Source organism: Pirellulales bacterium (assembly GCA_019694435.1).
Classification (GTDB): domain Bacteria; phylum Planctomycetota; class Planctomycetia; order Pirellulales; family JAEUIK01; genus JAIBBZ01.
This window is the reverse complement of the sequence record JAIBBZ010000003.1, coordinates 230,686-288,356: the sequence shown is the minus strand read 5'-3', so window position 1 is coordinate 288,356 and position 57,671 is coordinate 230,686. Positions and strand designations below refer to the sequence as shown.

At 65.1% G+C, this 57,671-nt stretch carries 44 protein-coding genes and 1 tRNA gene (2 of these 45 only partly in view); 31 read left to right on the top strand and 14 right to left on the bottom strand.

Annotated features, from left to right (window positions below):
• The 4 genes from K1X74_04905 to K1X74_04890 all read right to left on the bottom strand — a co-directional run.
• A protein-coding gene (locus tag K1X74_04905; GenBank protein ID MBX7165667.1) for a chemotaxis response regulator protein-glutamate methylesterase crosses the window boundary here: on the bottom strand, window positions 1-630 show its 5' portion. It extends 462 nt beyond the left edge of the window; 630 of the gene's 1,092 nt are visible here — the first part of the coding sequence; the start codon lies at window positions 628-630; the stop codon falls past the left edge of the window.
• Window positions 631-813: 183 nt separating this feature from the next.
• Complete coding sequence (locus K1X74_04900; GenBank protein MBX7165666.1) at window positions 814-2,364, bottom strand: glycosyltransferase family 39 protein; 1,551 nt, start codon at window positions 2,362-2,364, stop codon at window positions 814-816.
• 21 nt (window positions 2,365-2,385) lie between these two features.
• Complete coding sequence (locus K1X74_04895) at window positions 2,386-3,441, bottom strand: hypothetical protein (protein MBX7165665.1); 1,056 nt, start codon at window positions 3,439-3,441, stop codon at window positions 2,386-2,388.
• Entirely contained in the window at window positions 3,438-4,934 is a 1,497-nt protein-coding gene (locus K1X74_04890; protein ID MBX7165664.1) for a hypothetical protein, read from the bottom strand. The genes K1X74_04895 and K1X74_04890 overlap by 4 nt, the downstream gene beginning before the upstream one ends.
• 282 nt (window positions 4,935-5,216) lie before the next feature.
• On the opposite strand from K1X74_04890, the gene metH reads away from it, so the two are divergent.
• From metH to K1X74_04875, 3 genes are all read left to right on the top strand, one after another.
• Entirely contained in the window at window positions 5,217-8,930 is a 3,714-nt protein-coding gene (metH, locus tag K1X74_04885; GenBank protein MBX7165663.1) for a methionine synthase, read from the top strand.
• 32 nt (window positions 8,931-8,962) lie between these two features.
• On the top strand, window positions 8,963-9,865 hold the full coding sequence (locus K1X74_04880) for an FkbM family methyltransferase (protein MBX7165662.1): 903 nt from the start codon (window positions 8,963-8,965) through the stop codon (window positions 9,863-9,865).
• Window positions 9,866-10,010: 145 nt separating this feature from the next.
• Window positions 10,011-11,297, top strand: coding sequence for a c-type cytochrome (locus K1X74_04875; protein ID MBX7165661.1), 1,287 nt, complete (start codon window positions 10,011-10,013; stop codon window positions 11,295-11,297).
• A 64-nt stretch (window positions 11,298-11,361) separates the two neighbouring features.
• On the opposite strand, the gene K1X74_04870 is transcribed toward K1X74_04875, so the two are convergent.
• Window positions 11,362-11,541, bottom strand: coding sequence for a PEP-CTERM sorting domain-containing protein (locus tag K1X74_04870; GenBank protein MBX7165660.1), 180 nt, complete (start codon window positions 11,539-11,541; stop codon window positions 11,362-11,364).
• 144 nt (window positions 11,542-11,685) lie between these two features.
• Here K1X74_04870 and thiC point away from each other — a divergent pair, with 144 nt between their 5' ends.
• From thiC to K1X74_04855, 3 genes are all read left to right on the top strand, one after another.
• Window positions 11,686-13,008, top strand: a complete 1,323-nt coding sequence (thiC, locus tag K1X74_04865) for a phosphomethylpyrimidine synthase ThiC (protein MBX7165659.1) — start codon at window positions 11,686-11,688, stop codon at window positions 13,006-13,008.
• A 152-nt stretch (window positions 13,009-13,160) separates the two neighbouring features.
• Window positions 13,161-15,050 carry an MFS transporter gene (locus K1X74_04860; GenBank protein MBX7165658.1) on the top strand — a complete coding sequence of 630 codons (1,890 nt, stop codon included), beginning with the start codon at window positions 13,161-13,163 and terminating at the stop codon, window positions 15,048-15,050.
• An 862-nt stretch (window positions 15,051-15,912) separates the two neighbouring features.
• A complete protein-coding gene (locus K1X74_04855) occupies window positions 15,913-16,485 on the top strand; it encodes a hypothetical protein (GenBank protein MBX7165657.1) in 573 nt (190 codons plus the stop codon).
• 18 nt (window positions 16,486-16,503) lie between these two features.
• On the opposite strand, the gene K1X74_04850 is transcribed toward K1X74_04855, so the two are convergent.
• The 3 genes from K1X74_04850 to K1X74_04840 all read right to left on the bottom strand — a co-directional run bounded on the left by K1X74_04850 (window position 16,504) and on the right by K1X74_04840 (window position 18,956).
• On the bottom strand, window positions 16,504-17,277 hold the full coding sequence (locus tag K1X74_04850) for a hypothetical protein (GenBank protein ID MBX7165656.1): 774 nt from the start codon (window positions 17,275-17,277) through the stop codon (window positions 16,504-16,506).
• Window positions 17,278-18,096: 819 nt separating this feature from the next.
• Entirely contained in the window at window positions 18,097-18,552 is a 456-nt protein-coding gene (locus K1X74_04845; protein MBX7165655.1) for a hypothetical protein, read from the bottom strand.
• On the bottom strand, window positions 18,552-18,956 hold the full coding sequence (locus K1X74_04840; protein MBX7165654.1) for a hypothetical protein: 405 nt from the start codon (window positions 18,954-18,956) through the stop codon (window positions 18,552-18,554). Before K1X74_04840 ends, K1X74_04845 begins: the two co-directional genes overlap by 1 nt.
• A 170-nt stretch (window positions 18,957-19,126) precedes the next feature.
• Here K1X74_04840 and K1X74_04835 point away from each other — a divergent pair, with 170 nt between their 5' ends.
• The 3 genes from K1X74_04835 to K1X74_04825 all read left to right on the top strand — a co-directional run bounded on the left by K1X74_04835 (window position 19,127) and on the right by K1X74_04825 (window position 22,588).
• The gene (locus tag K1X74_04835) at window positions 19,127-20,545 is read left to right on the top strand and encodes a serine hydrolase (protein ID MBX7165653.1); all 1,419 of its coding nucleotides are present in this window, start codon (window positions 19,127-19,129) and stop codon (window positions 20,543-20,545) included.
• A 330-nt stretch (window positions 20,546-20,875) separates the two neighbouring features.
• Complete coding sequence (locus K1X74_04830; protein MBX7165652.1) at window positions 20,876-21,508, top strand: SIS domain-containing protein; 633 nt, start codon at window positions 20,876-20,878, stop codon at window positions 21,506-21,508.
• Window positions 21,509-21,538: 30 nt separating this feature from the next.
• Complete coding sequence (locus K1X74_04825; GenBank protein ID MBX7165651.1) at window positions 21,539-22,588, top strand: ROK family protein; 1,050 nt, start codon at window positions 21,539-21,541, stop codon at window positions 22,586-22,588.
• 17 nt (window positions 22,589-22,605) lie between these two features.
• Here the strand turns inward: K1X74_04825 and K1X74_04820 are convergent, their stop codons facing one another.
• The 3 genes from K1X74_04820 to thrC form a co-directional block, all read right to left on the bottom strand.
• Window positions 22,606-22,974 (bottom strand): hypothetical protein, encoded by a 369-nt coding sequence (locus tag K1X74_04820; GenBank protein ID MBX7165650.1) that lies wholly within the window; start codon window positions 22,972-22,974, stop codon window positions 22,606-22,608.
• A gap of 16 nt (window positions 22,975-22,990) precedes the next feature.
• Entirely contained in the window at window positions 22,991-23,755 is a 765-nt protein-coding gene (gene dapB, locus K1X74_04815) for a 4-hydroxy-tetrahydrodipicolinate reductase (GenBank protein MBX7165649.1), read from the bottom strand.
• Between the two features lie 137 nt (window positions 23,756-23,892).
• Window positions 23,893-25,341, bottom strand: a complete 1,449-nt coding sequence (thrC, locus tag K1X74_04810; protein MBX7165648.1) for a threonine synthase — start codon at window positions 25,339-25,341, stop codon at window positions 23,893-23,895.
• Between the two features lie 239 nt (window positions 25,342-25,580).
• Between thrC and K1X74_04805 the strand changes: the two genes are divergently transcribed.
• From K1X74_04805 to hisN, 5 genes are all read left to right on the top strand, one after another.
• Window positions 25,581-25,952, top strand: a complete 372-nt coding sequence (locus K1X74_04805) for a TraR/DksA family transcriptional regulator (protein MBX7165647.1) — start codon at window positions 25,581-25,583, stop codon at window positions 25,950-25,952.
• A 147-nt stretch (window positions 25,953-26,099) separates the two neighbouring features.
• The gene (locus K1X74_04800) at window positions 26,100-26,675 is read left to right on the top strand and encodes a signal peptidase II (GenBank protein ID MBX7165646.1); all 576 of its coding nucleotides are present in this window, start codon (window positions 26,100-26,102) and stop codon (window positions 26,673-26,675) included.
• A 412-nt stretch (window positions 26,676-27,087) separates the two neighbouring features.
• Window positions 27,088-27,549 carry an Rrf2 family transcriptional regulator gene (locus tag K1X74_04795; GenBank protein ID MBX7165645.1) on the top strand — a complete coding sequence of 154 codons (462 nt, stop codon included), beginning with the start codon at window positions 27,088-27,090 and terminating at the stop codon, window positions 27,547-27,549.
• 369 nt (window positions 27,550-27,918) lie between these two features.
• Window positions 27,919-28,359: an Rrf2 family transcriptional regulator gene (locus tag K1X74_04790; protein ID MBX7165644.1), complete on the top strand. Its 441-nt coding sequence runs from the start codon at window positions 27,919-27,921 to the stop codon at window positions 28,357-28,359.
• 118 nt (window positions 28,360-28,477) lie between these two features.
• Window positions 28,478-29,308 (top strand): histidinol-phosphatase, encoded by an 831-nt coding sequence (hisN, locus tag K1X74_04785; GenBank protein ID MBX7165643.1) that lies wholly within the window; start codon window positions 28,478-28,480, stop codon window positions 29,306-29,308.
• A gap of 4 nt (window positions 29,309-29,312) precedes the next feature.
• Here hisN and K1X74_04780 read toward each other — a convergent pair whose 3' ends face one another.
• Window positions 29,313-30,674, bottom strand: a complete 1,362-nt coding sequence (locus K1X74_04780) for a TlpA family protein disulfide reductase (protein ID MBX7165642.1) — start codon at window positions 30,672-30,674, stop codon at window positions 29,313-29,315.
• 181 nt (window positions 30,675-30,855) lie between these two features.
• Here K1X74_04780 and rpmB point away from each other — a divergent pair, with 181 nt between their 5' ends.
• The 10 genes from rpmB (at window position 30,856) to K1X74_04730 (ending at window position 44,298) form a co-directional block, all read left to right on the top strand.
• Window positions 30,856-31,140, top strand: coding sequence for a 50S ribosomal protein L28 (gene rpmB, locus K1X74_04775; GenBank protein MBX7165641.1), 285 nt, complete (start codon window positions 30,856-30,858; stop codon window positions 31,138-31,140).
• A 98-nt stretch (window positions 31,141-31,238) separates the two neighbouring features.
• Window positions 31,239-31,526 carry an Asp-tRNA(Asn)/Glu-tRNA(Gln) amidotransferase subunit GatC gene (gatC, locus tag K1X74_04770; GenBank protein MBX7165640.1) on the top strand — a complete coding sequence of 96 codons (288 nt, stop codon included), beginning with the start codon at window positions 31,239-31,241 and terminating at the stop codon, window positions 31,524-31,526.
• Between the two features lie 6 nt (window positions 31,527-31,532).
• Window positions 31,533-33,020: an Asp-tRNA(Asn)/Glu-tRNA(Gln) amidotransferase subunit GatA gene (gatA, locus tag K1X74_04765; GenBank protein MBX7165639.1), complete on the top strand. Its 1,488-nt coding sequence runs from the start codon at window positions 31,533-31,535 to the stop codon at window positions 33,018-33,020.
• Window positions 33,017-34,489: an Asp-tRNA(Asn)/Glu-tRNA(Gln) amidotransferase subunit GatB gene (gene gatB / locus K1X74_04760; protein MBX7165638.1), complete on the top strand. Its 1,473-nt coding sequence runs from the start codon at window positions 33,017-33,019 to the stop codon at window positions 34,487-34,489. The genes gatA and gatB overlap by 4 nt, the downstream gene beginning before the upstream one ends.
• A 449-nt stretch (window positions 34,490-34,938) precedes the next feature.
• Window positions 34,939-37,479 (top strand): tetratricopeptide repeat protein, encoded by a 2,541-nt coding sequence (locus K1X74_04755; protein ID MBX7165637.1) that lies wholly within the window; start codon window positions 34,939-34,941, stop codon window positions 37,477-37,479.
• Window positions 37,480-37,611: 132 nt separating this feature from the next.
• Window positions 37,612-39,438, top strand: coding sequence for a hypothetical protein (locus tag K1X74_04750; GenBank protein ID MBX7165636.1), 1,827 nt, complete (start codon window positions 37,612-37,614; stop codon window positions 39,436-39,438).
• 34 nt (window positions 39,439-39,472) lie between these two features.
• Window positions 39,473-40,261: an SAM-dependent chlorinase/fluorinase gene (locus tag K1X74_04745; GenBank protein ID MBX7165635.1), complete on the top strand. Its 789-nt coding sequence runs from the start codon at window positions 39,473-39,475 to the stop codon at window positions 40,259-40,261.
• Window positions 40,262-40,310: 49 nt separating this feature from the next.
• A complete protein-coding gene (gene bioA / locus K1X74_04740) occupies window positions 40,311-41,666 on the top strand; it encodes an adenosylmethionine--8-amino-7-oxononanoate transaminase (protein ID MBX7165634.1) in 1,356 nt (451 codons plus the stop codon).
• Window positions 41,667-41,886: 220 nt separating this feature from the next.
• Window positions 41,887-42,876, top strand: coding sequence for a polysaccharide deacetylase family protein (locus tag K1X74_04735; GenBank protein ID MBX7165633.1), 990 nt, complete (start codon window positions 41,887-41,889; stop codon window positions 42,874-42,876).
• Window positions 42,877-43,029: 153 nt separating this feature from the next.
• Window positions 43,030-44,298 carry an outer membrane protein transport protein gene (locus K1X74_04730; GenBank protein MBX7165632.1) on the top strand — a complete coding sequence of 423 codons (1,269 nt, stop codon included), beginning with the start codon at window positions 43,030-43,032 and terminating at the stop codon, window positions 44,296-44,298.
• A 593-nt stretch (window positions 44,299-44,891) separates the two neighbouring features.
• Here K1X74_04730 and K1X74_04725 read toward each other — a convergent pair.
• The gene (locus K1X74_04725; GenBank protein ID MBX7165631.1) at window positions 44,892-45,734 is read right to left on the bottom strand and encodes a PEP-CTERM sorting domain-containing protein; all 843 of its coding nucleotides are present in this window, start codon (window positions 45,732-45,734) and stop codon (window positions 44,892-44,894) included.
• Window positions 45,735-46,249: 515 nt separating this feature from the next.
• On the opposite strand from K1X74_04725, the gene K1X74_04720 reads away from it, so the two are divergent.
• The 3 genes from K1X74_04720 to K1X74_04710 all read left to right on the top strand — a co-directional run bounded on the left by K1X74_04720 (window position 46,250) and on the right by K1X74_04710 (window position 51,359).
• Complete coding sequence (locus tag K1X74_04720) at window positions 46,250-46,840, top strand: sigma-70 family RNA polymerase sigma factor (protein MBX7165630.1); 591 nt, start codon at window positions 46,250-46,252, stop codon at window positions 46,838-46,840.
• Window positions 46,785-50,072 carry a protein kinase gene (locus tag K1X74_04715; protein ID MBX7165629.1) on the top strand — a complete coding sequence of 1,096 codons (3,288 nt, stop codon included), beginning with the start codon at window positions 46,785-46,787 and terminating at the stop codon, window positions 50,070-50,072. The genes K1X74_04720 and K1X74_04715 overlap by 56 nt, the downstream gene beginning before the upstream one ends.
• A 342-nt stretch (window positions 50,073-50,414) precedes the next feature.
• Entirely contained in the window at window positions 50,415-51,359 is a 945-nt protein-coding gene (locus K1X74_04710; GenBank protein ID MBX7165628.1) for a hypothetical protein, read from the top strand.
• A 280-nt stretch (window positions 51,360-51,639) separates the two neighbouring features.
• Here K1X74_04710 and K1X74_04705 read toward each other — a convergent pair.
• Window positions 51,640-51,737 (bottom strand) — tRNA-Sec (locus K1X74_04705).
• A 639-nt stretch (window positions 51,738-52,376) separates the two neighbouring features.
• Here K1X74_04705 and K1X74_04700 point away from each other — a divergent pair.
• The 4 genes from K1X74_04700 to selD all read left to right on the top strand — a co-directional run.
• Window positions 52,377-55,925, top strand: a complete 3,549-nt coding sequence (locus K1X74_04700; protein ID MBX7165627.1) for an aminotransferase class I/II-fold pyridoxal phosphate-dependent enzyme — start codon at window positions 52,377-52,379, stop codon at window positions 55,923-55,925.
• 200 nt (window positions 55,926-56,125) lie between these two features.
• Window positions 56,126-56,365, top strand: coding sequence for a hypothetical protein (locus K1X74_04695; protein ID MBX7165626.1), 240 nt, complete (start codon window positions 56,126-56,128; stop codon window positions 56,363-56,365).
• 250 nt (window positions 56,366-56,615) lie between these two features.
• Entirely contained in the window at window positions 56,616-57,128 is a 513-nt protein-coding gene (locus K1X74_04690; protein ID MBX7165625.1) for a hypothetical protein, read from the top strand.
• A 108-nt stretch (window positions 57,129-57,236) separates the two neighbouring features.
• Window positions 57,237-57,671 carry the start of a selenide, water dikinase SelD gene (gene selD, locus K1X74_04685; GenBank protein MBX7165624.1) on the top strand. The gene runs 1,782 nt beyond the window's last position, so only the first 435 of its 2,217 coding nucleotides appear in the window; the start codon lies at window positions 57,237-57,239; the stop codon falls past the right edge of the window.

Below are 57,671 nucleotides of genomic sequence, written 5' to 3'. Positions count from 1 at the left end.
GAATGGTCCGGTGAAGTGGGGCGGCATGTGCTGCACCACCACGATCGGCGGCAGCGGCGGCTGCAAATTTTCGAACAGATAGGACAACGCCGGCGGGCCGCCGGTCGAGATGCCGATGGCGATGCATCTGTCCGCATATTCGACGGGGGTGTCACCCGGTTTCGATGCGCCGCCGGCGTGCAATGCCGGCTTGGTGGGGGCCACCGCGCGACGGTTGACCCGGTCGCGGCGGATTTGCATGATCCGGGCCACGTCGGTGCCGGCCATCGAACGCACCTTGCGGACCAGCTCGTCGCCCAGCACTTGGCGCGCCGCGGCCGTGCCCTCGGGCTTGGCCACGTAGTCGAGCGCACCCCGGTCGAGAGCATCGAGCGTGATCTGCGCGCCGCGCTGCGTCAGCGAGCTGACCATAATCACCGGCACCGGGTGAACCAGCAGCAACTGATCGAGCGTCTGCAAGCCATCCATGCCGGGCATTTGAATATCGAGCGTGATCACGTCGGGCCGCTCAGCCTTGGCGATCTCGAGCGCTTGGTTGCCGTCGCGCGCCTTGCCGACGATCTCGAGTCCCGCGGCCTCAAGGTTCTCGGCAATCATTTCCCGCATCAACACGGAATCATCGACGACCAAAACGCGGATCGGTTTCAAGGCCATGGAAGCACTCGCAGTCGGAGGGACCGAAGTTACTGCGACACGGGCCGCAGTCAGGCAAAGTTACATCGGAAAACGCTAGCTCATTGTTCGCCCTTTGCAGCGAATCGACGACGCGATACGCCGGCAGGTGCCGCACAACCGTCACGATCGATGCCCTGTTCAGCGCGCGGGCTGAAGGGCCACGGCCGCTACGCCGGGAGCCCCGGGCCAAGCGGCCGAATCGGCGATTGTGTACTTCATGCCTGTACGATCGAGTGATTCGATCAAGCGGTGTGCCGCAGCCAGAGCACGCGCGAGCGACCCTCGTTGCAGGACCAAGATCGGGCCCGGGAAAGGATGCCTTCCGGTCAGTTCGCGCGCGACGGCGTGCAGATCGTCGCCGCGACCGGGAAGCAGCAGCCGTTGCGGCGAACGCAGGTCATAAAGGTTGTTGACGGGCAGCAGCAGGTAGTCGTCCTGCGCGGCCGAGGGCGGCAGCGCGGCCTCGATCAGGCCGGAATTCACAACCACGGCCGCTGGCCCAGCGAAGCGGCGCGCCCACGCCGCGGCCGCGCGCCAATCCTCGCGCGCGTGCGGCGAAGCCTGCGGTGCGGCGAGCGCCGCGCGCAACGATCCGCGCGTGCCCAGCCAAGGGTACCAAAGCGTCAGCACCGTCACGACGACTGGCAGCCAGGTCCGCTGCGCGGGCGTTTGCGCACCGCGTCCGACGCGCGCCGCGACCCACGCCGCCAACAGGCCCGGTACGACCGCGACCCCCACCAGATACCGCGGCAGAAACAGCCGCGCGAAGTCGCCCAGCGTCGCGATCGCGGTCAGCAGCAGGGGGGCCAACAACCAGCACCAGAGCAGCCGCACCCGCGTTGGATCTTCGGCCGGCGCACGCCGTACGACCGGCAACATGCTGGCCCACGGCAGCACGACGACAGGCAGCACGGGAAACAGCGTCAACAGCTGGAACGCAAAGTTTGCCGGCGTCAGCGCGGGCACGAATTGCTGCCAGAGCTCCCGGTGGCCGGCGATGGCCTGCAAGGCGCCGATCGACGGTGCCATGAGCATCAGCGTGACGGCGATGTCTTGCGCCAGTTTGACGATGCCGTAGCGTCGAGCCGCCGCCGGGTCGCGCGCGAGCCAGGCGGCGTAGAGCCACAGGCCGACCGTCGGCAGCACGGCCGTGTAGTGCAGCCAATAGTTCACCGATGCCAAGGCCACGGCCACGAGCCGTACCGCGCGCGATCCGGTGGCCAAGACCCGATCGAAGACGACCAGTTGCGCGAGCGCGACGCACTGCACGCAGGCGTAAGGACGTGCATCCTGCGCGTAGAAGATCGAGTACCGGTCGCCGGCGACGTACAGACCCGCCACCAGGGCCGCGCTCGCCGAACCGGTCCAGCGCCAGGCGACCCAGCCCGTGGCCGGCACGAGGAGCGAGCCGGCGACCAAAGAAACGAGGCGCAGGCCCAGCTCGCTGCGGCCGCCGGCCTGCATCACGAGCCACACGAGCCAAGAGTAAAGCGGCGGCTGATTGCCCTGTTCGGCTCGCGAAGCGACCTGAGCCAGGTCTCCCCAGACCGTCCAACTGGTGTGCAACTCATCGAGCCAAAGGCTGTGCGTCACGTCGCGCCAGCGCAGGGCGCAGCCGCAGGCCATCGCCAGGCCGAGCGCGGCGCAGAGCCGCAGCGGCGGCCAGGGATGAGAGGCAGGGGAGTTCACGCCCCTGATTCTAAGGTCGCGTCAGCCGCGCACGAAGTTCTGCACGACACCGCAACGACAGGCCTGGAGATTCGGGAAGCAGCGCAACGCCTGGTTCAGCTCGGGGGCCGCCGGCCGGCGCGTGTCCTGTACGAACAGCAGTTCGGCGGGTTGCAGACCGATCAGACCAGCCACTTGCGCGCCACGCGACAGCGATCCGACATCGACAATCACGCGGTCGAATCGATCGACCAGCTCGCGCCAGAAACGGGGGAGCGCCGCGTGCCCCAGGATTTGTTCCGTGCGGGCCACGGCGCCAGCCAGCGGTGCGAGCACGGCGCGATCGCCGAGCGATTCGACCAACGCCTCGCCCGGCGGCAGTTCCGCAACCAGCGTCGCCGTCCAACTGGTCGAGGCTTGCAGGCCCAACCGGATCGCCAGGCTCGGATCGGAAAGGTCGGCATCGACGAGCACGACCCGCTCGCCGGCAGCGATTGCCGTGCGTGCCAGACACAAGGCGACGGTCGTCGCGCCGGCGCCCTGCCCGCCGCCGGCGACGAAGATGGCCCGCCGCGTGTCCGCCAGTGCGTCGCTCGCCGCAAGTTGGTCGGACATGTCCCGCTGGACCATCGCGAGCAATTCGATGACCGCGCTGGGCCAGGCGAACGCAGGCACTTCGAGCGCCGGTTCCCAAAGAGCGGTTTGTTTCACCAGGCCGGCCGCCGCGCGGTTCAGGTCTTGCAACCAGCCGAGATCTTCGACGCGGGCCGTATCGAGCGCCGTGGTCGTCCAGGGTTCGTCGGGCAACGCGTCCGAGGTGTCGACGGTCGAGCCGGACTGTTGGAACAAGTTGCTCGGCAGCGTCGGCCGGCTGGAACTGGCCACGAAGGCCGCCGCGGGCTTGAGCACGCTTGCGTGGGCCGTATCGTGCCTTAGGCCGCTCTCGGGGGCTTTGGGCGGGGCCGATTCCGCATCGGGCGGCGGGGCATAGCGCGTCGCTCGCGGCCGTGCTGGCCCGCGACGCGGCACGGTTGATTCGCCGGCAGTTGCCCCAGGCGTCGCGCCGGGGGTCGGGCTCGAACGTCGGGCCGTGCTCATGGATTCACCGCCTGGATGACGCCTTGAAGTTTTGCACCCGGTGCCGCCACCGGGGGCGTGCGCACGATCGTTGTCGTCGGCGGCAAGCGGCGGGCCATCAACTCGGGAGACCGGGATTGCGTGGCCGGATAAACGGTCTGTGGTCCGAGGTGGTCGAACCCGCCGGGCGGCGGTTCGATGTGCGGAGGCGCCGGCTTCCCGTTCGGTTCGGTCGGAGGCAAATGCTCGACAGGCATGCCGAACGAGTCGGTGACGCGCCGCGGCGGGTGCACCTTGACGCGATTGGTGACGGCCGGCGCATTGCCGGCCGCTTGAGTCCCGGCCGGTGGGGCGTCGGCCACGGTGGCCAAGCTGAGTGGCTGGTTCGTTCCCACAGTGGGCGATCGGCGCACTTGGTTCGGCGGCGGCATCGGCGACGCGCTCACGGGGGCCGGGGCGGATGCGGCTGTCGCGGTGGACGTGGGCGCCGGTGGCGGCGGGCTGTCCGGCGTGGCTTGCGGAGCGACGTCGCTGCCGGCAGCAGACGGTTGTGCCAGCGCCGGAGCAGACAGCGCCGAATTGGCGGGTTTAAACGGCGGCGCGTCTGGCTTGTTCGGTTCGACCACGGCCGCCGTGAGCGGTGAATTCCAAGCGGCCGCATCCTTCGCGGGCTGCTTGGTTGCAACCTGCGACGTTGCCGGCGCCGCAGCCGGTTCGCCCGAGCCGCCGTTGAGCAAGACGAGGAGCAAGACACACGCCAGCGCCAAGACAGCGGCCAGCAGGGCGTTGGGCTGCGCCAGTGCCTGCATCATACGCGGCAGCCCCGGCTGCGCAGACGTCGAAGCGATCGTAGCGGAACCGGCCGAGGCGTTAGCGCGCGCCAGCCGTGCCGCGCGCACCAGTCCGACCACGGCCAAGACCAATTTGATCTCTGGACGAACCAGCAGCGACGAAAACCCGCCGAACAACGCCAGCAACCGCGCGACCCGCGTGGGATGCAACGAGTGGCGAACGACTTGCGCCGCCTGTTGGGCGACTTCGATCGCCAACGCCTGGTCCGACGCGGCCGTGGCTTCGAACACGGCGTCTGTGGCGGCTGCATCGACGGGAAGCACCGGGGATCGACGGGCAGGAGGCAGCGACGCGCTTGTCGCCGGCCGGGCCTGGTAACTGATTTCCGCGGGCGGCCGCTCGATGTGCGCTGCACGTTCAAGCGTGCGCAGGGAGGTGGTTGCCAGGGCCTGGTCGACGGCATGCAAATCGATCGTCCAGGAGTCGATCGCAGCGCTGGCGAACGGGTCTGCCGAGAGCGGCATGGCCGCAAGCGCCGATTGCGGTTGGACCGTGGCCGGCGCGACGTGGTCTGCCGCCGCCAAGGCCGCAGCCAGCGGCGCTGGGGCCAGGTCCGGCAGCCGCAGCACGATTTTCACCTGCTCGAGTGCCGTGGCCGGAAGACGATCGATCGGCTCGCTCGCCACGGCGTTGTTTCGAGCGGTGCGTTGATTGGCAGCCATGCGCGATCGCACCTCGCATCAAGTCAGGACGGTCCCTCACTCGGGATTATCGGCTGCCGAAGTTGACGGTCTTGAGCCCTGAGGCGGATGTGCGGATTGTGCGGCAGCCGGCTCTAGAACCGGGCGGCGCGAATGCAAATCGCCGTAACTCAATGTCGTGTTTGACTTTCGGTTCTTGTCTCCGGGGAGCCGTTTTGAGATACTAGCGAACGCCCGGCGGCCGTCGGGCGTCGAGGGGGTGGTACCCGCTCGAGCCTTAGGGAGATGGAGGAGTTCCTGGCGATGTCGATCGTTGCCCGACCCGATACGCGACTGCTGCTTGAACGCCTGCTGGCCGAGCGGATTCTGGTGCTCGACGGCGGGATGGGCACGATGATTCAGGCCCTGAATTTGTCGCCCGCCGACATTCGCGGGCCCGAGTTCGCCAACCACCCCACCGATTTCAAGAACTTTCCCGACATTCTCTGCCTGACGCAGCCCGAGGCGATCGAGGAGATTCATCGTCGCTACTTCGCGGCGGGGGCCGACATCGTCGAGACCAACAGCTTCGGCGCCACGCGGGTCGCGATGGCAGAGTTCGGGCTCGAGCGGCATGCGCGGCGGGTGAACGTCGCAGCGGCGGCCTGCGCACGGCGTGCGGCCGACGCGATGATGGCCATCGATCCCACGCGCTCGCTGTTTGTCGCCGGGTCGATCGGCCCTACGACCAAGACGGCGTCGCTCTCGCAGAAGACCGACGATCCGGCACATCGCGGGGTGACCTTCGACGAGCTGGTCGATTCGTACTACGAGCAGGTCGACGGGCTCGTCGAAGGGGGCGTCGACATCCTCTTCCCCGAGACCAGTTTCGACACGCTCAACATGAAGGCGTGCCTGTTCGCGATCGAAAAGTTCTTCGAAGATCGCCAGGTGCATGTGCCGGTCATGGTCTCGGTGACCATCATTCAGGAAGGCAGCGGCCGGACGATGGCCGGCCAGACGCTCGAAGCGTTCTGGACCAGCATCTCGCACATGGATTTGTTGAGCGTCGGGCTCAATTGCGCGTTGGGTGCCGACAAGATGCGGCCGTTCCTCGAGGAGTTGTCGGCCATCGCGCCGGTCTATGTGAGCTGTCATCCGAACGCGGGCCTGCCCAACGGCTTTGGCGGCTACGACGAAACGCCCGAGCACATGGCCCGGATCTTGGGCGAGTATGCCGACAACGGCTGGTTGAACATCGTCGGCGGTTGCTGCGGCACGACCCCGGCGTTCATCGAGGCGATCGCGCGGACGATGCACGACAAGACGCCGCGACGCCGGCCCAAGCTTAAGCCGATGACGCGCTATTGCGGCACCGACACGTTGACGCTGCGCCCCGACACGAACTTCATCATGATCGGCGAACGGACCAACGTGACGGGTTCGCGCAAGTTCGCCCGGCTGGTGCTGTCCGGCGATTACGACGCTGCGGTCGAGGTGGCGCGGCAGCAGGTCGAGGGCGGCGCGAACATGCTCGACGTCAACATGGACGAAGCCATGCTCGACGGCGAACAGGCCATGTCGAGGTTCTTGAACCTGATCGTCGCCGAGCCCGACATCGCCCGCGTGCCGATCATGATCGACAGCTCGAAATGGTCGGTCATCGAGGCGGGGCTGAAATGCGTGCCCGGCAAGTCGGTGGTCAACTCGATCAGCCTCAAGGAAGGCGAGGCGGCGTTCTTGCGCGTCGCCCGACTGGTACGGCGCTACGGCGCGGCGGTCGTCGTAATGGCCTTCGACGAAACCGGCCAGGCGGTCACGGCCGAGCACAAGGTCGCCATTTGCCAGCGGGCCTACCGCCTGTTGACCGAGCAGGTGGGCATGCCCCCGGAAGACATCATCTTCGACCCCAACATCCTGACGGTCGCCACGGGCATCGAAGAACACAACGACTATTGCATCGCCTTTCTCGAGGCCACGCGGCGGATCAAGCAAGTCTGCCCGGGTGCCCGGGTCTCCGGCGGCGTAAGCAACATCTCGTTCTCGTTCCGCGGCAACGACGCCGTCCGCGAGGCGATGCACTCGGTGTTCCTCTATCACGCCATTGCCGCCGGGCTCGACATGGGCATCGTCAACGCGGGACAGCTGGCCGTGTACGAGGAGATCCCGGCCGAGCTGCGCGAGCGCGTCGAGGACGTGCTGCTCAATCGCCGCGACGACGCGACCGAGCGGCTGATCGAGTTGGCCGAGTCGGTCAAGTCGCAAGGCAAGACGGCCGCCACGACCGAAGACGCCTGGCGCAGCGAGCCGGTCGAGAAGCGCCTGGCACACGCGCTGATCAAAGGCATCACGAACTACATCGAGAGCGACGTCGAAGAGGCCCGGCAGAAGTCGACACGCTGCCTCGACGTGATCGAAGGACCGCTGATGGACGGCATGAGCGTCGTCGGCGATTTGTTCGGCGCCGGCAAGATGTTCCTGCCCCAGGTGGTCAAGAGCGCCCGGGTGATGAAGAAGGCCGTGGCCTATTTGTTGCCTTTCATGGAGGCTGAAAAGCAGGCCTCGGGCGCGGCCGCCCAGGTGCGGGGGACGATCCTGTTGGCCACGGTCAAAGGCGACGTCCACGACATCGGCAAGAACATCGTCGGCGTGGTGCTGGCCTGCAACAACTACCAGATCGTCGACCTGGGCGTGATGGTCTCGTGCGAAAAGATCCTGGAAGCGGCCGTCCAGCATGGCGCCGACATTATCGGCCTGTCCGGCCTGATCACGCCCAGCCTGGACGAGATGGTGCACGTGGCGCGCGAGATGCAGCGGCAGGGCTTTCAGGTGCCCTTGTTGATCGGCGGAGCCACGACCAGCGCCAAGCACACGGCCGTCAAGATCGCGCCGGCATATCACCACGCGACGGTTCACGTGCTCGACGCTTCGCGCAGCGTCGGCGTCGTGGAGCAGTTGCTCAATCCCCACGCCCGCGACCACTACCTCAACCTGGTTCGCACCGAACAGTCGCAGCTCGTCGAGTCGTACCGCGCCCGGCAGACGACCAACCTGGTGCCCTATGCGACGGCCGTAGCGGGCCGCTTCCAAACCGACTGGTCCGAGGTGCGCATCGACCGCCCGGCGTCGATCGGCCGCCGGGTGCTCGACGACTTCCCGTTGGCCGAATTGGTCGACTACATCGATTGGTCACCCTTCTTCATGGCCTGGGAGCTCAAGGGCAAGTATCCGGCGATCCTGAGCGACGCGACCTATGGCGCCGAAGCGACGCGGCTGCACCAGGATGCCTTGGCGCTGCTCGACCAGATCGTCCGCGAACGGCTGCTTCGCGCGCGGGGCGTCTACGGCTTCTGGCCGGCGGCCTCCGACGGCGACGATATCGTCGTCTACCAGGACGAGGCCCGGCGGCACGAGCTGAAGCGGTTTCACACGCTCCGGCAGCAGTGGCAGCGCAAGGGGCAGGAGACGTTCTACGCGCTGGCCGATTTCATCGCGCCGTTCGACAGCGGGCGGCAAGATTACCTCGGGGCATTCGCCGTCACCGCGGGGATCGGCTGCGACGAGCTCGTGCGGCGCTTCGAGGCCGATCACGACGACTACCACGCCATTCTCGTCAAGGCGCTGGCCGATCGCCTGGCCGAGGCGTTTGCCGAACGTCTGCACCAGATTGCCCGCGGCGACTGGGGATATGGCCGCGACGAACGCCTGACCAACGACCAGTTGATTGCCGAGGAATATCGCGGCATCCGCCCGGCGCCCGGCTACCCCGCCTGTCCCGACCACACGGAAAAGCGGACGCTGTTCGATCTGCTCGGTGCCGAAGACGCGACCGGTATCGTGCTGACCGAGAATTTCGCCATGTACCCGGCGGCCAGCGTCAGCGGGCTCTACTTCGGTCATCCCGAGGCGCGCTACTTTGCCGTCGATCGCGTGACGCGCGACCAGGTCGAGGCCTACGCGCGGCGTAAGGGTATGAGCCTCGCCGAAGTCGAACGCTGGCTCGCTCCGAACCTGGGCTACGAGCCCGGCACCGGCTGAGCGGCCACTCGCTCCAGTTCAAGGAACATCCGATGGGCGCACGGACGCGCGGCGCGGCGAGTCTCCTGGCGGCTGTCAAATCGCGCGCCCGCAACGGGTGGCTGTTGCGCGGCGCGCTGCGCGTGCTGTTGTCGACCTGGAAAGCGGCGCGCCTGGTGCCGGGCCTGAACCGCATGCGCTGGACGCTGGCGGTCGATGGCCTGCGCATGCGCGTCCGCGTGTTCTCGTACGACGATCTGCTCACGGCCTCGCCCGATTATGAACCGGTGGTGCGCGCACAATTGCCGCCGCGGGGCGCGACGGCCATCGACGCCGGTGCATTCATCGGGCGGCACACGCTCGAGCTGGCGCGGGCCGTGGGGCCTCGGGGGCGCGTGGTGGCGATCGAGCCGCACCCCGAGAACTTCGCGCTGCTGGAAACCAACGTGCGTCTCAACGGCGCTCCGGGGATTACCTGCGTGCCGGTTGCCCTGGGGGCCGCCGATGGGCTCGGGCTGCTGCGCTCCGAGCGCGAGACTTCGACGGCGCAGTTGGCCGCAGCGAACGACGCCTCCGGCCGGGGAGAGCCGGTGTGCGTGCGCGCGCTCGATGCCCTGCTCGAGGAGTTGGGCATCGCGCACGTCGACTGGATCAAGCTCGATGTGGAAGGGGCCGAACTCGAGGTGCTTACCGGGGCCGAACGCCTATTGACCGGACCCGCGCCGCCGCGGTTGCTGATCGAGGTGCACGGCAGCGGGCCCCAGGGGGGCGATTGTGCTCGCCGGCTCCGGCAATGGCTCGCCGCCCGGCGGTTCGAAATTGCCGAGCATTTCGACGGCCAGCGACGGTTATTCTCCGCCCGGATCGGGGTCGCGCCGGCGCTGGGACCCCAAACCGGGCAGACAGATATCTCTGTTGAGCGGGAGGTTGACCAGGGTATACTGACCGAAGATTAGCCAGCTAATAAATCGCGCAGCGCCAGGCTGTGTTAATCGCACCTAAACGGAGACCTCACCGATGGTAAGCGTCCGCAAGTGTGCGCTCTTCATTGTGCTTTTTGGTTGTGGCGCGACGGTGGTCGCAGCAGACCTCGATCCTGGGATGCCGCTCGAACAACAGCGCGGCTACCGCATCTTGATCGAGCAGGCATTCGTGCCGGCAAGCCTCGATCAAGAACTCTTCGACAACATGTGGAAGGTGTGGGAAGAGCCCGCGCGTACCGAGGCCGAAAAGGCCACGGCTGCCGAGCGTCGACGCATGACGCTCTCGCGCTACGGCCTGATGGACGCGCCGGGTCGCGAAGGTGGCATTCCGATGCAATATGCCGACGACGGCCAAGGTGGTTGGTCGAGCAATTGCTTGCTGTGCCACGGCGGCAAGGTGGCCGGCAAGGTGATCGCCGGCGTTCCGAACACGCACATCGCGCTCGAGACGCTCTCGCACGAAACGTACAAGACCAAGAAACTGCTCGGCCGCGAGGTTTCGCCGGTCGAGGTGACGGGGCTCATGGTGCCCCTCGGCAAGTCGAACGGCACGACCAATGCGATTATCTTCGGCGTGGCCCTGGCTGCGTTTCGGGACCCGGATTTGAACTTCCATCCTGAGAATCCGATGCCCAAGCTGGTGCACAACGACCACGACGCGCCCCCGTGGTGGCACGTGAAGCGCAAGGAATTCCTCTACGCCGACGGCTTTGCCGGCAAGGGGCACCGGGCCCTGATGCAGTTCATGATGGTGCCCTCGAACGGGCCCGAGATGTTCCACAAGTCGGAAGCCGCGTTCAAGGAAATCTACGATTGGGTGCAGCACATCGAGGCTCCCAAGTATCCGTTCGAGATCGACGAGGCCCTGGCCAAGCAAGGCGAAATGTTATTCAACAAGACGTGCGCCGATTGCCACGGCACCTACGGCAAGGACGGCCAATGGCCCGGCGAAATCGTGCCGCTTGACGTCGTCGGGACCGATCGTGCGCGGCTCGATTCGCTCACGCCCGAGATGCGGGCCTCGTACGAGCTGAGCTGGTTCTCGAACTACGGCGAGAAGAAGTCGATCCACGATCCGGGTGGATACGTGGCTCAGCCGCTCGACGGCATCTGGGCTTCGGCGCCGTATTTCCACAACGGCTCGGTGCCGACCTTGTGGCACCTGATGCACCCCGACCAGCGGCCCAAGGTCTGGCAGCGCACCGAAGATGGCTACGACCGTGAGCGCGTCGGGCTCGAGGTGACCGAGTTCACCGAGATGCCGTCCGAGGCCAACACGCCGGTCAAGAAGCGGACCTACTTCGACACCGGTATGTTCGCCAAGAGCGCCGGCGGCCACACCTTCCCCGATAAGCTCAACGAGGAAGAAAAACGCGCCGTACTGGAATACTTGAAGACGCTGTAAGCGGCCTTCGAGCGCCAAAACGTGATCCTTCGAACCCACGGGTCGTCCAGGCCCGTGGGTTTTTTTACGGCTCGGCGCGGCCGGTGCGGCGCGCACGCGCCAGCAGCCAGCCGCCGAGCGCTCCGAAGCCCAACAAGGCGAGCGTCATGCTGCTCGGCTCGGGCACGATGCGCACCTGGCCCGTGGCCACGAGGTCGGCCGACAGGAGCACTTCGATCGCCGAGAGTTGAGGTGCGATCGCCACGGCCGCTCAACTTCCGCGGTTTGACAGCCCCGGGCTCACCGATAGGATTGATCGCACAGGGCACCGGGCCTTGTGCACGTCGCTCCCAACTTGTTGCTGGCAGACGTCTTGCCGCCTCTCCTTGCACGGAAGATCGATCTCTCCATGACGCAGTTTGAAGCCGCCCGAGCGGGCACGATCACGTCCCAGATGGAATATGTCGCGAGTCGCGAGGACTTGCCGGCCGAAACGATTCGCGCCGAAGTCGCGGCGGGCCGGATGGTGATTCCGGCCAACGTCCGGCACCTCGGCAAGCGGCTCGAGCCGATGTGCATCGGCGTCGCGGCGAAGACGAAGATCAACGCCAACATCGGCAATTCGGCCGTGACGAGCAATCGCGAAGGCGAACTCGAAAAGCTGCACGTCGCGGTGCACTTCGGCGCTGACACGGTGATGGACCTGTCGACGGGCAAGGACATCGACGCGATTCGCCAGGCGATCATCGACGCCTCGCCGGTGCCGATCGGTACGGTGCCCATCTACCAGGTCGTGCAGCAGCTTCGCGACATCGAGGACATGACGCCGCAGATGTTCCTGGACATGGTCGAGCACCAGGCGCAGCAGGGCGTCGACTATATGACGATCCACTGTGGCGTGCTGCTCGAGCATCTGCCCCTGACGCTTGGCCGGATCACCGGCATCGTCAGCCGCGGCGGCTCGCTGATGGCCAAATGGATGATGGCCCATCGCCAGCAGAACCCGCTCTATACGCATTTCGAAGACTTGTGCGACATCATGCGCCAATACGACGTCACCTGGAGCTTGGGCGACGGATTGCGCCCCGGCTGCCTGGCGGATGCCAGCGACAAGGCTCAGTTCGCCGAGCTCGAAACGCTGGGCGAGCTGGTCGAACGGGGCTGGGCGCGCGGCTGCCAGGTGATGGTCGAGGGGCCCGGCCACGTGCCGATGAATCAGATCGCCATGAACGTCGAGCGCCAGATTGAGGTCTGCCACGGCGCTCCCTTCTATGTGCTCGGCCCGTTGGTTACCGATATTGCCCCAGGATACGACCACATCACCAGCGCCATCGGTGGCGCCCTGGCCGGCTGGGCCGGCGCGGCCATGTTGTGCTATGTCACCCCCAAGGAGCACCTGGGCCTGCCCGACGCGAACGACGTGCGCGAAGGGGTGATCGCCTACAAGATCGCGGCCCACGCGGCTGACGTGGCGCGCGGTCGCGCCGGAGCGCGCCAGCGCGACGATGCCCTGAGCAAGGCCCGGTTCGAGTTCGACTGGAACGAACAGTTCCGCCTGGCGCTCGATCCCGAACGGGCACGGTCGATGCATGACGAAACATTGCCCCAGGACACGTTCAAGAGCGCGCATTTCTGCAGCATGTGCGGGCCAAAGTTCTGTTCGATGCGGATTTCCGAAGATATCCGCAAGATGCATGCCGAGCGGCCGTTGGTCGAGTTGCCCGCCGGCTGACACGGCCGGTCCACCAGCTCGGCGATCGAGCTTGTTTGCGCGGCCACGTTGCGCAATAATCGCGCGGACGCAGGAAAGCGTCGTGATGGATGGCGGTCGCGCCGTCGGCGCCCCCTCCCACGAGCCACCCTCTGCGAACTCGCGAGCGTCGCATGGCCACTGCTGACACGACGTCGAACGTCCGCCGCGAGGGGACGCGCCGCGAGGTCTGGGCATGGAGCATGTACGACTGGTCGAGCAGCGCGTTTTCGACGCTGCTCATCACGATCGTCATGCTCTACACGACGCGCGTCGTCTGGTGCGCCGATAGCCCCGCCGCGGTCGATACGGCCGCCTGGCTCAATGGGCGCCTGGGGGGCGAGATCTCGCCGACCGACCTGGGCGAGACGGCCTATGCCTGGGTGATCGGCGGTTCGATGCTGTTGGCGGCGTTCTTGTCCCCCTTGGTCGGGGCCGTGGCCGATGCCCGAGCGGCCAAGCGGCGATGGTTGATCTGGACGGCCATGTTGGGGGCCGCGGCCATCGCGCTGCCCGGCCTGCTGCCGCACAGTTTTGCCTGGACCTTTACGATCCTGTTTTTCCTCTCCAGCTTGATGTTCGAGCTGTCGCTGGGACCCTACAACGGTTTCCTGCCCGAAATCACGACCGACGAGACGATCAACCGCGTGTCGGCACAGGGGTTCGGGCTGGGCTACATCGGTGGTGCCTTGGCGCTGGTGCTGGCCCTGGGCGTAATGCTCGACCGCAGCGTGCTGCCGCTGCCCAAGGCCGACGTGCTGCGCGAGGACTACAACGCCTCGGCCGACGCGACCTTTGAGGTCGCTTTGCCGCCCGATACGTACGACGTCCACGTTGTGCTGGGTGATGCGGCCCGCAGCCGCGATCAGATGCAAATCACGCTCGAAGACCAGGCCTTTGGCCCGCTGGACAGCACGGCCGACAAGTTTGCCGAAGTCGACTATTCGATCGGCGTGCGCGACGGGCGTTTGAACGTCGGGCTCAAAGATCTCGGCGGCAGCGATCCGCTGGCGACCATCAACGCGCTGGAGATTCGCTCGCAAACGCGCGGCAGCGAAGGGGCCCGTGCGGTCGAGCTGCTGTTCGATTTCGGCACCTACGGCTCGCCGGCCATGGGCGGCTACATCTGGGCCAGCCGGGTCGATGCGTTTCGCGCCTGGGATTTGAAGGCCGACGGACGCATGACGCCTTCCAAGGAAGGCCTGGCCTCGCATCCCAATCAGGTCAGCTTCGGTTGGACCGCCGGCGAGGTGAGCGGCGACGACGCCGTGGTGCCGCCGAGGCTGCGCGTGGGACTGTTCATTCTCGGTGCGTGGTGGGCCTTGTTCAGCATTCCAACGCTGCTGTTTCTCCGCGACGCGGGCGTGCCCGGGCAGCGCGTCGGGTTTCTCTCGGCCGCGCGGGGCGCGGTGAGCAAGGTCGGCCAGACCCTGCGCAGCGTGATGGTCTATCGCACGCTGGCCATCTTCCTGATCGGCTTTCTCTTCTACAACGACGGCATGGTCACCGTCATCAACCAGGCGTCGGCATTTGCCACGAGCGAATTGGGCTTCGGCCTGTTCGACCTGATTCTGCTGGTGCTGATGGTGCAGGTGTTGGCGCTGCCGGGGGCGCTGGTCGTTGGCTGGTTGAGCGACAAGATCGGCCAAAAACGCGCGCTGATCGGCACGCTGTTGATCTGGGTCGGCCTGCTCGTCGCGGCGTGGTTCGTCACGACCAAGCTGCACTTCTGGATCATGGCAGCCGTGCTCTCGGCCGTGATGGGCGGCACACAAAGCGTGGCGCGGGCCATGATGGGCGTGATGACCCCGCCCCAGCACACGGCCGAGTTCTTCGGTTTCTTCAACCTCTCGGGCAAGGCCACGAGTTGGATGGGCAACCTGGTCTACGGCGGCATCGTGCTGGCGACGCACAGCGCGCGGCTGGCCATTTTGAGCCTGCTGGTCTTCTTCTTCATCGGCCTGAGCCTGTCGCTGTTCGTCAACGTCGAGCGCGGCAAGCGCGAAGCGGCCGCAGCGGGATAGGCGCCGCAAGTGGCATAGCCTCCCGTCGGCGAGCGCGCGCGGCATCGAAAACCGACCCGCGGGCCCCCGGCTTTACCGGCTCCCTTCCCGGGCAATTGCAATCGCTTGAGCGAACCCTGGCAGACAGGTCAAATAAGTGCCAGGTGCAGCCTGTCGATGCGAAGCCAGCCGCGCTATGCGCGGCAGCGAGTGGATTCTGGATCTTTCTGCGCCCTGACACCTTTTCTGTCCTCTATGCCCAGGTCGCCGCGGAGTCCTACGACGACGGCCCGCCGGTGCAGGTCCGCACGCTGCCCGGCGGTGTCATGGCTGTGGGCTGGTCGGACCTGCCGGCAATCCTGACGCACCCTTACGATGGGTCCACCCTGGGTAGTTCGTGGCGTGGGTCAAGAAGAACACGGCCATAGATTTTTTTGGCCTTTGCGCGGCTCAACGTCCTAGCAGGCCCCGCCCAAACCGTGAGCTTCGTCGAGTCCGCGCAGCGTGCGAACGACCTCGCCGGTTCTTGTGTCCCAAGTGGCAAGTGAGTTCCTATACTTTGCGCACACCCGAGTGGCTAATGCGCTGCGACAAGGAGATGTAGCCGGCGCCTGCTGCAGATGCGTAGCGGCTCCGATTGAACCTGCGGCACGCCATTCGCGTAGTGCTTGGGAGCACCGACGTTTTTTGCGACTGCGCCCACCAAAATATGTCGATTTGCTGATGGGTTACGACTCCTTCGCCAGCTAATCAACGCTTCTCTTCCGGTCCCATCGAGTGTCGGTCGGTCGCTGTGCCAGGGCAGCGACCAGCAACGAGCTTGACGATCTTGCATCCGAGGACGAGACTGACCGTCAGTCTTCGATCCCCATCTGGGATTTACATGTCGTTCACCGGAGCTGTGTACAATATGACCAGACTCGGGACTGTTTCACTTTCGCCTGCGGTGACCTTGCTTTACCCCTGCCCTACAACCGGCAAAACCGATTCGCAGCTCAACGAGGCACGCGAAATCGCCGAAGCAATACTGTCCCTCCAGGCCAGCGACATGGACCGCCTGCTGGTGGACCTTCAACAACGCTGCCGCACGCTGCTTACGTCGTTGGATTCGCATTCCACCCTGCAGCGCCCCGACGGCGTGGGAGCACAACCCATGACGGAAATCCTGGCCACCATCTACAGTCCCCGTTGGCAACTCGTGTTGGACCCGAGTGTCCACCAGGGCAGTCCGATCCGCATCCGCGACTTGGAAGCCGCCTCGGAAGACCCCGAAATTATTGCCTGCTTGAAACAGGACTTGGCGGAAGGCGAACCGGTCCGGAATCTGGCCGGTGAGATCATCCCCACGGCACAGCAGGCCACGGAGAAGGCCGTCACGGCCATCTTGAAGAACATCGCAATTGCGGGTGGACCCCAGGTGTATGTGGTCCCGCGAGCGCGGCGGAAGGCGAAATAGGCCCTGGCCGTGGCCTTTTTACCTTGCCAGGTACTGCGCCGCTTCCCAGACCCAACGCGCAGCGGTAGTCGAATCGCGCAGCACCCCGATGTACTCGCCTTGTCGAATCATCAGGGTCTGTAGCTTGCCGGCGACTTCGTCCGGGTCGCGCTCCACAAGCTCCCAAACGAAGATCATGCCGAGTGCTTCCGCATGATCCGCATATGATGCTGTGCCATCCAAAACGTTTCGGTCGAGCTCCTGCCGAAGGGCCTGGTTTCGTTTGGCCCACGCCAACAGGAGTGTCCCAAACGCCTTGGCATGGTTTGGCCCCCGCTGGGCCCACATGGTTCGCGGGAGAGCCTCTGTCTTGTGGTAACCCAGCGAGTTGCTGCTGCCTGAAATCTCCGGCCGACCCGGGTCGCAGTGGAGCAACACGGTCGTTACGGTGGCGTACAGCAGCCCGCGAACTTCCGCAAACCGGTAGCCAAGATCTGCACCCGTCAGACTCAGCAAGCCAGCCGTATTCTTCAACACCAGATCGGGGCCGTTATCGCCGACATACCGGATCGACGCCCCCGGCTGGAGCAACGGCTTCCAGACGTCCTTGACGTTTTCTTTCCAGAACGAGTCACCGTCTGAAACTTCGCTCCTCTCGCGCTCGGCCAAGAGGGCCTTCCAGATCGCCTCGCGCAATTGACGGCCACGTTGGAGGGCCGCATTGCGTTCGCTGTCCGTTTCGACAGCCGGAAGCGGAACCATTTGCGCCGACAGTGCGAATTTGTAGCCGGCACTGGTACTGACGGATGACATGTGCGGAGCTCCTGAGCTGAATCCCTCGCGACAACTCCGGCCTGGCCCCATTTCCTCATTGCGCAGCGCTCCAGGGCGCTCTAACTCAGTTGATGAGCGGCCGGACCTGTGGACAGGGACCTATCGCGCAACGAATTGCCGCGACAGGCGTTCCGGGTTTCCGGCAGGCGGGCCCAACCCTTGGATCGGCGTCCCCGAATGGGGCTATAGGGGGATCACAAGCGGTAGGGGAATCTTCTTTATTATACCTGCGGCGTCGCCGAGAGAATTTCAGGCATCGCAAATTGTCCCGATAACGCCAACAGACGTGTCCGAAACTACGGTACCGATAGTTGTTGCGCCCCAGCGCACTAAGCGGGACAAACTGGGCCACGAAATGGACCCGGGTTGCGCGGAGTCGCTGTCCAAATCGCTCCAGAGTGCAGGTGTCCGTCAATGGACACTTGGGACGAGGCAATCGGGGGACGTTCAAGCAAGCGGCTGCCTCGCCATTAGGCTGATCGTGCAGCCTCGCTGCTGGCGATTGAAGAACCGACACACGCCGCCTGCGTTCAGCAATTGCCCGATGTGTTCCGCGTGCCGGTGGTCAGATCGTCGTACGGGGGCCACAGAGAAAAAGTTGCCAGAAACCAAATGGCGACTTTTTCGATCGGACGTAGGGGTGGAGGGTTGATTCGGGGCCTGGCGGCCGCCGCGGTGCGGTAGGTTGGGTTCGCTGCTCTCCACACCCGCGTGCGATCCACGCTGCGACGCAATGCCGGCGACGTTAGGAAGCGGGCCCTTGACGAGTCTCACAAACTCGCCTGGGCGTTTGTTGCCTCACTCGATTCGATCGGGCTGGCGAGGCGCGGCTGTCGTGTGGGCGCGAGAGGAGCAGTCACTGGACGTTGCCGCGGATGCTGCTGCGTGACGACGTCGTAAGACGGCAAACATCAGCGTGCCCACGGCCCCGGCACCCAACAGATACTTGACGCCATAGGTGACGGCGCTGGCGATCTGCTCCGTGGTCTTTTGTAGCATCAAGCGACGGTCTTGCGCCACGGCTTCGTAATCGGAGTAGCCGCGGCATCCGTACCATTGGGTCGACAGGCCGCCGATCAGGCAACTGATCACGAGCATGAGGCGAAACGAACGCGCCAGGGCCGTGCCGCGTTCGGTGCCGAACAGAGAACGAGCAAACTGCCCCGCTTGTTCGCCGATCGAGAAGTAGAGGACCGCGGCAACGACACACGTGCCGAGCAAGGCGAACAAATAGAATCCCAGAAACGTCGGCATTAGCGTTCGCCTTCGAGCGTTCCCTGCGTCGGCGCGACCGCTCGGCGGCCCGCGTACAGGACCATGTAGGCGAGCAGGAGCGGCAAGAAAATGGCCAACATGGCCCAGAGCAAGTTGTCGAGGGTCTGCTTGACCTGGTCGGCAAAACTCCACGTCAGCACGGCCAGGTCACTATTCGCCGAAGCGTCGGGATGGTAGGCGATGCCCGACGACACCGACGCGGCGACGAAGACGATGATCGTCAACCGCTTCCAAAACCGTTCCACCTCGGGCTGGGCAAATATCGCGCGGAGAAAATGCGCGAGCGACGGGGCGAGCAGCCAGAACACGAACAGCGGCGCCGCGAACGCGATCGCCAGTCCAGCGAGGTAGAGCTGAATCTCGACCGACAAGCCGGAGGGCATGCCCTTGTTCCCCTCATTACTCGGTCCGTTCGCCCAGCAATTGTAGCCGAGGTGAAACCAGCCCGCGAATGGCTGCGGTCCGGCGGAACAGGTACGCTGCAAGCAACGGGGCCGCGCGCGACGTGCCGTGGGCCGATGGTTCAACCGCACGAAGAGGCTTCGCTCGGTCCATGCTTGGCGCAACGCTCGAATTGCCCGCGGGTCTCGATCGCCGGAACCAGGAAATCGCCCGACTCGATCTGGGGGTCATTGCCCGCATGGCCGAGCGGCTGTTCGGGGCCTGGGAACAAGACCGCTGTGTTTGCATCTGCGGCAACGGCGGCTCGGCTGCGACGGCCGCGCAGATGAGCCTGGTTTGTAACATCTGTTTGCCTTCTTTCGTGGGCAATGTCCTTGTGGATCGATGCGCAGTAGTTGCACGAACGGTCGCGATGGTCCTGGCTGTCCTCGCGATCCTCTTATTGCCGAGCTGCGGCTTTGCCGTGGAGCCGGCGTCCCAGGATGCTGGGCTCCAGGAAATGCTGGCGGACGTCTGCCGCAAGCATAAGGTTCCTTCGCTCACCATCGCGGTCGTTCGCTCTGCAGGCACGGTCACAATGCAATGCAGCGGTGTTCGCAAGCGTAGGACGGACGAGAGCGTCGAGCTGTCGGATCGCCACCCGCTCGGCTCGTGCACGAAGTCCATGACGGCCACTCTGGCGGCAGTGCTTGTCGAGGCTGGCAAGATCGGCTGGGACACGACGATCGGCCAGGTGTGGTCGCGCGCCGGAGAGAAGCATCTTCATGCTGCTCTCCGCGACGTAACGCTCGATGAATTGCTGTCGCACCAAAGCGGTCTGGCTTCCGACCTGAAAGACTTCCAGACCATCAAGGCAGACGAGTGGCTTTCGTTCTTTGAGGAGCAGGCCAGCCCACAGCTTGAACGTCGCAGAATGCTGGGATTGATTCTCGCGATCAAGCCGCAACACCCTCGCGGCAGTTACCACTACTCCAACCTCGGCTACGTTGTCGCGGCTGCGATGTTGGAAACCAAAGGCGGCGACAGCTTTGAGAACCTGATGCGCCGACACGTGTTCCAGCCGCTTACAATGGACACGGCCGATTTTCGTACGCTGGCTCTTGCGAAGGAATTGAAACCACCGTTGCTGTGGGGGCATGTTGCTGATGGAAGTCCGATCGATCCCCGGATCGCGGGCGCAGAGAACCCATCGGTATACGCTGCCTGCGGAACGGTTCATCTTTCGATTGCCGATTACGCGCGCTATGCCCAATGGCATTTGAAGCACGAGCCTGCCCCGCTGTTGTCCCAACAAGAGAACGTTGAGCACCTGCACGTCGGGAAAGTCGACGCTCCGGCGGAGCGTGGAAAGTACGGTTGCGGGTGGATTGTGCTCGACAGTGCGCTGGGGCGCGCGCTGTTTCATGGCGGCAGTAACACGAATTCGCAGGCCTTGATCTGGCTGCTCCCGGAAAGGGATTTCGCGGCCGTCGCCTGCACCAACACCGGCGAGAGTTCCGGCCTCTCGGCGTGCGGCGAGGCAATCCAGGAATTGATGAAACGCTACGCTCAAGCCCCCTCCAAGGATTAGGAAGATAGGGTGCTCGGGGGGTGATGCGAGGCTCCGTGTTTCCACGGCCCGCAGGGTCCGATTCGTTTCAACCAGCGGGCAGCTACGGACAATGCCGTGGCGCGCGACGGATGATTAAGTCGCAACTTGCCAGTCCATGCAGGTGCCACGTGGCCCAGCTTTGCAGACTTCCGCGCGGCCACGCCTGGGCTGCGCCGAAGCCATACTCCGCGCCGGGTGGCACGCCGATGGCCGGAATCCGGCCGGGCTTGTACACTGACGGCAAGGGGCCCGCGCGCGATGTGCCGTGGGCCCGGTGACTCGTCCGCACGAGGAGGCTTCGCTCGGTCCATGCTTGGCGCAAAGCTCGAATTGCCCGCGTATCTCGATCGTCTGAACCAGGAAATCGCCCGGGTCGATCAGGGGGCCATCGCTCGCATGGCCGACCGGCTGTACGAGGCCTGGGAACAAGACCGCTTCGTCTACATCTTCGGCAACGGCGGCTCGGGCACGACGGCCACGCACATGAGCGAGGACCTGGGCAAGAGCTCGCTGCGCGAATGCGATCTGAAAGACGAATCGAAGAAGCGGCTCAAGGTGATGAGCCTGACCGACAACCTGGGCTGGATCCTGGCCGTCGGCAACGACGTCGGTTACGACCAGATATTCGTGCAGCAGTTGATGAACTACGGTCGCGCCGGCGACCTGGTCATCGCTATCAGCGGTTCGGGCAATAGCCCCAACGTGCTGGCCGCGGTCGATTGGGCCAACCGCCACGGGCTGAAGACATTCGGGTTGACCGGCTTCGGTGGCGGCAAGCTCAAGCAGATGCAGCACGACGGGCTCCACGTCGAGTTGGACGACATGGGGATGGTCGAGAGCATCCACCTGTGCATTTTCCACTGGGTGCTCAACGACGTCTTTGCCCGCATCAATCACGAAGGTCGGCACGCCAAGAACGGCCACGCGGCCGTCGCTCGCTGACGTTTTGCGGCCACGAGTGCGGAACCGGGCATGTTTCTGGGCATTGAGATCGGCGGCACGAAGCTGCAGCTCGGAATCGGCTCGGGCCGGTCGGCAGAATTGCTCGCGCTTGAGCGCCGCGACGTCTCGCCCGCCGCCGGTGCCACAGGCATCTTGCGCGAAATCGCCGCCGCCGCAGAGCCGCTGCTGGCGCGGTATCCGGTTCGCGGGATTGGCATCGGCTTTGGTGGACCGGTCGACGCACGCTCTGGGCGCGTGATTACGAGCCATCACATCGAAGGCTGGGACGAGTTTCCGCTGGTCGAGTGGTGCGGCAAGACGTTCGGGTTGCCCGCATGGATCGGGAATGATGCCGACCTGGCGGGCCTGGCCGAAGCGTCGCTCGGCGCGGGGCAGGGGGCGAATCCCGTGTTCTATGTGACGATCGGCACCGGCATCGGCGGCGGGCTAATCGTCGACCGCCGCGTGTTCCAGGGACACGGCCGAGCGGCGGCCGAAATCGGTCATCTGCGTCCCGGATTGCTCGCGGATCGGCCCGAGGAAACGGTCGAGTCGATGGCCAGCGGGCTGGGAATTGCCGCCGCTGCGCGCGAGCGCATGGTGCCCGAGGCCACCCGGCTGCTCAGCCCGCATCTCGGCGGCGGCCGGTTAGGCCCGGAGCACATGCGACAGCGGTTGATCGAAACCGAGGCCGCGGCCGAGGAACACGCGGCCGACTTGTGGGAACGCTGCGACGGGCGGCTCGAACAGCTCACCGCGCGGCACGTGGTGGCTGCGGCGGCCGAGGGCAACGAACTGGCCCTCGAGGTTCTCCAGCGGGCCTGGCAGGCGTTGGGCTGGGCGATTGCCCAGGTCATCACGCTTGTTTCGCCCGAAAAGATCGTGATCGGCGGAGGAGTGTCGTTGGCCGGCGAAACGCTGTTGTTCGAACCGCTTCGCGCGCAGGTGGCGCGGTATGTCTTTCCGCCGTTGGCCGACAGCTACGAGATCTGCCCGGCCGCCCTGGGCGAGGAAATGGTGGTCTTCGGCGCGCTGGCGCTGGCGGCACACTCGGCCGTCGAGCCCGACTCTACCGGCTGACGCGCAACGGCGGCGCGTCAGACCAGTCGCTGGTTCCAGCGCTGGCGCACTTCAGGCAGCGGGTATTCGATGATCGGCGGTCGCTGGCGGGCCAGCTCGGCCAACCGCACCCAGCCGCGGGTGACCAGTTCCTCGCGTTGTCGCACGAACTCCGGATCGAGGGTGCGCTTGTCGAGCGGGCCGTCGATCGTGACAGGCGCGAACTTGTCGTGCACGATAAACTGCGCGAGCGTCGGGTTGCAGCGAATGTGTCGCTCGGCCGACGTGTGCAGGGTCTCGGGATCGACGAGGCCGATCACGTAGCGAAGATACAAATCGCTCTCGGTGATCCGACCGACGTCTTCGCCGCAGACATCACAGAGATAGCCGGTCTCGCACTTGGCCATGATTGCGCGCGTCGAGTCAACCGGCGGTCAGGCCGAGGACGTCGTTCATTGTGTACTGTCCGGGTGGACGACCGACCAGCCATTTGGCGGCCGCCAGCGCGCCGTGGGCATAGCAGTCGCGGCTCGTCGCCTTGACGGTCACTTCCAGCGTCTCGCCGAGCAGGCCAAACACGATCGTGTGTTCGCCGGGGTTGTCGCCGATTCGCACGGCGTGATAGCCGATCTCGTTGCGGGGCCGTGCTCCCGGGCGGCCTTCGCGTCCGTGCTGGCTGTGCGATTGTCCCATCTCGGCGGCCACGAGCTGCCCGAACCGCAGCGCAGTGCCGCTGGGTGAGTCTTCCTTGAAGCGGTGATGCCTTTCGATGATTTCGACGTCGACGCCGGCGGGGTTGCCGCGCAGCGCGCGCGCCGCGGTCGAGGTGAGCAGCATCGCGACGTTGACCGCCAGGCTGGTGTTGGGCGACCAGAGCAGCGGAATTTCGCGCGCCGTCAGCTTGAGCTGCTCGACCGTTGCCGGCTCGAGCCCTGTGGTCGCCAGCACCAACGGCCAGCGATGCCGGCGGGCCAGTTCGAGCGCGCGCTCGGCGCCCTCGGGCGTGGAAAAGTCGATCATCACGTCGGCCTCGGCCGTGGTTGCGGCGCTGAGCGGGAGCTGCAGGTTGCCGGCGCCGGCCAACGTGCCGGCGTCCGTGCCGAGCTTCGGATGCGCCGCATGTTCCAAGGCGGCGACGATCCGCAGGCCGGGGTCGGCGGCCCCCAGCGCCACCAGCCGGAGTCCCATCCGTCCACCGGCTCCATGAATGACTACGCGCGAAGGATTGGCAACGTTCAAAGCAAACTCTCCTGACAACGAACAATGGCAGCGACCGGAGGGAGCAAAGCGCGAGCGAATTGCCCGCGCGCGATCCGTATGCGCGGTCAGCTGTAGAGCTTGATGGCCTTGATGATTTCGTCGAGGTCGTTCGATACGGCCACGGCGCGATTGGCGAAAGCTGCCCGTTTGACGCCTCGGCTGCCGAGCACTTCGTTGAACTTGGCCTGGTCGGTCGTATGGTAGGCGACGGTCGCGGTGGGGTCCTTGAGCTGATGGCCGGTCAGGATGCAAACGACGCGCTCGTTCGCGCCGATCACGCCCTCTTGGCGCAGCGCCCGGGCCCCCGCCACGCTCGCCGCGCTGGCCGGCTCGCAGCCCAGCCCGCCGGCGCCGACCTGGGCCTTGGCGTCCATGATTTCTTGATCGGTCGCCATCCGGACCACGCCGTCGCAGACTTCGAGCGCGCGCAGGGCCTTGTTGAGGTTGACGGGCCGATTGATTTCGATGGCGCTGGCGATCGTGTCGGCGCGGCGCTTCTGCCGGTCGAGTTCGTCGTAGTAGTTGCAGGCGATCGACATGTCGGGCGCGCCGCCGTTCCAGCGCAGCTTGCGCGCCTCGTACAGCTCGTAGAGCGTGTTGGCCCCGGCCGCGTTGATGATCGCCAGCCGCGGAATGCGATCGATGAGTCCCAGTTCTTTGAGCTCGGCGAACGCTTTGCCGAACGCGCTCGAGTTGCCGAGATTTCCGCCGGGCACGACGATCCAATCGGGCACTTCCCAGCGCAGCGCCTCGAGCACCCGGTACATGATCGTCTTCTGTCCCTCGAGCCGGAACGGGTTGACGCTGTTGACCAGGTAGATGCCCAGCTCGCGCGAGACTTCTTGCACGCGGTTCATGGCGTCGTCGAAATCGCCGGCGATCTGAACGGTCAGGGCGCCGTAGTCGAGCGCCTGCGAGAGCTTGCCGTAAGCGATCTTGCCCGTGCCCACGAAGATCAAGGCCCGCAGCAGCCGGGTCACCGAGCAATACAAGGCAAGCGACGCGCTAGTGTTGCCGGTCGAGGCACAGGCAGCGCGATTTGCGCCGATTAACCGCGCGTGGGTAAACGCGGCGGACATGCCGTTGTCTTTGAAGCTGCCCGAGGGGTTCATGCCCTCGTACTGCAAGAACAGGTTGCCGGCGGAGACGCCGACATATTCGGCCACGCGGTCGGCCGCGTGCAACAAAGTCTGCCCTTCGCCGATCGTGACGACGCAATCGCGCGGCGCGAACGGCAGCAGGTCGTGAAATCGCCAGACGCCGCTGAACGCCAATGGGTCGTGGCGGTGCGACCACTTGTCCTCGAATTGGCGCAGCGCGCGCGGCGGCCCGACGCGGTCCCAATCGTAGGCCACGTCGAGCAGGTTGCCGCAACTCGCGCAGGCCGTGCGGACTTCCTCGACGCCATAGGTGGCACCGCAGCCCGGGGCAATGCACCGCTGAAACGCGTAGTCGGTCTTGGTCGCGACGGAAATGGTGCTTGCTCCCCGCACAAGGCGGCTTGCCGATTGCATTTGGACGCTTGGGAACAGTCTACGTTTCGCCCGGCGAAGGCTTCAAGGGAAAGCCCGATTCGCCGCCCGGCGGCGCAGCATGCAGGGCGGCACCGGCACAATTCGCCAGGAACTTGCGCGACAAATCGAGAAGCTGCGCTTGCAGTAAATTGACACCCGTTTCGGCGGCACCTAAAATCACAAGTCTCTGCACATCGTGGACGGAGCGTGCAGCGAAGAGCCTTACCGGAGAAGCACTTATGAAGAAGGCCGAGAGCAAGGTTTACAAGGAACGACTGTTGGCGCTGCGGGCGCGGCTGCGTGGCGACGTCAATCAGTTGGCCGATGCAGCGCTGAAAAAGAATCGCGGCGAAGGCAGCGGTGACTTGTCGACCATGCCGATTCATATGGCCGATCTGGGGAGCGACAACTTCGAGCAGGAGTTCACGCTGAGCCTGATGGAATCCGAAGGGGTCACGCTCGAGCAGATCGAGCAGGCTCTCGAGCGGATCGAAGACGGCGTTTACGGCGAGTGCGACGAGTGCGGGGTGAAGATCCCCAAGGCTCGGCTCGAGGCCATCCCGTACACGTCGCTGTGCGTGAAATGCGCGTCGAAAGCCGAGCGGCAGTAGCGTAGCCGCCCGTTGCTTTCGCGGGGGGGCTTGAGCAGCTCACGGCTCAACGGCCACAGTTCGAGCGCCGTTGCAGCCAGGGGTGGCGCCGCTGTTTAATGACCCGTGGCCGCGCGAGCTGCCTGTGCCCAGGGAGGGTCTTCTGCCATGCCAGCGGTGCCGCGAAATCGATGGTTCGTGTTCCTGTTCCTGGCCGTCGGCGGCTTGACGCTCGATTTGGCCACGAAGCACTGGATCTTTCAGCGGTTGGGGATGCCCGGCACACACCACCCCATCCCCATTGTGGGCGACATTCTGAAGCTGGAAACAAACCTCAACGAAGGCGCCCTATGGGGAATGGGCCAAGGTCGCGCCGCGTTGTTCAGTTGTCTGTCGATGGTGGCCGTCGCCGGCATTGTTGGCTGGCTGTTCTGGGCCGGTAACGCGCGCGATTGGCTGCCGACGATCGCCTTGGGAGGAGTTTGCGGCGGGGTGCTAGGAAACCTCTATGACCGGCTCGGTTTCCCAGGGCTGATGTGGCATTTTCCCCCGCGGCGCGTGGGCGAACCCGTTTATGCAGTACGCGATTGGATTCACTTCGAAGTGCCGCAGTGGTTCGATTTTCCAGTGTTCAATATTGCCGACAGCCTATTGGTAGGTGGCGCGTGTCTGTTGATGCTGTTTGCTTTCCGTAGCGAACGCGTGCCGCAGTCGGCGATTGGCCCCGCAACTGCGGCACATTGACGCCCGCCGTAGAGGGGGCGTTTGGGTGTGCAATCGCGCGCAGAGTGCTTCGCGCGCTCTTCAATGTTGCGTGTCAGGCACTCCCAGCGTGCGCAATTTGCCCACGCTTAAAACTTTAAATGCTGCAGTGGCCAAGGCAGCTTGCCGGTGTATAACCTAGGCCTGGGAAGCAATTCGGGGCGAGCTGGCAAACCTCACACACTTCACACACCATTCGCTCGTTCGCGACTGGTCACGTTGTGTTGGTCTATTCGCAGTTGGTAGCAGGATCCTGGATGTGCATGCCGATAACCATGTTGACTTGCCGGCTCACAGATGTTTGGGACAGATCTGGCGTACTTAAAGCTGGTGGCGCTGACCAGTCTCGATGCGCGGGCTGGTCCTCGAGTGCACGTGAACAGAGGGGGCATCGATGAAACTGTCTCGCACAGTCGCCTACGCAATCCAGGCGACCCTGCAGCTAGCCCAGGACAAGACGGGTTCGCCGGTCCCGTGCAGCCGCATGGCAGCGCAGGGGCAGATGCCCGAGCGATTTCTGCTGCAAATTCTCCGCAATCTCGTCACGCACGGCATCCTGCAGTCGTCGCGCGGCGTCGAAGGGGGCTACACGCTGGAGCGCAAGCCCACGGAAATCTCTTTGTTGGATTTGATCGAGGCGGTTGACGGACCTATCGCCAGCGGGATGCCCCTGGGCGATCAACTTCCACCCGGAAGCCGCGATTTGCTCGAAAGCACGCTCCGGGCAATTTCCGACCAGGCGCGTGCAGGATTGGCTGCCGTCAAGTTGTCTGACCTGCTTCCCGACCAGGGCGACTCGCCGGTCGTCGACGTGCCCTCGGCGATCAACTCTCAGCAGACGAACGCCACCTCGTAACGAGGTGGCTGCTTGCGTCTGGCAGCGCCCGCACCGAGGCGCCTCTTTCGACTTCTGGCGGTCGCGCCGCTTCGTGCGAACGCGCTGTGCCGTGCGCTGACCGAGTGTGCGATTGTGCACTGGATCTCTGTGCGATTCGGGCCGCTTCCCGAATACGGCACAATTCAACTAAGTCTTTCGGGGTATACCAATGCGGGGGCTGAACGCCGTTTCTTGCAGCCGATCGGGGGGGTGTGGCGGCCATTGCGGACATTTCTTGGCAATTCGTTGCAATCCACGCGGCCAACTCGGTGATGGCATGCCACTTGCCAATTTGATGGGTGGTTAGCAAGAGCAACCGGCTATCGTCGAGGCAGGGGGAGGGACATCATGAGACTTTCGCACACAGTGAGTTACGGAGTGCGTGCGTTGACGGCGCTGGCCGCTGCCGGGGACTCGAATCCCGTACCATGCCGAGAGTTGGCCCGGATGGCGGATCTGCCGGAGCGCTTTCTGCTGCAAATCCTACGCAGCCTGGTCAATCATGGGCTGCTGGTTTCGACCCGGGGTGTCGAGGGTGGCTACACCCTGGCTCGCCCGGCCACGCAGATCACGCTGCTCGACGTCATCGAGGCGATCGACGGCGATGTCACGCTGGAACTGGCGGGTAGCGGAACCGTGAATCCCATGCTAACCAGCGCCGTGGAAGACGCCACGGAGCGAGTGCGTGAGGAATTGCGCAAGCTGCACTTCGGTCTGTTTGCCGGGCCAGGCGTATCGGGCGGCAAGGTTGCCTCCGAGCAGCGTTGTGCCGCGCCGGCAATTTGCTGAGCGCAGGCGGCTGCCCGCGCGTCCTCCTTGGCAATCGCCACGGGGAGGGGTAGTCTGGCGGCGCGCCGGCAAGTGTTCGCGTGACCGCTCCGGCCAGCGAGGACCGGAGAGTTTCGTGATGCGGCCGCCCGACGAACAGGAGTTGTCTGCCCGGCTAGATGTCGCCACCAAGGCAGCGCGCGAAGCCGGGCAGATCACGCTGCAGTACTTCTGCCGCGACAACTACGCGGTCGAGTTCAAGAGCGATGCGTCGCCGGTGACGGTCGCCGATCGCGAGGCCGAACAGTTTCTCCGCCGCCGAGTGGCCGAATTGTTTCCGGACGACGGTTTTCTTGGCGAGGAATTCTCCGAGGCCGCGGGAACGTCGGGCTATCGCTGGGTTGTCGACCCGATCGACGGGACCAAATCGTTCGTCCAGGGTGTTCCGCTCTACGGCACCATGGTAGGCGTCGAATGGCAAGGGCGCTGCCACGTCGGGGTGCTCTATTTCCCTGGCCTCGATGAGATGGTCTATGCCGCCTCGGGGCAGGGGGCCCATCACGTGCGCTCCGGCCAAGCGCCAAGCCCTGCGCGGGTCTCGCAAGTTGCGAACCTGAACGAGGCCGTCTTCGTCACCACGTGCGTGGGGGATTTTGCCCGCTTTGGCAAAGGCCCTGCTTACCCGGCGCTCGAAGCGGCATGCCGCGTCACGCGCACCTGGGGCGACTGTTATGGCTACTTGCTCGTCGCCACCGGACGCGCGGAAGTGATGGTCGACCCGGTGATGAACGTCTGGGACGCCGCGGCGGTGCAGCCGATTCTCGAAGAGGCCGGCGGCACATTTACCGATTGGGCCGGCGAGCCGACGATTCACCATCGCGAGGGCCTGGCCACCAACGGCAGGCTGCTCGAGGCGGTGCTCGCCCATACGCGCCCTCACGCGGGCCGGTTCGCGACCGCGAGCGGGTGATCGGTCAGGGCGCAGCGCCCGCCGCCAACGCCGCACCGACGGCCGTGTCGAGTTCGGTCAGGCCCTGATCGCGGTTCACTTCGTAATGGCCGACGTGGTAGTGCGCCACGCGACCGTCGCGCCCGACGACCACGAACAACGGTAACCCTGCGCCCGCGCGGCGCGGATCGCCGAATTGCTTGAGTAGCGCGCCGGCGTCGAGCAGGAGCGGATAGCTCAGGTTCATGAATTCCTGCAGTTTTCGCACGCTGCGGGTCGCCGCGCCGCGCAGTTGCTCATCGCCCAGTCGAGTGTCGACCGCCACGCCATACACGGCCACACCCTGCGCGCGGCGCTGACCGTAAAGAAAATCGAGATAACCGATCTGGCCGTACGGCTCCTTGAGCGGCTCATCGCGGTAGTCCCAGAAGTGCAGCACGGTGACTTTGCCGCGCAGGTCGGCTTGCGTGAGCCCACCGTGGCCCAAGCCGGGGATGTCGAAGGGCGCCACCTCCGTGCCGGTGAATTCGCGGACGAGTTTGGCCACGTCGTCAACACGCTCAGTCTGGTTGGCCAGATCGTTTTCCGCCGCGCGCAGCAAGTTGGCCAATGGGCCGGCGCCATGTGCCTCGCGCAGCTTGGGCAGATTGTCGGCCAGCAAACTCACCTGAGCGGCGTTCCATTGCACGGATTCCTGGCGAGGTTCGAGCTGGAGCTGCTGCTTCAGTTCGGCCAGTGACTTGAACGTGGCCAGGGTGGTGTCACGCGTGGCAGAATTCAGAGTCTCACGGCCGGCCAGTTGCAGGGCCAACTCGTATTCGACCCCCATACCCATGAACACGCGTTCCTTGATGGCCAAAACCAGCGGCCCGGAGGTCTCGATCCACGTGGTGCGCTGTCGGCCATAAGGATTGTCGAGCGCGACTTCCCGCGCACGGCCGCCCAGCAGTTCGACTTCGCCCCGGTAGGTGGAAGGTGCGGTCGCCGGTCCCCAGGTGTGGCCCGGCTCGATGCCATCGGGCAGGTCAGCCATGAGCGGCGCGATCGGCACGATGCTCGTACCGTCTCCCCGGTCGTAGAGCAGTGCGGGTCCGCTCGCTGCGCCGGCCGGCTCGCCCCGCTCGTTCAGTTCCCAGACGCCGAAGCGTTCGATCCAGGGCCACTGGCCGCGTCCTTGCTCGTCGAGCAACCAATCGAGTCGCGTCCCGCCCTGGTTGTGCTCGGCAACCAAGACCGACAGGTCGAAGTTTTTCTGAGCCTCGCCGGGCACCCCGTCGCGCCCCATTTCGGCGATCGACCCGCGGTAGACGAGCAGGGTACCTGGCTCAAGCGCGGGATCGGCTCCGAACGCGGCCGCAAGCAAGCAGGTGAGCAGTGCCGGGGACATGTGAGTTTCTCGTTGGGCGGCGGCGGTTTACGACCGAGATTGTAGCCTGCCTGCGGCCGAGGCTGGGCGAAAAAGCTCGCCCGCGCGCTCGCCTTGAGCGATTGTCCGGTACCGGTATACTGGTGGTTTCCTTCCAATCAGCTCGAGCGTCCCAGGGACGTGCAATCGCCGGAGTCGTGTCATGGCCAGGGTTTGTGAAGTTTGTGGCAAGCGCCCCATCTTGGGCAACCGCGTCACCACGCGCGGTAAGGCCAAGTACTTGGGTGGCGTCGGTACCAAGGTGACCGGCATTTCGCGCCGCCAATTCAAGCCCAACCTGCAGCGGGTTCACGTGACCGAAGGTAAGACGAACAAGACCAAGCTCGTCTGCGTGACCTGTCTCCGCAGCGGCGCCGTGGTCAAGGCGGTTCGCAATCAGCCTTTCCGCTTGCCGGCCGGCGCCGAAAAGGCCGCCGACAAGAAGTAACCGCCCCGCTGCCGAGGGCTCGGTAGCTTCGCGTTTGCCGTTGAAGATTGGGCCGCCCGCGGAGCCGGGCGGTCGCCTTGGGCACTCTGGCCACTCGCATGTCGCTGTCGCGTGAGCAAGTCGAAATGGTTTCGCTGCTGGCCCGGTTGAGCCTCACCGCAGCCGAGCTCGACCGAATGACGGCCCAACTGGCGTCGATCGTCACCTATGTCGAGCAACTCGGCGAGGTCGACACCAGCGCTGTCGAACCGATGGCGCACGCCGTCGAGCTGTCGGGAGTGTTTCGCGCAGACGAGCTGCGGCCGAGTTTGCCGCGCGAAGCGGCGCTGGCCAACGCCCCGCAGCAGGACGGAGAGTTCTATCTCGTACCGGCCGTGTTGGGCTGAGCTGCGATGTCGCTTGTCGAACTGACTGCCACCGAGATGCTTGCCGGCCTCGAAGCGGGACAGTTCACCTCGGTCGAGTTGACCCAGGCCTGCCTGGCGCAGATTCAACAGCACGACGGGCGCATCGGCGCATTCTTGAAGGTCTTGGGCGACGCGGCCCTCGAACGCGCTGCCGAGATCGACGCCCGTCGCCGCCGCGGGGGCCCGGTCGGTCGCTTGGGGGGCGTGCCAGTCGCCGTGAAGGACTTGCTCTGCACGCGCGGCGTGACGACCACGTGCGCCTCGCGGATGCTCGAGGGTTTTGTCCCGCCTTACAATGCCACGGTTATCGACCGTTTGCACGCGGCCGATGCCGTGATCGTCGGCAAGACGAATCTCGACGAATTCGCCATGGGCGGATCGACCGAGAATTCGGCGTTTCAAAAGACGCGCAACCCTTGGGACGTCGAGCGCACGCCCGGCGGTTCCAGCGGCGGCGCGGCCGCTTGTGTGGCGGCATCGATGGCGCCCTTGTCGATCGGTACCGACACGGGCGGTTCGATCCGCCAGCCGGCCGGATTGTGCGGTGTCACCGGGCTGAAACCGACGTACGGCCGCGTCAGCCGGTTTGGGCTCGTGGCGTTTGCCAGCAGCCTCGACCAGATTGGTCCACTGGCACACACGGCCGAAGACGCGGCGTTGCTGTTGGAGGTGATCGCCGGGCACGATCCGCTCGATTCGACCAGCGTCGATCGTCCCGTTCCGGCCTATTCGCAGACGGTCCGCCAGCCCTTGGCCGGGTTGCGCGTGGGTCTGGTCCGCGAGCATTTTGCCGCAGGCCTCGACGCCGACGTCGAACGGGCCGTGCGCGACGCGGTGCGGGTCTACGAATCGCTGGGCGCCAAGGTCCACGAGGTGTCTCTGCCGCATAGCAAGTACTGCGTGGCCACCTACTACATCATCGCCCCGTGCGAGGCGTCGAGTAACCTCGCGCGATACGACGGCGTGCATTACGGCTATCGCACGGCGACCGACGTCACGGCCGAAGCGACCGACGACGAAGGGGCGCTCGTAGCCATGTATCGGCGTAGCCGGGCCGAGGCGCTGGGACCCGAGGTCAAGCGGCGGATCATGCTCGGCACCTACGCTTTGAGCGCCGGTTACTACGACGCTTATTACCTCAAGGCCCTCAAGGTCCGCCGGCTGATTCGCCAAGATTTCGACCGAGCCTTCGAGCAGGTCGATCTGATCGCCGGTCCCGTGACGACGAGCTGCGCATTCAAGATCGGAGAAAAGGTCGACGACCCGTTGGCCATGTACCTGGTCGACCTGTACACGGTCAGTGCGAATCTGGCCGGCATCGGCGGGCTGGCGCTGCCCTGCGGCTACAACGCCCAGGGCCTGCCGATCGGCCTGCAATTGCAGGCGCCGCCGTTCGAAGAAGAGCGGCTGTTGCGGGCCGCCCATATGTTCCAGCAGGCCACCGATTGGCATCGGCGGAGGCCTGCGCTATGAGCGACGCGCCGTACGACATCATCATCGGGCTGGAAGTCCACGTGCAGTTGCAGACGCAGAGCAAGCTGTTCTGCGGCTGCAGCACGAAATTCGCCGCGCCGCCGAACACGCAAACCTGCCCGATCTGCATCGGCATGCCCGGCACGCTGCCGGTGATGAACCATCGGGCGTTTCAACTCGCGTTGCGCGCGGCCGTCGCGCTGAATTGCGAGATTGCCCCGTTCACCAAGTGGGATCGCAAGAACTACTACTACCCCGACCTGCCGAAGGGCTATCAAATCAGCCAGTACGATTTGCCATTTTCGCAACACGGCTGGCTGGAGATCTATGATCCCAAAGGCAAGGTCGAACACAAGCGCGTAGGCATCACCCGGGCGCACCTGGAAGAAGACGCCGGCAAAAGCATGCACGACGAGCATGCCGGCAAGGCCGATAGCAAGATCGACCTGAACCGCGCCGGCACGCCGCTCGTGGAAATCGTCTCCGAGCCCGACATGCGCTCGCCGGCCGAGGCCAAGGCCTATCTGACCGAGCTGAAGTTGCTGCTGACCTATCTGGGCGTGTCCGACTGCAACATGCAGGAAGGCAGCCTGCGCGTCGACGCGAATATCAACCTGCATGTGCACACGCCCGCGGGCAAGGTGCCGACCCCGATCGTCGAGGTCAAGAACGTCAACAGTTTCCGCGCGGTCGAACGGGCCATGGCATACGAGGCGCAGCGCCAATACGACGCGTGGCAAGAGACGGGCAAACGCCTGGGCGATGTCCCCAAGACGACGCGCGGCTGGGACGACGTGAACAACGTCACCTACGAGCAGCGCCACAAGGAGGAGTCTAGCGACTACCGCTACTTCCCCGACCCCGACCTGGTGCCGGTGCGGGTCAGCGAGGCCGAGGTCGAACACGTGCGCGCCAGTCTGGGCGAGTTGCCCTCGCAGTTGCGCGAACGCCTGGAGCGCGAGCAGGGGATCACCACCTACGACGCCGACGTGCTCGTCAACCAGGGGCGCGAGCTGGTCGACTATTACCTGGCCCTGGCGACGGCCTGCGGCGACGGCAAACAGGCCAGCAACTGGATGCAACAAGACGTGCTCCGCACGTTGAACGAAACCAGCCGGACGATCGGCCAGTTCAATCTCACGCCCGCGACGTTGGCCGATCTGCTACGGCGCGTCTCGGCCGGCGAAGTGGCCACGAGCCGGGCGCGCGACGTGTTTGCCCGGATGGTCGAGCGTTCGGAGTCTGCCGCCGAGGCGATGCAGGCCTTGGGCATCGAGCGAATCGACGAGTCGGAGTTAGTGGCCATGTGCCGCGAACTGCTGGCAGCCAATCCGAAAATCGTGGCCGACCTGAAAGAGGGGAAGCAGCAAGCCGCCGGCGCCTTGGTCGGCCAGGCCAAGAAGCGCAATCCCAACGTGAACCCCGGTCGCGTTCGCGAACTGTGCTTGGAGCTGGCGGCCGAGTTCTAGGCGCGCTTCTATCGCGCCGCCCGGCAGGGTAGGATCGCTTGTCAGGGGGTGTCCGCCGCGGTGGTGTCGAGCCCCGGCGATTTCGGCCGAATGAGGTTGCCGCCATGAGGTTCGGCGCAGGCAGTCGAATGTGGTCCTTGGCCGGTGTCGTTGCCGTGGCGGGGTTGTTGCTGGGCTGCGAGCCCCTGCTGGCGGCAGAGCCCTCGGCCGGCGTTGAACCTGCGCCATCCGTCTCTGCGCCCTCCGAATCAGCGCCGCCCGATTCTGCGCCAACCCAGGCAGGGCCAACCCAGGCAGGGCCAACCCAGGCAGGGCCAACCCAAGAAGGGCCGCCTCAGGAAGCGTCGCCACAAGCAGGAGACGATTCCCAGGCTTCCGACCCCGCGCCGGCTGACCAGGCACCGCAAGCCGCCACGCCGGCCGCCCCCGAGGCCCCGTCGGCGGACCCGGTGAGCAAGGCCGAGGCGCTGCAGTTTGTCGGTGCGATGCAGGCCGCGATCGAAGCGGGCGATCCCGCGCAAGTTGGCGCGCTGGTCAACTTCGAAGCCGTGGCGCGCAAGGCGATGGGCGGCATTCGCATTGGCGATAGCTATCGGGAGCGCTTCCTCAAGGAGATGCTCGAAGAGCAACAGTCGCTGGCCAGTTGGGGGCATGGCCTGGTGAGCGAGGCGAGTGCCGGCACGGACTACGGCTTGTTGCGTCTGCAGCAGTTGACGAACGCAGATCCGAGCAAGGTTCGCACCTATGCCATCTTTCGCCATAAGCTCTCCGACGTTCGGTTGAACTACTACAACTACGAATTGGGCCGTGCGGCCGACGGACACGTGCAGGCGGTCGATATCTGGGACTCGGCCTCGGGCAACTGGATGTCGACCGAATGGCGACGGCGCTTCATGCCGCGCGTGATCGAAGCGAATCCCAATCTCGAGATCGCGCTCAAAGCCAGCGAGGTGGCCCTGGCCAAGGCCGACGATGCGATCATGGCGCTGATCGCCGATTTCGGCGCGCAGGATCATGCCGCGGTCCTCGACAAATATGACCAGTTGCCCGAGGTCGTGCGCAGCGACAAGACGTTGATGCTGCTCCGACTGGCGTCCTTGCGCGCGTCGCGACCTGCGGAGTTCAACCTAGCGCTCGAACAATTTCGCAAGGCGTATCCGCGCGACATGGCCGGCGACATTCATGGGCTCGACTTTCACGTGAGCCGCAAGGAATACGTCGAGGCCTCGCATTGCGCCTTGCGCATGGACCAGGCGATCGGCGGTGATGCGTACCTGAAATCGCTCGCGGCAAACTTCCTGATTCGCGCCGACAAGGTGGCCGAAGCCAAGGCCGTAATCGCGGCGGCGTTGAAGCTCGACCCGAACATGCTCGAGCTCTATCTCACTGCCTTCCAGATTGCCGTCGAGCAAAATCAAATCCCCGAGGCCATTCGCTGGCTCGAGGCGATGCAGAAGCAGTTCCAGGAGGAACCCGCCGGGCTCGAGACCGACCGGCAATACACGGCACTCGTCAAATCGAACCAGTTCGTCCAGTGGCGGGCCAAGCACCCGCCGCCGGATGTGATCGCGAAATCCCTGATCGAGTCACCCACGCCGCTCACCGAGATCGAAGTGCAGCGAGTCACCGCGGCCTTGGAGAAGGCCGCCGTGGTCCTCGACTCGGCCAAGCTCAACGGCCAGGTCGACTGGGCCCGGGTCGCGGCGCAAGCCGTCAGCGGGTTGAAATTGCCCGACGGCCTGCGGCGCGACGTCGTGAAGGCTGCGCAGCGCGGCGGCCGTGGCGGTTTTGCCCCGATGGTGACGGCCGCAACCCGCGAGGGCGGGCGCTACGAGACGGTGCGCTGCTACCAGCATCAAGGCAAGTGGCACGCGCTGATGCGCCTTATCCGCCGAGATCTGTGGGTTGACTATCACCTGTTGACGATGGTCCGCACTCACGCCGGTCGGCCGATGATCTCCAACGTCTACGACTTCGCCACGGGGCAAAGTTTCGTATCGGCGCAGCGCGAGTCATTGATCAATTCGCAAGAAGCGATCGCCACGATCCAGAACAAGACGGTCAAGATGCAGATGCGCGACCGTGCGCGAACCCTGGACCGGATGTTGCGGCAAAGCCGCAGCCAGCAGCCCAAGGACGCCCTGGCCACGCTCCGTACGCTGCCCGAGAGCCAGCGCAAGAATCGCACGCTATTGCTCAAGGAAATGGAACTGGCCATGCAGGTTGGCCCGGACGAGTGCGAGCAGGTGCTGGCCAGGCTGCGCGCCGCGTACCCCAATGATCCCGCGACGATCTACGTGACCGCGCACCTCTATTACCTGCAGACGCGGCCACAAGAGGCGCTCGATGCCCTGGGAAAGCTCGACAAATTGATCGGCGGCGATTTGTATCTGCAATTGCTGATGGCCCGGCAATATGTGCTGATGAAAGACTTTACCCAGGCGCGGGCAGCGATTCAGAAGGCCATCGACGGCGGCCTGGCGACGCGTGATGCGTACATCAACATGGTGGTCGTGGCAGCGCAAGAGATGAACGCGCCGGTGGCCCTCGAGTGGCTCGACGCGTTGGTGGCGAAATTCCAGACCGACTTCGCGGAGATCGGCGAAGTGGTCGCGCAAGTCCCGGACTTCTTCCGGTCGCCGGAGTTTGCCGGATGGCTCAAGCAGCACGATCGTACGCTGGAAGAGGTTACCCCGATCGGCTTTGACCCTGCGCTGGCCGGCGATGCCCAGGGCGGCGAACCGAGCGCCGACGCTACTCCGGCGGCTGGCAGCCCAACCGAAGCGCCGGCCGATGGCTCCGCGCCGCCGGCCGGAGATCCGGCTGCAGCGCCCTCGGCTCCCGAATCGCCCGCGGGTCCGGATGGTGGGGCACCTGCCGCGCCGGAAGGCGGCACTGCGCCGCCTGCGGAATCGCCGCCCGGTGAATCCCCGCCGACAGAATCTCCTCCTTCCGAGCCCGCGCCGGCAGCGAACCCTCCGCCATCCTGAGCCAGCTTCAGCGTGCTGGCGCCGCCGCGCCAGCGGCGCTGTGCGAAGCTGCGCAAGTCTTAGCGGCGCCGTTGCGACCGCCACAAGTTCCCCTCTCGGCAAAGTCGATGAGCGACACCGGGAGGGACGCACATGTACCGCACACTGAGCCGGGTTGCGCTGGGATTGTTCCTGGCTGTCCTGGTGCATCTGGCCACGCGGAGCCATGTGCAGTTTCCGCTCGAGCCGGGCCAGGTCTACGCCGTGGCCACGCTTTCGAACACGGCCGAGTTCGATCTCCCGTTTGCCGACGGCGACACGCAATATTTGCTGGTTGCCACGAACCAGGCAGCCGAGTGTACAGGCCGGCACTTCGAGCTCGCGGCCGAGCCGGTCGCAGCGGCACAAATCGCTCCGCTGCGGAAGATTGCTCCCCTGGCGCGGCAACAGTTGGTGGCGACGATTCCTGCCATGCCACAAGTCAAACAGCCTGCGCCCGCGCCCGAGCAGAGGGTCTTCTGGCTCGAGGTAGCCGGTGAACCGCAGGCCGCATCGGCGCGGCGCCAGCAAGTCGTCACGCGGCTGGCCGGCGAAGGGGCCCACGTGCGGATCTGGCTCGACGTGAACGACCAGGTTGACTCCGCCTGGGTCCGCGAGGTGATCAACGGGTTTGAATCGCAGGTCCGCCCCACGGCGGCGCGCTATGTCGGCCTGCCCGCCGACGTCGATGGCGACGGCTGCTTCGGTATCGTCGTCACCAGTTGGCTGCATCGCTTGGCAGGTGGCCGGATTGCCCTGGGCGGTATGGTCCAATCCGACGATTACGATGCCAGCGCCACGGAGACCGATGCCAACCGCGCCGATGTGCTGTATCTGAGCGCGGAGTTGGCGCGGGGGCCGCACCTGCAGACGGTGCTGGCGCACGAATTCGCCCATGCCGTCTGCGGCAGCGGGCGGCTCGAGCATCAGTCGCTGTTGTTTTCGTCCCGGCACGAAGAGTCGTGGCTGAACGAGGCGATTGCCCACGTCGTCGAGAATCTGCACAGTGACAACTGGTCGAATCTCGACCACCGCGTGTCGCAATTCCTGGCCCAGCCCGAGTCGACGCCGCTGGTCGTGCCCGACTATCAGGCGGCCGGCTTGTTTCGGGCCGCGGCCCCGCGCGGCAGCACCTATTTGTTCCTGCGGTGGTGCGTCGAACAGTATGGGCCGGGGCTGTTACCCAAGCTGATCTACTCGGGCCGCAGTGGCGTCGCCAATCTCGAGGCGGCCACCGGCGAACCGTTCTCCGAACTGTACCGTCGTTACGCGGCCGACCTGTTTCTGCAGGCGCTGACTGCAGACGGCAAGCAAGCCACCGGCGTGCTGCCGCGGGTCGATTTGGGTGGCGAACTGGGCACGCGCGGCCTGGCGGGCCCGCGGTTCGAATTCTGGGATCTGGCGGCCGGGGAATCGTTGCACCGCGCCGCCCAGGTGACGGGAACGGGCAGCAAATACTTCGTAGTGACGGCGCCGGAAAAAGGGGTGCGCCGGCTGCGAATCACCGCCGAGCGCGGGGCGTCGCTGCAGGTTTCCGTGGTCCGCTTGCGGGACCCCTTGCCGCGGCTGTCGCTGGCCGCGCGCATGACGCCGGACGGCGAGTGCCAGCTCGAGCTGCGCGAAAACGGCGGCCATCGGCTGCGCGTCGATCGAGTGGCCTGGGAGCCCTTGTCCGGCACGGTCAACGCTCAGCCCGGGCCGCAGACGACCTGTCTGCATCGTGCGGCCCTGGCGCAATGCTTCGGGACGACGACCTTGGCGCCAGGCGAAGTGCTGACCGGTGTCCCCGGCGATTTGGCGCGAGCACCGCGAGGGCCTCTCGCGGTGAACGTGGTCGGGTATGATGACGACGGTCGGCGGATCACGTCGTGGGCCACGCTCGATCTCGGCGCAGCCGGGATTCGCGTCGCATCGGCTCCCGACGACACCCGCCGCAAATAGTCGTTGTCCGGCACTCGTTGCGCGTCGCGCCTGCATGTCTCGCCATATCATCACGCTGACCACCGATTTCGGGCCGCAGAGCGCCTACGTCGCGGCGCTGAAGGGCGTGATCTTGTCGATTCACAACGATGCCCGGTTGATCGACCTGACGCATGCCATTGGGCCGCAAGACGTGCGGCAAGGCGCGCTGGTCCTGGCCATGGCTTGTCCCTGGTTCCCGGCCGGGTCGCTGCACGTGGCCGTGGTCGACCCGGGCGTGGGCACCGCGCGCGAACTGATCTATGCCGAAATCGAAGGCCGTGCCTACCTCGCGCCGGACAATGGGCTGCTCAGCGCGCTGACGCGCCGCGCGCGGCCGACCATGCTGCGCTATCTGCGCAACCGCGAGCACTGGCTGCCCGAACAGTCACACACGTTTCACGGACGCGATATTCTGGCGCCGGCGGCCGCGCATCTGAGCCGGGGGCTCGATCCGGCCGCGCTGGGCCCCGAGGCCGAACGCCTCGTTGAATTGTCCTGGCCCGAGCCAATCCCGGGGGATCGAGCACTGAGCGGCGAAGTGCAGTTGGTCGACTCGTTCGGCAACCTGGTGACCAATATCGAGCACGAGCACCTCGCGGCGATCGCGGCCGAGCCCGAGCTGCGGATTCGCTGTGGCCCCGTGACGGCCGTGGGCCTGCAGCGCACCTACGGCGAGCGTCCGGCGGGCCACGTCGTCGCGCTGATCGGTTCGAGCGGCTGCCTCGAAATGGCGGTCGTCGACGGCAACGCGGCGCGGCGCTATTCTTTGGGCGTGGGTGCGCCCGTCTTGTTGACCTGGTAAAGGTCGATCGCTTCGCGGGCCGTTTCCGTCTCCGCCTCTCGAGCCTGGCATGTCCGAACCGACCCGCGAACAACTTCTCGATTGGGACCGGCGCTACGTCTGGCACGCGTTTACGCAGATGGCCGAGTACGAGCCGCTGGTGATTCGCGAGGCGCGGCGGCACACGCTGGTCGACCTCGACGGCCGCGAATTCCTCGACGGCGTCAGCAGCTTGTGGTGCAACGTGCACGGCCATCGCCATCCGCGCTTGGACGCGGCCTTGCGCGAGCAACTCGATCGCGTGGCTCACGTCACGCTCTTGGGCTCGTCGAACGTGCCGGCGATTCGGCTGGCGCAGCGGCTCGTCGAGTTGGCGCCGCCGGGGCTCGAGCACGTGTTCTACTCCGACGACGGGGCCACGGCGGTTGAGGTGGCGCTGAAGATGGCGTTTCAGTATTGGCGCCAGCGCCCCGATCCCCGCCCGGAGAAAAGCTTGTACGTCACGCTGGGCGACGGCTATCACGGCGACACGATCGGCAGCGTGAGCGTCGGCGGCGTCGAGCGGTTTCACGCGTTGTTCGCGCCGCTGTTGTTCGAGACGCTGCGCCTGCCCACGCCGCGGCTGTATCGGCTGCCCGAGGGCGTCAGCCGCCAGACGGCCTGCGCGTATTTCCTGGGGCAATTAGAGGCAGTGCTCGAGCGCGACGCGGCGCGGATCGCCGCGGTAGTGCTCGAGCCCCTGGTCCAGTGCGCGGCCGGCATGATCGTCCACCCGCCGGGCTTTCTCGCCGGGGTGCACAGGCTCACGCGGCGCCACGACGTGTTGTTGATCGCCGATGAAGTGGCCGTCGGCTTCGGCCGCACCGGGCGGATGTTCGCCTGCGAGCACGAAGGCGTAGCGCCCGACTTGCTCTGCCTGGCCAAGGGCCTGACCGGGGGCTATCTGCCGCTCGCGGCCACGCTGGCGACCGACGAAATCTTTCAGGCGTTTCTCGGCACGTTTGCCGACTCGAAGACCTTTTATCACGGGCACACCTACGGCGGCAACCCGCTGGGCGCCGCCGTGGCCTTGGCGAATCTCGACGTGTTCGCTGAAGAACGCACGCTCGCCCGTCTGCCGGCCAAGATCGAACGGCTTGCCCGGCATCTGGAGCGGATCGCGCGGCACCCGCACGTGGGCGACGTCCGGCAGGTGGGCCTGATCGCCGGCATCGAGTTGGTGCGCGATCGCGCGACGGCCGAGCCGTTTCCGTGGCCTGAGAAGCGCGGCTACCGGGTTTGCGACGTGGCCCGGTCGCAGGGCGTGTTGTTGCGGCCACTGGGCAACGTCGTGGTGATCATGCCGCCGTTGAGCATCGAGTTGAACGAGCTCGACGCGATCGTGGCCGCCGCCGAGGCCGGTATCGACGCCGCGACGCGCGACTGAGCCGCCGTTAAGGCCGTCGGCAACCGGCGGCAGGCTGCGTTCGGCGCGTGAGGCCTTGAGTCCGGCCGCGGCGCGGACCGTCGCCTTTCCCCGTGCTCTTGCTGTGTCTAAAGTAGTGCCGAGCGAGCACTGCGGGGGATCTGCGATTGCCGGGTCCGGCCGTGACGAAGCGTGCTTTGCTCGCAGGGTTGTTCGATACACGATGCTTGGAGAAATTGCTGTGACCAGGTGGCCTGCCTCGATCTTCCTGCCGTTGGTTGCCGTTGTCTTGGCCTGTGCGAGCGTGCCTGCCGCGGCCGAGACCTGGGGCGAGAAGCTCGGCTACCCGGCCGGCAAAAAGGTGCTCATCCTGCACGCCGACGACATCGGCATGTGCTACGAGGCCAACCAGGCGGCCAAGGAACTGCTCCCCGCCGGGGTCATTCAATCGGCCGCGATGATGGTGCCGTGTCCCTGGTTTCCGGAAATCGCTGCCTGGTATCTCGAGCATCCCGATTTTGACATGGGCCTGCACCTGGCGCTCACCAGCGAGTGGAAGTACTATCGCTGGGGGCCCGTCGCGCCGGCGAGCGAAGTTCCCGGACTGCTCGACAAGAAGGCCCAGCAGCGCTATCTCTGGCCCGACGTGCTGCCGGTGGCGATGAATGCCTCGCCGGCCGAAATCGAGCGCGAGATCCGCGCGCAGCTCGCCCGCGCCTTGGAGCTGGGCATCAAGCCGAGCCATATCGACACGCACATGGGCACGCTCTACGCCCGGCCCGACTACACGGCGGTCTACATGAAAGTGGCCGAGGAGTTTCGCATCCCGGCGATGGTGATCGAGAACACGCCCGAGGTGATGGCGAAATTCAAGCGGCAGGGCTACCCGATCACCGATCAGCTCCGCAAATTGATCGACGCCTACAAGCTGCCCAAGCTCGACGATTTCGACGCGGTCGACGAGGGTAAGACGTACGACGAGAAGCTGAGCAACTTTTTTGCCGAGGTGCGCAGCCTGCGGCCCGGCATCACCGAACTGATCTTTCACCCCAGTGCCCCGTCCGAGGGCCTCAAGCACATCACCGGCTCCTGGCAGCAGCGCATCTGGGAGTATCAGATGTTCTCCGACCCGCGCGTGCAGGAGTTCCTGAAGACCGAGGGCATCGTCTTCACGAACTGGAAAGAGATCATGCAGCGGTTCGACGAGCGGGCGGGCGCGACCGCAAAATAGTGCTGGCGCAGGGACGACAGCAGCCTGCATGGTCTGCGATCGCTCCGGTACAACCGGAACTTTGATGCCCCCCGCGCAGGAATGCTCGTTGGCCGACCGATCCAATCGACTGGCGCAGCAGGAAGCTGCGCAATCCCAGGCGGAGACAGTCGCATGGACGCGATACGGCGGCTCGGGTTGCTGGTGCTCGTGGCGTGGCTCGCGCTGGCAGCTTCTCGCCAGGCCCGGGCGCAGTCGTTCGGCATCGAGTTGCATAACACGCTCATGCCGGCCTCGGGCGGGATGGCGGGCGCGAGCCTCTCGCGTCCCCAGGACGTGCAATCGGCGATCAACGGCAACCCGGCCACGCTGACGCAGTTCCGCGGCACGCAGTTCGGAATGGGCGGCGCGTGGGCCGAGCCCACCTACAACATCACCCAACTGGCGCCCTTGCCGCTGGTTGGAGTATCGCCTTACTCCGATCGCTCGGGCACACCGGGCGGCACGGTCCCCAACATCGGCGTCACGCAGGATTTGTCGGCCTTGGGCCTGCCGGCGACGTTCGGCATGGGCCTGATGACCAGCGCCGGTGCCGGCGTCGATTTTCGCGGAGTGCCGGCGTCGAACGGCACGTCGGCCCAGTACCTGGCGCTCGACGTCGTGACGGGCATGGGCATCGACGTGACCCAGCGGCTCTCGCTCGGCGCTGGACTGACCTTGGGCAATTCGTTCCTCGACGGTCCCTTCACCGACACCGGAGGCATGGTGCCGGCCTATGGCTTGCGCGGAACGCTGGGCGCAAATTACGCCGTCAGCGAGTTCACCACGGCCGGTGCCTATTGGCAGACCGACAAGCACTTCACGTTCGACGACGCGGCGTCGGTAGGAGCGCCGTTCAATCGGACCTTCGACGTCGAGTTCGAGCATCCCGAGAATTTCGGCCTGGGCCTGGCCAACAACAGCCTGGCCAGCGGGCGACTGCTGCTGGCCGTCGACGTGCTGTACAAGCTCTATGGCGAGGCCGACTTCCTCGATCGGCTGTACGACAACCAATGGGTCTATCAATTCGGGATGCAATACTCCGCCACGAAACGCCTGCGATTGCGGACCGGCTACGCCTACAACGAAAACCCCATGGCCGACGCGCAGATCACTTCGATCGGCGGCGTCCCGTTGCCCGACGGCGTGCCCGCGCTGCGCTACATCCAGGGCCAGTTTGCGGCCATCTGTCAGCATCGCTTCACGGCGGGCTTCGGCATGCGCGACGCGCTGCCGGGCCTGGACATGGACTTCTTTGCCGGCGGGATGTTCGAAAACACGGACCAATTCGCCGCGACGATCGCCCGGGTCGAGAGCTACTGGGTGGGCTTGGGTATGACCTGGCGCTTTGGCCGCGGTGCCAGCGAGCCGATCGGCGTGGCCGATCACTGGTCTCGCGACTGATCGCTTGCCGGCACGCGGCCAAGGTCGGCTGGGGCCACCTGCTCGTCATGGGCCAACTCTCCCGGCACAGGGCTGTCGCAGCGCATGGTTCGCTGGAGACAAGTAGGCCGGATCGCGCAGGGAAGCATGCCTACGCCATGATTCCGGTGCGTGCTACGGCATCAGCAGCATGATGCCGGCTCCGGTCTCTCGGAGGAAGTCGGTTCAGCGCCATCGCCAGTGCCACTTCGCTCCAGCCGGTGCCCCCAACCGGCCGGAGCGAGTGACACAACGCCGCCTCCTGCGGATTCTGTCGAACCGAAGAAGCTCCCTTTCGCGACTATCGTCGCCGCATGGATCTGTATTCTGGACAGCCTTGCTGATCACGATACGCCTGAAGAAATGGTGGCCCCCGGACGTGACGGCAGAGGTCGTTGTCCCCGCCAGCGATGCTTCAGGCCGGTGCGTCCTCGCCGATTGCGGGACCGCCACGCGAAAGACTTCGAACGCGAACCCGAGACGCGCGAGACGATGACCTACATCACGATTGTCGACCCGCTGATACGCCGCTGGGCAAGCATCTATCGTGCATGGTGGCGCGTCCTTCGAGGACGTTACCTCCCGAGGCGTCTCCATAACGGGATCAATCCGCACAGGGCAATCGCCAACAGAACAATCGTCGAAGGTTCTGGTACGTTGTAGATCAGCAGGCCCGTTGCCACGATGTAGCCTTGAAGCGTGGCTGAAACATCAATGGGCGATGTCATCAGCATCACGGGCGCAAATGAGACCGGCAATGCCAGGGTAACTGCGTACGTTCGATTTTGGCCGGATTGACTGACACGATCTCCGAAAAAGCCGACGCCGGAGTATCTGTGGTGGGCGGGTAGCAGTGGGAGATCGAATGGGCTCCCTGAAAAATCAAGCGTGCCGGATCCTATTAGGCCACCAATCGCACCCGTGCCCGTGTAAGTCATAAGTCCGCTGTCGACGTAGGAAGACGGCGTTACCACGTCGGTGGGATAATAATCGGCGAAATAGCCCAGACCAAAATCAACCGCATCTGGGTCCGTCTCCAGAAACCCGGAAGTCGTCAGGCCGTGCATGGAGATGCCAAGATTTCCGACAACAACCCCGCCCAAAAAACTACCGAAGTCGATGAATGTCTCGGTATCTTCAAGTGCCCAATCGCCACCCGATAAAGCAAGATCGAGACTGTCAAAATCCTGATGTGTTCCAAACACCCGTCCCTCAGTCGTCACGTCTTGCACACCAGAAACAGATGTGGTTGGCGCCGCTGTAATCAATCCATTGGCTGCCGATATGTGCAGGGTAAGAAACGATTGACTGCTGTCCAACGTCAAGGTGGTAGTGATCGGCACGGCATGTACGGGCGTCGCCATCCAGTTGACCACCAGCAACGATGCGACTACCAACCAATGGCTCTTTTGAATCACGAGCGTTCCTCCAGGAAGTTTTGGGATCGGTCATGGTCGTGACGCGAGTACCGTCGGCCAGTCACCCCGATCGACCCTGCTCGCCGGCGAAAGGATCGCGTGCCCGGGCGATCTGCCATTCGCTCGAAACGTCCGGCCGCAGGATGGGCCGGCCGAACGCGTGAGCGCGGCCGCCCCCCCCCACAAATGCGGTCTATGCGAAAATCGGCCTCAGCCCAGGAAAAAGAATTTGACGGGCCGCGCAGGCAAGCCCCAAGTCCTCCTGGCACTTGTGGTAAGGTTGATATCCGCCCAGCGGTTAAGCATATTAGTCTCCGGGGGCTGCGGCCGATTCCGGCCTGAAACGCATTCCAAGGGATTGCGTAGTGACGGCAACCCATCCCGACGAATCGAGGCACCAAGGCGGCGATCCCGCCGCGGGCGATACGCCATTTCGACGCTTGCTCGAAGCGGCACGGATTGGCTCGTCGGGCGCCTTGGGGGAATTGCTGCAGAATTGCCGGGGCTATCTGTTGGTGGTCGCGGGCGACAAGATGCGCCCCGAACTCAACGGCAAGCTTGCGGCCAGCGACCTGGTCCAGGAGACTTTTGCGGCGGCGTCCGCGCACTTCGAACGTTTTTCCGGGACGAACGAATCGGAGTTCTTGGCCTGGCTCTGCAAGATTCTCGAAAATGCGGCGGGCATGGCGAACCGCCGTTACTTTGGGACGAACAAGCGCGATGTGCGCCGCGAACTGCAATTAATCCTGGATCCGTCCGACGCGCGTCTAGTCGCCGTCGAAGCGGACGATACCCCGATCAGCTTGCGCGCGCAGCGCGACGAAGAGACTCGCCTTCTGGCCGCGGCTGTTGATGCCCTGTCCGAAGAACATCGCCGGGTCATTCTGCTGCGAAACTGGGAGCGACGCGGATTCACGGAAATCGGGCAGGAGCTGGGGCGCTCGGCCAGCGCTGCCCGCAAACTCTGGCTGAGGGCCTTGACCGAGTTGGAGCGGCGCCTGCCCAAGGCACAAGCAGTGGACGACGAGACAGAAGCAAGGGAGACGATTGATGCAGCCGTCGAATCTCCCGCCCGACGGCAGGAATTTTCGCGACGGCGCGGCTGACGCAGAAGAGCGGCTGGCGCTCTTGGTCGAGTCGTACGACGAGCATTTGGCCGGTGAATCGCTAGGAGAGGCAGTTGCCACCACGCCACCCGAACTCCCTCCGGACGAGGTCGCGCTGATCGAGCGCGCTCAACGTTGTGTGGCCTGGTTGGAACGAGTCCGCCGGCGAGCACAATTCGAGGTACCGGTGTCGCAGCCGGAATTGCAGGATGCGGCGATCGATGGTACGGAGGAGCATTCGACGATCGGCCGCTTCGAGTTGTTGCGCGAGTTGGGCCGTGGCGGTCACGGGATTGTCTATCTGGCTCGCGATCCGTTCCTGCGCCGTAGCGTAGCGTTAAAGGTGCCGCGCCCCGAGGGGCTGGCGACTCTCGACCTGCGGCAGCGGTTTCTGCGCGAGGGGCGGGCGGCCGCAGCCCTCGCTCACGAGAACGTACTGACGGTCTATGAAGCAGGCGAGATCGGCCCAATCTGCTATTTGGCCCAGGCATTCTGCAGCGGGCCGACGCTGGCCGAGTGGTTGCATGACCAACACGGTCTGGTCGCGCCGCGCATCGCTGCCGAACTGGTCGCCGGCCTGGCCGATGGCATCGCCCATGCCCATGCGCATGGGGTCTTGCATCGCGATCTGAAGCCCAGCAACGTTCTGCTGGAGCCGGCAAGAATTGCGGGTGGCGCACCGTTTACTCCCAAGTTGACCGACTTCGGGCTGGCCAAGGTGCTCGAAGCCGACGCCCATCAGACGGTGACGGGCATCCCGCTGGGGACGCCGGCCTACATGCCGCCAGAACAGGCCACTGGCAACACTGCGGCGGTCGGCCCGTCCTCGGACGTGTACGGGCTGGGGGCGATCCTGTACGAGCTGCTGACGGGGGAAGCGCCGTTTCGTGGCGTGTCTCCGGTCGATACGCTGCGCAAGGTGATTCACGATGAGCCGGTCTTGCCACGGAAATTGCGGCACGACGTGCCCCCCGATCTGGAGGCGATCTGTCAATGCTGCCTGGAAAAGGAGCCGGCGCGACGATACCCGTCGGCCGCTGAATTGGCGGCCGATATCAGGCGTTATCTACGTGGCGAGCCGACTCTCGCGCGTCCCGCGTCGACCATGGAGCGAACGATCAAGTGGGCCCGGCGCCGCCCCTGGATTGCTGCCCTCATTGTCGTGGTATGCGTGTCGCTGACGGTGCTCTTCTCGACCATCAGCATTTACACCGTCAAACTCCGCGGGGCGCTGAGCGCATCGGAGCAGAGCCGCCAAACCATGCGGCTGCACCTCTACGCAAGTGATCTTCGTTCTGCGCAAGACGCCTGGCTCACGCACCGGCTCGCCCAATGCATTGAACTCTTGCGCCGGCAGCAGCCCGGGAAGACCGACCCCGACCTTCGAGAATTCGCCTGGGGATACCTTTGGAAACAAACTCACCAGGCAGCGTACGAGCTGCGCAGTCATCCCGGTGCCGTGTATGCGCTGCAATTTGCCCCCGACGGCCGGCACGTCTGGTCGGCGGGCGATGATGGCGTCGTGCGGCTGTGGGACCTCGAGAGTCAAGCAATCGTGCATGAGTTGCGCGGGCATACCGCGGAGGTCAACGCCTTGGCCTTGTCGCCCGATGGGCGGTGGCTAGCCACTTGTTGCGACAAGGGGGAAGTAATCGTCTGGGACGTCGACGGTGAGCCCCAGGTCGACCGCCGCTGGTCAGTGAGCGTCGACGAGTTGTACGCTGTGAAGTTCTCTCCAGCGGGCGATGTGCTGGCCGTGGCTGGTGCGGATGGCATGGTGCGCCTGTTCGCGCTGCGCGGCGACACGGCCGCGCGAGAGTTCGCAGCGCACGCCGGGCCGGTATTCGCACTGGCGTTTCAATCCGATGGGCGGCGGCTATTCAGCGGAGGCAAGGACGGACGACTGTTGAGCTGGAATCTGGACGATCCCTCGGCGGCACCACAGGAATTGATCGCCGATCCGGCCGACGCGGTGGCCGACCTGGACGTGTCGGCGGAGGACAATCTTCTCGCGGTGGCTCGGGGCAAGCTGGAAATCTACCGCCAGGGGAATCTCAAACGCGAGGCCGGCATCGGCAATGGCGATGAACAGCTTAGCTGTGTGCGCTTTTTCGGAGGGGGCCATTACATCGCAGCCACCGATCGCGACTCGTCGCTGCGGATCGTCGAGTGGCGCCGGGGAAACCGTGGCATGCGGGCCGTGGCCGGCCATCGGGGGCGGCTTTACTCCGTCTCTTCCACGCCTGACGGCCAACGAATCGCCACGGCCGGGGAGGACGGCGCCATTCGCATCTGGCCGACACGCAGCGTCGGCTTGGACTACAAGATCACGATCGAAAGCGAGCACTCGGGCTGGTACCGTTTTGCCGTCGCCGGCGACTGGCTGTTGGAGAAACGCGGCCGCGCCGCCGATCCCCTCGACCTGCGTTTGTATCGTTGGGAATCCGCCGGTTGGAATGCAGTCGACCACTGGACCGCCGCCGACCATTCGGAAACGGTCAGCTGCGATGTATCAGCCAATGGCCGCTGGGTGGCGCGATCGTCAGCGCACGAGGTGCTTGTTTGCGACCGATCGAGCGAGCGCGCATGGCGGCGATTTGGCGCACTCAACTCGCCGGTGCATGAAGTAGCTCTCTCCGTCCACAACGATCTACTCCTTGCGGCCGGGCGCGGCGAACTAAGGGCCTGGCGGCTGTCGACCGGAGAGGGACTTTGGGAGGTGCAGATCCCCGCGGCCAACTACTGTAGCGACCTGCTGGCGGACGACGGCTATGCTGTGTGTGTCGTGGGCTATGAAGTAGACGTGTTTGAAGCCGATACCGGCCGGCGGCTCCTTAACTACGCGAAGCCAGGCATCGATTTTCACAGCGCCGCACTGGTCAATGGACAAAATGAGTTGCTTGTAGCGGCCTCAGACCGTGCCATCTATCGCTGGCGGCTTCCCGACGGCGCGTCGCTGCCAGCGTGGGCTGGACATGATGTGCAAGTCATGCACCTGGCCGTGCATCCAAACAGACGTAACGTTGCAAGTCTCGATATCGCTGGCACCCTTAAGCTCTGGGATCGATTGACGGGGCAGGTGCTCGTCACACTCGACGCGCGCAAGGCTGCGTCGCTGGCGTTTACTTCCGACGGACACTCGTTGCACCTCGCGCGAGACCAGGAGATCGGGTGGAGCCAGGTTTGGACGTTTGGGGCGGAGCGTCCCGCGGGATCGCACGAAGCGCCGTAGCGTTAGCGGCGGTAAGAGGAGCATGTGCGCCACTCGCCATGCTTCGCAGCAGGCACACCCCGACGGGGAGGTGTGCGGCACGTCGATGTCTGTTCGCTGCGCCAGGGGGGCTTGTTGCCCCCTCTCTGCGGCGCTGCCAGAGTGCCGCGAGAGCCGAGAGCGGACACGCACGCTATCTCCGTCTCGAGTGGCATGTCGCCGATAGCTCACCAGTTCGCGAGCAAGATTCGCTTGTTGGCCTCGGCAAACTGCGTTACCATCCGCGCAAGGGAGCATTCTTTGCCGGCGCCGCGGCCAGGCGGCGTATCTCTACGGCAACGTTGAGCAAGAGGAGAGTCTCACGTGTTACGCAAACCCCTTGGGTTGGAGTCGTTGGAACGACGTGCCTTGATGGCCGGTGATGTCACGGCGCAGGTCATTCACGGCGCGCTCGTGATCGAAGGCGACAAGGCCGACAACCAGATCATCCTGAGCAACACCGCCGAAGGCGCGCTGTCGGTACAGGGTCTGGGCGATACGACGATCAACGGCGATCTGGCCGCATTTACGACCACCGCGCGGATCGCATCGATCAACGTGCGATTGGGCGAAGGTGCCGATCGACTGGAAGTGCAAGGGCTGGCCTTCCGTGGCAATCTCAATGCCAGCTTGGGCAAAGGCGACGACAGTGCGTCGATCGCACAATCGGCGATCGACGGCTTCGTCTCGATCAACGCAGGCGCCGACAACGACACGCTCGCGATCGGCACGAACCCCCTGGTATCGCCGACCGGCGCGGCCGCGATCCCCGAAAACGTGCAGCTCGGCTCGCTGTCGCTGGCGCTGGGCGAGGGGGCCAACGTCTTGTCGGTCACCGGCACGCAGATTCGCCGCGACCTGCTCGTGCAGGCGGGTTCCGGCGCTGATCGGCTGTCGTTGGGGCTGTTCGGCGGGCCATCGGCGTCGGCGCTGGTCGATGATGCCAGCGGCTTCGACGTCGAAATCGGCGGGTTCTTGTCGCTGTTTACCGGCGCCGGCGACGACTTGATCCGGACCAACTCGGTGACGGCGCGCATCGCCTCGCTGGCGACCGACGGCGGCAACGACACCGTAACGGCGTCGAACACGCGGTTCGATTTCGTCTTCGCTCAATTGGGCGATGGCGACGACGTGCTCGACGGTTCGGGCGGCAACAACGTGATCAACTGGCTCTTTGTGGCCGGCGGGCGCGGGGACGACTCGTTGTTCGACGCGCCGACCAATACGTTGAATCACGTCGTGCAAGCTGGCTTCGAGACCGTGGCCTGAGACCTCGCGCGGTGCGGGCCGGGGCAGGTCGGCTCGCGCTTTCGTGCTCAACACAACACCTCGCATGCGACGGGGTGTTGTGTTGTCTTCTTTAAGGGCCCCTGTCACTCGACGGAAGCACCCCACGCCCGTGGTGTGGCGTTCGGCCCCGAGTGCTTGACGATGCTTCACGAGACCCCGGGCTTCGATCAGTCCGCCTTCTTGTCGCCCAATCGAGAGGGGATCGTGCCCCGCGCGCGCCGATTCCGGCAGAGGTGGACTGCCTGATGACGGCAGCAGACGGAAGTGCATGGGAATCGAACCCACCTGCGCCGCGTTTGAACGCTACGCACAGCGGTTTTGAAGACCGTGGCCGCCACCAGGCAAGCTGGCACTTCCAAGCCGGGCCGCGTGCGATCGTGCGCAGCGCGAGGCCCAGGCGAACCCCGATTATGGAGACCGCGACGCGCGCAACTCAATTGGCCCAAGAGGGTGGGCTCGCATGGGACCGCCGCGAGGCGGCATGACTGGTTGGTTTATTGACTTGCCCACCTTGATAGTGACTTCTTGCTTGCCGATTCTGTCGCCTAAAATGCCTGGGTAAGCCTGCTGGGCTAGCAGGCCCGTTGGGTGTGACAGGCTGGGTAAATCTTGCCGTTCTCGACGTTAGGCGTTCTTGGGAGTTTGGGAGGTTGCCGAATCTCTTCTAGGTCGACGGTGCGTCGTGGTCCGACCGGCACCCCTGCATTGCACGGGGGCCCGAATCGGAACACAGCGTCGATGACCTAGCCTGCGGTCCTCCTACCCGACCGAAAAGTTGCCGTTTGAGCAATCAGGTCTTGCCGACTGTGATCGGTGCTGCCGGTCTCGATTCGGTGAGCCCGCCCCCGAGGCTCAAACGACGATCCCGCCAGGAAGGCTAACAGTCCTTGGACATTTGACGAGAGCCCTCAGCGGTTGCTCGGACGACGGGCTTGGGCCGTCGCGACGAGTCCGCCGGAGGCGCGGCGACTGCACCAAGTAGAGGAAGCAAGACTCGTGGAACGCGATCGTATGCCGGGTTCGTTTTTCGGACCGGCGACCTTTGTCGAATTGGTCCGCCATCGAGCCATCCACCAGCCCGATTTGCGCGTTTTCACCTATCTGGTCGACGGCGAATCGCAGGAGCAACACCTGGCCGCGGGCGAGCTCGATCGCCAGGCCCGGGCCATCGGGGCCTTGTTGGCGGCCGAGCGCATGGCCGGCGAACGGGCGCTGCTCCTGTATCCGCCCGGGCTGGAGTTCATCGCGGGCTTTTTCGGTTGCTTGTACGCGGCCACGATCGCCGTGACCGCATTCCCTCCGCGACGCAATCGATCGCTCGAGCGGATTCAGGCCATCGCGGCCGACAGCGAGGCCCAGGCAGCACTGACGACGACGGCCATCTACGAGCGCATTGGTCCCATGCTCGACGAATTGCCCCAGCTCAAGCGGCTGCGCTGGCATTTGACCGATCAGCTTTCGCCGGATCTGGCGACCGGGTGGCATGTGCCCACGGTTCACACCGACACGGTAGCGTTCCTGCAATACACCTCGGGATCGACCGCGCGGCCCAAGGGTGTCGTGTTGACGCACGGCAATTTGCTGCACAACTCGGCGGCCATCCATCATCTGTTCGAGCACACGCGCAGCGGTTCGGGCGTGTACTGGTTGCCGTCGTATCACGACATGGGCCTGATCGGCGGCATCCTGCAGCCGCTGTATGCCGGGCGTCCGAACGTGTTCATGTCGCCGATGGCATTCTTGCAAAAGCCGGTGCGCTGGCTGCAAGCGATCTCGCGCTATCGCGGTACTACGAGCGGCGCGCCGAATTTTGCTTACGAGTTGTGCCTGCGCAAGACCACGGACGAAGAGCTGCGCGAGCTCGATCTGAGCAGTTGGCGCGTGGCGTTCAACGGCGCCGAACCAGTGCGCGCCGAAACCTTGCGGGCCTTTGCCGAACGCTTCGCGCCTTGCGGGTTCCGGCCCGAGGCGTTCTATCCTTGTTACGGCCTCGCCGAAGGCACGCTGATCGTGACTGGTGGATACGTGCAGCGCCGACCGCTGGTGCTCGGTTTCGACGCGGCCGCGCTCGAACACCGCCGGACTCAACTGGCCGACGAGGAATCGGCCTCGATTCGCGAGCTCGTTAGCTCGGGCGAAGCGATTCCTGACCAGACAGTGTTGATCGTCGATCCGGAGACGCTCACGCCCGTCGCCGAAGGCCACATCGGCGAGATTTGGGCCGCCGGGCCAAGCATCGCCCAAGGCTACTGGCAGCGCCCGGACGAACAGGGGCGCACGTTTGGCAACTACTTGGCCGACGGCACCGGGCCCTACCTGCGGACCGGCGACCTGGGGTTCTTCGCTCAGGGCGAATTGTTCGTCACCGGGCGTCTCAAGGACTTGATCATCGTTCGCGGTTTGAATCACTATCCGCAGGACATCGAGCAATCGGCCGAGCTGGCCCACGCGGCTCTGCGGCAGGGTGCGGCCGCCGCGTTCGACGTGCCGGAAAACGGCTCGCAACGGCTCGTGCTGGCGATCGAGGTCGAGCGCACGCGGCGCCAGGACGCCCCCGCCGCGGCTGACGCGGTGCGTCATGCCGTGGCGCGCGAGCACGAGTTGATGCTCGATGCGATCGTCTTGCTCAAGCCGGGGAGCATTCCCAAGACCTCGAGCGGCAAGATTCAGCGCCATGCATGCCGCGCGGCCTACCTGGCGGGCGAGCTCGATGCGTTTTACCAGTGGTCACGCCTCGACGAGGAAGAATCGCCCCTCGCCACGCCCGAACGCGCGGCAGCGGCCCGCAAAGCACAGGCCGGCGCCGCGGAGCCGATCAAGCGTCCGCAGGTCGAACCTATGCAGGCGGCCGCGACGCCGAGCGCAGCTGGAGAAACGACGCAACATGCGGCCCATGGCCGCGCGACCAACGGCCACGCGCACAAACCGCACGCCAACGGTCACGCACTCAACGGCGAAGTTCACGCGGCCAAGGCCGGCACCAGCGACGAAGAGATCTCCGACCGTGTGTTCGTGGTCTTGCGCGAGCTACTCGGCGATCGCGCGCGCGAGCTGACGCTCGGCATGCAATTGGCCGATCTGGGTATCGATTCGTTGGAGCGGGTGCAGCTCCTGGCCAAGGTCGAGGAGCGGTTCGAGCGGCGGTTTCCCGAGGATATCGCCGGGCAACTCGAGACCGTGTCCGAAGTGATCACCGCGGTTCACGAGCACCTCCTCTCCCAGCCGGCCCGCGCTGCGCGGAGCGTCGCCGATTTGCCGGAGAGTTGCTACCGCTTCGAGCTGTCGCCCGAGTACCAGGCGCTGCGCGAGGACCTGGGTCTGCTCGATTCGCTCGGCATGGGGAATCCCTATTTCAACCCACACGAGCGCGTGACGAACGACACGACCGTGGTTGGCGGCCGCGAGTTGATCAATTTCTCCAGCTACAACTACCTGGGCATGTCGGGCGACCCGCGCGTGGCCCAGGCGGCCAAGGCGGCGATCGACCGCTATGGCACCTCGGTCTCGGCCAGCCGGCTGGTATCGGGCGAGAAGCCGTTGCATCGCCAGCTCGAGCAGGCGATCGCCGAGTTCGTGGGCGTCGAGGATGCGATCGTGCTGGTCGGCGGCCACGCGACGAACGAAACCGTGATCGGCCACCTGTTCGGCGCGCCGGATCTGGTCGTGCACGACGCCTTGGCCCACAACAGCATCGTGCAAGGTTGCAAGTTGTCGGGCGCCAAGCGGCGCAGCTTCCCGCATAACGACTGGCGGGCCCTGGACAAGCTGCTGGCCGACGTGCGCGGCGAGTATCGCCGGGTGCTGGTGGCGATCGAAGGTGCTTACAGCATGGACGGCGACATCGCCCCGCTGCCTGAGTTCGTCGAGGTGAAGCGCCGGCACAAGGCCTACCTGCTGGTCGACGAGGCGCATTCGGCCGGCACGCTCGGCGCCACGGGCCGTGGCGCCGGCGAGCATTTCGGCGTCGATCCCGGCAACGTCGACTTCTGGATGGGCACGCTGAGCAAGTCCTACGGCAGTTGCGGCGGCTACATCGCCGGCAGCCGCGCGGTGGTCGAGTACTTGAAGTACACGGCGCCGGGCTTTGTGTTCAGCGTCGGCATGACCCCGCCCAATGCGGCGGCGGCGTTGGAGTCGTTGCGAATTCTGGCGCGCGAACCCCAGCGCGTGGCGACATTGCGCGACAACGCGCGCTTGTTCCTGGAGCTGGCCCGGGCCCGTGGCTTGAACACCGGCCTCAGCGACGGGACCCCGATCGTACCGGTGATCGTCGGCAACTCGGTGCTGGCCTTGCGCCTGTCGCATGCGTTGCGCGGACGCGGGATCAACGTGCAGCCGATCGTCTATCCGGCCGTGGAAGAAAGCGCGGCGCGTTTGCGGTTCTTTCTCACCAGCTTGCATCGCGAGCATCAGATTCGCGCGACCGTGGCGGCCGTGGCGGAAGAGCTGGCGCGGTTGACCGGCGATGGCGAAACGGCTCCTGAATCCGAGATCTCGGCGCCCAATTTGTCGCATCTGCGGGCGGCCGAGGCGTCGCGCAACTAGCACAGAGCGTTGCCGTCGTTCGATGACCCCACAGGTAAACTGGGCGAACCTTGGCGGATTTTTGCGCGCTTCGACGGTCATTCGCCTGCCAAGTGGCGCCGAAGTGCGACGTTTCGCTCTTGCGTGCCGCGCGCTACAATTTAGAATTGAAGTGGAGCGAGTTGCGAGAGTTTCACGGGCCGCGGGCAAGAAGGTGAATTGTGCTAACCGAACAAGAGGTCTCGCGTAGCTGGCATAAGTTGTTTCAAGGTGGTGCGGCGTCACTCGAGAAGTTCGAAAGGGCCGAGGCCTTGCTCGAGGAACTGCGGGCCGAGAGCCCGTTGCGTCATCGCTTGAGCACCGAGCTGGATGAGATCCGCCGGATCTTCGCCGCCAAGAATGGCGACGCCGAGAAGCCGGCCAAGCCGAAGCGTTCGCGCAAGGTCGCAGCCGCCCAATAGCGGCTGCTGCTGTTTCGCAAGCCGCCTTCGCGAAGGCGGATTCTCCGAACATGTGATCAGGCGCCAGGATTTCTTCCCGGCGCTATTTTTTTCGGTCCAGGTGCATTCCCGTTGCGTGCTAGCTGCATGCTCGCGCGCGGTGCGCCTCGCGAACCGCTCTGGACAGGCCGCCTGCGGTTCGGCATTCTCTCCGGCCTGCATCGGCGGCGTGGGCCGCCGCGTGCAGCCTTTCGGCCCCGGGCATTCGCCCATGAACCTTTCGGAGGTCGTACCCGTGAAGGCTACGGTCCTATTGCTGCTCGGCGTTTTGCTGTTGGGACAGTTCGTCGAACCGGCACGCGCAGAAGGGGGCGGATGGTGGCCATTCGGCGCTACCGAGGAAGAAGTCCCTGACACGAGCGGCGACGACATTCCCGATGCTGCGCCCGAGTCGGCGCCCAAGACGCCTGCGCCAAAGCGACCGGCCGCGAAAAAGCAGCCCTCGCTGTTTGCACGGATGGGCACGAGCACGCGCAATTTCTTTACTCGCACCGGCAATGCCTTGTCGTTCTCGAAGAAGGAGACTTCGACGAGCCGGTATCCTCGCTGGACACCCGAGACCCACACGAAGAAGACGACCAAGAAAGCGCATAAGTCGTCGAAGCAGGAATCGCAGGGGTCGTGGTTCTCCTCGATGTTCGGTCAAGAAGAACCGGAGCCGCAGCAGCCGCAAACCCTCAAGGATTGGATCGGCCAGCCGCGCCCCGGCGACGAGACGTTCTAGCGCGGCGTTCCGCACGACACGGCTCGGTTCACGGCATTCTTGGCGACGTGCACGGCGCGCTTCTATGATGGGAAAAGCCCCCGCTGTCCCCTCATTGTCGCCGACTGAATGCAAGCGCGGCTGCCGCAACGCGAGATCGTCCTGCTGGGAGCCGGCCACACCCACACGCATGTGTTGCGCCGCTGGCGGATGTCGCCGCTCGCCGACGCCCGGCTGACCTGTATCAGCCGTTTTCCAACGGCCACCTATTCGGGGATGCTGCCGGGCACGCTCGCCGGCCTGTACGAGCCGGAAGCGATGGAGATCGACCTGGTTCGGCTGTGCGCCTCGGTCGGTGCGCGGCTGCTTTGCGCCGAGGTTACCGGGCTCGACGTAGCGGGGCAGAGGTTGCAACTGGCCAATCGGCCCGATGTGCCGTTCGACGTGCTGTCGATCGGCATCGGCTCGGTTCCGCGCGCCGAGGGCCTGTTCGACGAACCGCCGGCCGCGGTCGTGCCGATCAAGCCAATGCAGACGTTTCTGCCTCGGCTGCACGCGCGTCTC

What these genes read in the sequence shown, in the direction of transcription:
- K1X74_04830 (MBX7165652.1), top strand. Translation starts at nt 20,876, where the DNA reads ATGCTTGGCGCAAAGCTCGAATTGCCCGCGTATCTCGATCGTCTGAAC.
- K1X74_04790 (MBX7165644.1), top strand. Translation starts at nt 27,919, where the DNA reads ATGAGACTTTCGCACACAGTGAGTTACGGAGTGCGTGCGTTGACGGCG.
- K1X74_04880 (MBX7165662.1), top strand. Translation starts at nt 8,963, where the DNA reads ATGGGCGCACGGACGCGCGGCGCGGCGAGTCTCCTGGCGGCTGTCAAA.
- K1X74_04835 (MBX7165653.1), top strand. Translation starts at nt 19,127, where the DNA reads ATGCTTGGCGCAACGCTCGAATTGCCCGCGGGTCTCGATCGCCGGAAC.
- thiC (MBX7165659.1), top strand. Translation starts at nt 11,686, where the DNA reads ATGACGCAGTTTGAAGCCGCCCGAGCGGGCACGATCACGTCCCAGATG.
- K1X74_04780 (MBX7165642.1), bottom strand. Translation starts at nt 30,674, where the DNA reads ATGTCCCCGGCACTGCTCACCTGCTTGCTTGCGGCCGCGTTCGGAGCC.
- K1X74_04690 (MBX7165625.1), top strand. Translation starts at nt 56,616, where the DNA reads ATGAACCTTTCGGAGGTCGTACCCGTGAAGGCTACGGTCCTATTGCTG.
- K1X74_04820 (MBX7165650.1), bottom strand. Translation starts at nt 22,974, where the DNA reads ATGGCCAAGTGCGAGACCGGCTATCTCTGTGATGTCTGCGGCGAAGAC.
- gatA (MBX7165639.1), top strand. Translation starts at nt 31,533, where the DNA reads ATGTCGCTTGTCGAACTGACTGCCACCGAGATGCTTGCCGGCCTCGAA.
- K1X74_04845 (MBX7165655.1), bottom strand. Translation starts at nt 18,552, where the DNA reads ATGCCGACGTTTCTGGGATTCTATTTGTTCGCCTTGCTCGGCACGTGT.
- K1X74_04875 (MBX7165661.1), top strand. Translation starts at nt 10,011, where the DNA reads ATGCCGCTCGAACAACAGCGCGGCTACCGCATCTTGATCGAGCAGGCA.
- K1X74_04805 (MBX7165647.1), top strand. Translation starts at nt 25,581, where the DNA reads ATGAAGAAGGCCGAGAGCAAGGTTTACAAGGAACGACTGTTGGCGCTG.
- hisN (MBX7165643.1), top strand. Translation starts at nt 28,478, where the DNA reads ATGCGGCCGCCCGACGAACAGGAGTTGTCTGCCCGGCTAGATGTCGCC.
- K1X74_04800 (MBX7165646.1), top strand. Translation starts at nt 26,100, where the DNA reads ATGCCAGCGGTGCCGCGAAATCGATGGTTCGTGTTCCTGTTCCTGGCC.
- gatB (MBX7165638.1), top strand. Translation starts at nt 33,017, where the DNA reads ATGAGCGACGCGCCGTACGACATCATCATCGGGCTGGAAGTCCACGTG.
- bioA (MBX7165634.1), top strand. Translation starts at nt 40,311, where the DNA reads ATGTCCGAACCGACCCGCGAACAACTTCTCGATTGGGACCGGCGCTAC.
- K1X74_04850 (MBX7165656.1), bottom strand. Translation starts at nt 17,277, where the DNA reads ATGTCATCCGTCAGTACCAGTGCCGGCTACAAATTCGCACTGTCGGCG.
- K1X74_04795 (MBX7165645.1), top strand. Translation starts at nt 27,088, where the DNA reads ATGAAACTGTCTCGCACAGTCGCCTACGCAATCCAGGCGACCCTGCAG.
- gatC (MBX7165640.1), top strand. Translation starts at nt 31,239, where the DNA reads ATGTCGCTGTCGCGTGAGCAAGTCGAAATGGTTTCGCTGCTGGCCCGG.
- K1X74_04840 (MBX7165654.1), bottom strand. Translation starts at nt 18,956, where the DNA reads ATGCCCTCCGGCTTGTCGGTCGAGATTCAGCTCTACCTCGCTGGACTG.
- dapB (MBX7165649.1), bottom strand. Translation starts at nt 23,755, where the DNA reads ATGGGACTCCGGCTGGTGGCGCTGGGGGCCGCCGACCCCGGCCTGCGG.
- K1X74_04715 (MBX7165629.1), top strand. Translation starts at nt 46,785, where the DNA reads ATGCAGCCGTCGAATCTCCCGCCCGACGGCAGGAATTTTCGCGACGGC.
- metH (MBX7165663.1), top strand. Translation starts at nt 5,217, where the DNA reads ATGTCGATCGTTGCCCGACCCGATACGCGACTGCTGCTTGAACGCCTG.
- thrC (MBX7165648.1), bottom strand. Translation starts at nt 25,341, where the DNA reads ATGCAATCGGCAAGCCGCCTTGTGCGGGGAGCAAGCACCATTTCCGTC.
- K1X74_04895 (MBX7165665.1), bottom strand. Translation starts at nt 3,441, where the DNA reads ATGAGCACGGCCCGACGTTCGAGCCCGACCCCCGGCGCGACGCCTGGG.
- K1X74_04750 (MBX7165636.1), top strand. Translation starts at nt 37,612, where the DNA reads ATGTACCGCACACTGAGCCGGGTTGCGCTGGGATTGTTCCTGGCTGTC.
- K1X74_04825 (MBX7165651.1), top strand. Translation starts at nt 21,539, where the DNA reads ATGTTTCTGGGCATTGAGATCGGCGGCACGAAGCTGCAGCTCGGAATC.
- K1X74_04860 (MBX7165658.1), top strand. Translation starts at nt 13,161, where the DNA reads ATGGCCACTGCTGACACGACGTCGAACGTCCGCCGCGAGGGGACGCGC.
- K1X74_04745 (MBX7165635.1), top strand. Translation starts at nt 39,473, where the DNA reads ATGTCTCGCCATATCATCACGCTGACCACCGATTTCGGGCCGCAGAGC.
- K1X74_04890 (MBX7165664.1), bottom strand. Translation starts at nt 4,934, where the DNA reads ATGGCTGCCAATCAACGCACCGCTCGAAACAACGCCGTGGCGAGCGAG.
- K1X74_04855 (MBX7165657.1), top strand. Translation starts at nt 15,913, where the DNA reads ATGTCGTTCACCGGAGCTGTGTACAATATGACCAGACTCGGGACTGTT.
- K1X74_04730 (MBX7165632.1), top strand. Translation starts at nt 43,030, where the DNA reads ATGGACGCGATACGGCGGCTCGGGTTGCTGGTGCTCGTGGCGTGGCTC.
- rpmB (MBX7165641.1), top strand. Translation starts at nt 30,856, where the DNA reads ATGGCCAGGGTTTGTGAAGTTTGTGGCAAGCGCCCCATCTTGGGCAAC.